Origin of the sequence: Dyadobacter sp. CY345, from assembly GCF_021502725.1 — a bacterium.
Lineage (GTDB): Bacteria > Bacteroidota > Bacteroidia > Cytophagales > Spirosomataceae > Dyadobacter.
In genome coordinates, this window is record NZ_JAKFFS010000001.1 from 1,557,132 (window position 1) to 1,614,802 (window position 57,671).

Sequence of the window (57,671 nt, forward strand, 5' to 3'; positions counted from 1 at the left end):
GGAACCGCGAAAATGTGTCATTTTCAAGAATTCCAAAATCGAACAGATAAGTGTAATATCCTTTCGTAGAAGTCGAACTTTTGGAAACCAGCGTCTGCGACTGCCAGGTGTCTGAAAGGCTATAATCCATTTCGACCCGGTAATTCTGCGTTGGGTTTTGTAACGTCAGGTCGTTGCTTGTAAATGACAGATTGTAGTTATATCCTAGCTCATCAATATTTTTAGAATGTTGAGGAGCGCTTCGGTTCAGGAAAAGAAACATAGGATTTGTTTGTTCAGCCTGCGTAATTTCCCCGTAAAAAGAAAACGACAATTTATTATTCACCTTGTAAGAAAGTGAAGGCGCTACAAAAAATGATTTCCGGAAACCTGCATCCTGGAAACTCCGCTCTGTGGCGTAAGAAGTATTCAGCCTGAAATAAATATTTTTCTCCTTGCTTAAAGCTGCATTAAAATCTCCGGTGATCTGATTTAACCCAAACGAACCTGTTGTAAACGAAAGTTCACCTCCTGTACCAACGTATGGTTTTTTTGTAACCACATTGATAAGCCCGCCATAAGAACTTACTGCATTTCCAAATAATGTTGCAGACGGTCCTTTCAAAACCTCGATCCGTTCAATATTTGCCGGATTGATTGTTCCATTGGTAAGTCCAGGCAAACCATTCACAAGTTTAGGTTGGACGGAAAATCCACGAAGCGAGAAATAACCGGCTCCGTCACCACCACGGCCCGTCGATGTCCATAGGTTTTCTACACCCGTTGCATTTTTTAATGCATCATCAAAGTTTGTAACGATTTGGGTTTTTAACAGATAATCCGTCACGGTACTGTAAACCTGTGTATTTTCAAAATCCTTCAATGGCAATTTGGAAACATAGGCCGTTTTGCTGCGCGAAAACTTATTATCTCTTTCTCCTTCAACAACTACTTCACGTAGAATTTCATCGCCTTCATACAGTGTTATTGTTTTCAGGTCAATTTCATTTTGCGAAATGGTAAATGGCAGTTCCTTGGTTTTAAATCCTAACGAAGAAATTGATAAAACATAATTACCATCATTGATATTGGATATTTCGAAGACGCCAGCTTCATTGGTCTGAGTGCCTTTTCTGGTATTCTTGATATGAATAGTTACGCCGGGTATAGTATTTTTCGAGTTGTCTATCACAATTCCTCTCAGACTGCCCGTCTGAGCAAAGGAAAAAGTTGAAAGAAGCACGAAGATTGAGATAGGTAGAAGATATTTCATTTACGTAATTTAGAATTAGAATAATTAACTTGGGTGTGCAAATGTATCGTACGTTATCTACTCCTCCAAACTATTTATATTATTTCATTAATTCTCCTCTGAAAGATTTATCAGCTTTTGGTATTGTTTAGAAAGAAAAAGAGCTGCATACCATAGGCGGCATGCAGCTCGTGAAAAAATAAATAAGGATTAAAATATGTTAGTAAAGGCTGACTCGGTGTAATAAACAAGCAATTAACCTTTAATCATTTTTGATTTATTCGTTCTTAGAAAATTCCGATATAGTGATTTCCAGCTTTGTTAACCAGTTTTGCTCCTTTTGTAACGGCACCGGTTTTGCTATTAATCACGTAGATATTTCCGTCTTTTCCTACCGGGGTTACGGCAACATAAACTTCTTCTCCACTAACCAAAATACCCTGATATTGACCAAAATCCAGATCAGCATCGTATGGAAGATCTACTTTTGAAGCAGTTTTACCATTCAAATCCAGGCGGGCAACGAATCCCTGGCTTGATCCATCATGCGTATAAAGTGCATAGGCGATACCGTCACCGGCATATCTCCAGCAATCTACATAAACGTCTTTTACGCCAAGCGCCGCATCCAGGCTGAATACGTATGCATTGTCGTATTCATTGTTTTGGTTAATTTTCAAAATATGTGAGCCCTTTGAATCTCTCTGCGTAGCCTGATAAATGTTTCCATCCGTTCCCAAGAACGAATTGAAGCTGCGGTATCCGCTGTTGTCTCCAAATCCAACGGTTGAAGTAATTACTTTCGGATTTTCCAAAGAAGGATAATCAACAACTACCGCTTTCGAGCCCAATCTTTCAAATGTGCTTTCTGTCAGACCTGTTGCCGGATTTCTTTTCTGCATCCACGTTCCGATGATCAATTTATTTTGTGCTTTGTTCAAAACAGGTGCATCAAGACGGAAAATATTATGTCCTGCAAGTTCTTCCGCAGCCGTTAACGGAATTTGATATTGTTTGAAACCCGAAATTAATACTTCCTTTAAGTTCAATGCTAATACCGTTGCAGTTCCACGATAATATTGGAAAGGCGCTGTCGGAGTTGGGCCTGTCGTCGCATTATTAGCCTGGATATTTGCTACGTTCACAGCAATACCTGTTTTGTCGCCATCGAACAACTTAACCCAGCGGGGAGAAGTACTTGCGTATTGTGAGATGTTAACCGTCACATCTTCCTGTGTAAATTTTCCAGCACCTTCTACTTTATATCTGGAAAATTCTCCGCCGTTATCACCCGTGTAGGCGATATTGAAAAGTGTGTTTCCGTCTTCCGATGATTGTAAACGAGCAGTCCGGTTTGATTTTACGGCATATCCATTGTCATATACGCTAATTGAGATATCAGGATTTTTCGCATCGGCTTTGCTTACAGAGTAAACCATTGTGCCACCGTTTCCATCTCCGGGAGTGGTTCCCATCAATGCTCCGGCAACCGTGATCCAGCGATCTTCCGTAGGTTCAGGTTCGGGGGTATTTATCTCAGAATCATCGTTGTTACAGCCCGAAAGTGTCGCAGCCATCAATAGTCCGCCGAAAAACAGAACATTTAGAAATTGTCTTTTCATTATTTATAAGCGTTAATTAAAAATTATTTATAGCGTAATTAAGTTTGAGATAAAATGCTCTTCCGGGTTTCTGGACAGCAAAATTGTCGTAGGCCTGTTGGTCAAAAATATTTTTCAGGTCGGCGCTGACGATGAATTTTTTGTTTGGGAAAACGTAGCTTACTCCAATGTCCTGAATATATTGTCGTGGAGTTCTGAAATCCTCAATGTCAAGCCAGGTTGTGTAAAACCGCTCAACAAATCTGAATCCGTAATAAATATTCAGAATCGAGCTTTTTGACAAGACGTCTTTTACTGCATATTGAATTGAAGCATTGGAAGTAAAAAATGGCTCGTTGGGCAATTGCTTGTTATAATAATCGTATTCTCTTCCGTTTGCGTCGTACTGCGTATTGAAAACAGAATTGAATTTTGAGAGATTAAAACTCACGTTGAGATTTTTATTAAATGTATAGTTTGCTTCCGCCTCAAAACCGATTGCTTTTGTTTTGCCAAGGTTTTCAAATGGGTCAGTCTGCACGGCATCGTTGAGTCTTGGATTGACGCGGCGAACGATTTTGTCTTTTGTATCCCGTAAAAAGCCAGATAATCCGAATGAAAATTTATGTCTTTCCAGACTATATGGACCTGCTCTGAACCCCAGATTTAAGTTATTGCTAATTTCCGGGCGTATCCCAAAATTCTCTACAATGTTCTCGCCAGGACTTCCAAATACTTCTTCCTCGGACGGAAGCCTTACTGCTTTTTCAGCGGAGGTGAGCAGGTATAAGTTTGTTTTGATTGCATAAGAAATTGCTGCTCCATATCCCGTTGTGGTTTTATTGCTCGTAACTCTATCTTCCTGGCGTGTATTTTCTCCGCCAACCACAACCAGCACGGGATCCATCCGGTCAATTTTCTGCTGGTAGTATTTCCCGAACAGGCTGGTTCTCAGCTTCGCATCAAAAGCTTTAAGTTCATAGGCAACTGAGGTAATATTTTTTGTCAGATCTCTCGTGCCGATGAATTCTCTCTCTCTTTCAGAGCGCACAAAGTCCTGCTCAGTTCTGTCAATTGTGTAAAAAATATGGTTGAGGACCAGTCTGTGATTTTCTGTGATATCGTAATTGAGTCCACCACGGGCAGTCGTCACGCGACGGTTGATGTGATTCATCGTAGGTGCACCTTGCTGTGCGCCGGCTGGCCGTAATATAGGATCGCCATTAAGTCCGAGACTGAGTTCGCCAAACCAGTTGTAGTTCCATCTGACAGTATCAATCACAACTTGTTTTCTGCTGCTTGACATTCCGCTCAACGTCGCTTCAAGCCCTTTGATCAGAAAATTTTTCTTGCGGTAATTGACACTGAAAACGTTTGCCTGAGATTCCGTAAACCTTCCTTTGTAGGGTATCGACATGTAGGTGCCATGCTGTATTTCGTTAAAATCACTTGATCCGTTATATCCTAGAAAGAACTGGTCTGCCCATTTTACGTCTGTAAACCCAATTTCAAACTGACCGCCAATGGACCGATAGGCATCATTGAAGCGCTTTGCTCTGACATAATCGTATCTGCCGTTAGGTAAAATATTTCTTACAAATTTCCCCCAAACTTCGTAGTCATTGTCTGAGTAATTATAAAATCCTGATCCTTTTACAGTCAATCCGTTTTTGTTATTTCTATACATACCCGTCAAGCTGGATTGAAGCGTATTAAATGAACCGTAAGAAACAGAAGCAGTCAGGTTATTATTCATCCCCTTTTTCAAGATTACATTGATTGCGCCTCCAAGTGCGTCATCAGCAAGGTGGGCGGGAATCACGCCCTTATAAACTTCGATTCGTTCGATATTAGAAGGTGGAATACTATTCAAGCTGAAAGAGGCTCCATAAGTGGAGATTGGAATGCCATCTATGAAAATGCGAACGGAGCCGCCCGACATCCCGTTTAAATTATAGGTCACAGCAGATCCTAAACCACCGTTTTGACGAACTCTGATACCAGCCGATCGGTCCAAAAGTTCATTCGTTTGAATATTTCGGGTTGCTACTTCTTTGGTATCAATCACGTTGACAGCGAAACCCTGCGTTTCGATCTCTTTCTTTTCCGTTTTCTGTAATATTTGTACCTCATTCAGATCAAATGCGGCTTTTTTGACCATAATATCCAGATCGTGCTGTGATTTGTTAACATGGATCTTCACACTTTTTGACTGAATCTCGACTGAGGTTGTCAGAATCTCCTGGTGTCCATAAGGGACATTTTTTAATTCAAAATCACCGCGAACATCGGACATTGTCACGAGACTTGTACCCGCCAATCTAACCGTCACGTGACTAACAAAATCGCCTCCGTTCTCTTTAACTTTTCCTTTAACGGTTGCCGTTTGGACAGGCTTGGTTTGAGCAAAAACTGAATATTGAAGGATGAGGAATAAGATCAGATAAAAATATTTCATAGGTATTGATAAGGAGTGCTTTTAACGCGTCGGGTAAAATTATTTGTCTGGATAGGCGGTAGAAAAATTATTTTAAACTAGACCTATTCTAAGTTAAAGTCTCTAATTTTTCCATGTTGCCTTTGTTCATTACCATGGTTTGTTTTGATTGATTATCCTATGGAAAGCATAGGTTTGGAAGTTTCGAAGCCGAAAAGTATTAAGGACTGGGGTAGGATACTAGCAAATTCCTTCTCGCGTCATAAAAACTCCCGATAACGTCAGTCGTCAAAAGTCATTTTTTTGAGCCTATCAGCAAGTTGCCAGATAGACGTTTGTGGCAGAAATTCAATGCTTCTTTCTAGTAAATGATTTCAATATGACGGGCGAGTGATTTCTTGGAAGTATCATCTTGTTCTTACAAAGGAAAGTCAAAATCTATTTTCTGTTGCAAATGTTGCGGCTTGTATTGTTCAACAAGTACCTCAAAATTGGAAGATGTTTCAGCAGTAATAACAGGACAATTTAGTATATCTTCAAAACCTTTCCTGAGAGCCAAAAACTTTACTAATCCTGGGAAAATTTGCAGAGACGGCAATTATTAATTCAATTCCAATTAAGTTCGTGAATTTCAGTAAGAATCATTCTTTCCGGAATTATTAGATTTGAACAGAATCATATCTTGAAATCCTTGAAATTTTTTCTTAGGCTGCTTCAAAATATATCATTGGCAAAGTTTTGGTATTGTATGGTGCTTTGAAATCCAGTCGTGATTTCATGTACTATATTAACAAAACTTCATTAACATGTCTGAATCAATAAATTTGTCACTTCAAAATCCGGTTGATAAATATCCCCAACCACCATTTAATAAACAGCCGCAACAAGTGCCAGGATTGGCTTCAAAGATGGATCCACAACCTGATCATGGTGAAACGTCATACAAAGGATCCGGACGTTTGGCAGGTAGAAAGGCTTTGATCACCGGTGGAGATTCAGGAATTGGTCGTGCTGCGGCCATTGCTTACGCACGGGAAGGAGCCGACGTGGTTATCAATTATTTGCCGTCGGAACAATCTGATGCAGACGAGGTAATTGAGCTGATCGAGGCTGAGGGACGTAAAGGGTATGGGATCCCGGGGGATATCACTGAGGAATCTTTTTGTAAAAAACTTGTAGAAGAGGCTGTCGGAAAACTGGGTGGTCTGGATATATTGGTAAATAATGCAGGTCATCAACAGGCGGTAGAATCCTTGCTCGACCTGACTTCGGAGGGATTTGACGAAACAATAAAAACTAATATTTATGCTCCTTTCTGGATTACCAAGGCAGCTTTGCCGCATCTGGCTCCTGGTTCCGTAATTATTGCCACGTCATCAGTTCAGGCATATGACCCATCTAACAATCTGTTTGATTACGCGCAGACGAAAGCGGCTAATGTTGCCTATGTAAAATCGCTGGCCAAACAATTAGGACCAAAAGGTATTCGTGTTAACGGAGTTGCGCCAGGACCGGTTTGGACGCCGTTGCAAGTGAGTGGAGGACAGCCACAAGATTCGATTGTGGAATTTGGTAAAGTTACACCATTGGGCAGACCTGGTCAGCCGGCGGAATTAGCTTCTATATTTGTTCAGCTCGCGGCCGAAGATGCAAGTTTTGCCACCGGGCAAATCTACGGTGCAGCTGGTGGAAATGGTCATCCATAATAATTTGATTGTCACCATAACGAAAAAAGCACGACCTCGGCCGTGCTTTCTTCGTATAATATTTATCTGACAACAACTCAGACTATTTAACTCTGCTGAATTTTCGATATTGATAAATCAAGCTTTATAAGCTAGTCGGAAATTATTACTTTTCCTGCTTTATCGGATCAGCCAGATCCAGGCGATAAATTTCCATGATGTTTTGCAAAAGTTTTTTGAAGTCAATATTCAAGTCGATCAAGCCTCCTGAATGCACATCAAAAACCCATCCATGAACAGTCAAATCACGGTCACGCTGCGCTTTTTGCACCTCGGCCGTTTTAATTACATTTATACACTGCTCCTGAACATTCAATTCTACCAGTCTTTTGTAGCGAGATTCCTCATCTTCAATCTTATTCAATTCATCCCGGTGCGTGCGATAAACATCACGGATATTTCTAAGCCACGGGTTTAATATTCCCAAGTCTCCAGATTTCATGGCCGCCTGAACACCGCCGCAATAGTAATGCCCGCATACGACGATATGGTTTACTTTAAGATGTTCAACTGCGTAGTTGATAACAGACATTACACTTAAATCTGTGTTTGGAACCATATTGGCGATGTTTCTTAACACGAAAGCTTCGCCAGGCGCGATTCCCATTAACTCTTCGGCTGAAACCCGGCTGTCAGAACAGCCGATGTAGAGAATATCCGGCGTTTGCCCTTTTGAAAGTTCTGTAAAATAGTCTGGTTCAACTTTAAGCTTCGTTTGAACCCAGTTCTGATTATTCTTAAAAATTTGTGCAATATCCATTTTAGTAACTTTTTAGTTAAGAGTTATTATTACCATTACTTAACGTCAACCAACAGTATTTGTCCATAATAGTTATTCAGTATTTGTGACAAAAAGTCTGCACCTGAATGAATGATTTCAAAAGTGTCAGACTGCGACCTGCCTTAATTCATGACGGCGCTAATTTCATAATATCTGGTGCTGATTCATAATTATCAAATAACTTTTTTACAGCATAATTTTTAACGTTGATCAGCAATCGCGCAGGAATTTGTTAAGATTTTGTAATTGTACTATTTAACTCATCATAATATTTATCAACCAACTCTGGTAAATTATTGACTCCCAGTTTTTTAAATAAAATAGACTTGTGTGTCGCCAAAGTTGAATTGGCAATTCCCAGGGAATACGCAATCGTAGAAGTTGATTGTCCCTGGATTATGCCCTGGGCAATTTGAAATTGACGTCTGCTTAGCGTATAAACCGGGCTGGCAGACCACTTTTTAGGATTACCTGTCAGGGTTTTACTTCTTCTGATATTTTCGGTTAAAGTTTCCTGCGCCATTTGTTCCATTAAGGCGCGACATAAATATTGATGTCCGCCCAGAACTGATACGATGGATTCTGCAATTTCTTCGCAGCCGGCGTTCTGTGTTAAAAAGCCGTTGGCACCGGCCAATAAGCAATCGAGGGCATCGGAATATTTCATATCCCGGGAAAAAATCAAGATTCGGGTTTTGCTACTTGGTTGCTTGACATATTCAATTACATCAGTTGTCACTGTTGAGACTGCGCCGATAATGACAAGATCAAATGAGTCGAATTTGATCTTGGAAAGATTTGAGGTTTTTGATGACAGGCTTTTAAAAGATGTCGCAAGCGAGACGTAATCTTTTGTTATTTTCTCTAGGCCAGCTCTTACTACAAAACTATTATCAATAAATAAAATCTTGAAATTTGTCATAATTAATAAAACTCGAACGGGTATTGTGGTAGGTATTGAAAGCAGAAACTTTGCACTGCACAGATCTGTCTTTGCATTTATGGTCAGTGATAGTAGGCAGGATGCCTTTGATTCTCTCCGAGGTTATGGCAGCGCACCTTTTAGAATAATAAGCGGCTTCTAATGTCTAAATAGACAGTTTGCGGTTTTATGTTAAATATTTTACAACAGCATATCATTTATGTACGAAGAATTTTGTAGCAAGTAATTCTGCCCTTACACTTGTTCAGTCTGAAATGATCATCTGTTAGTGAGCAAGTTATGATTAAATTAACATGGATTCCAATTCCTTTGGATTTAGTGGTTTGGATAAAAATCCAGATAACAAAGGATGCGTTTTCGCCCTTTTCAATTCATCATAGTCCAGGGACGATGAAAGCATGATAATGGTGAACCGGCGGCAAAATTCTTCTCCATGCCTGGCGAGCGCATCCAAAAAATCCCATCCGCTTAGTAAGGGCATATTGATGTCCAGAAGAATTATTGTCTTAGCGTCGGCAGGAATTTCTTGCTGTTGAATAGTAGCAAGAGCAATTTCAGGGTCTGAATAAACCTGAACTTCTGCCTCGGGGTTGTATTTTAATACATTAAATTTAGCGATCGTGTTACATATTTTGTCGTCGTCAACAAGCATAAAACGTGTTGGAGGTAAGTTGTCGTTTTTTTGAGATTGATTCATTATAACTTTGAGTAAAATTTTATGGGCGTATGTTGGTTGGTTTACGGGCAATCGGCGACGGTAAAACGGTATGATAATATCTGTTTATTTTAAGCTTTGACCTTATTAACAATCCCTAAAACATGAAGAGAATTGCTATGAACGTCATTCTAGTCACAGACAAAACGTTAAAGTGATTAACGTCCCCGCTATACGAAAGTGACTTGTTGCCATCTATAATTGCCACGCTGAATAGGATTTATCGGGTTGGTATCGGGATATATAATATCCAACAAACTTGTAGAGAAGAAAGGGTAAATATTGAACCGTATTCGGTTTGGAAGCTTCATATATTCTTTTAGATTTTTTCAGGTCTATTCAATGCCTTCCTAACAATTATAAAGCCTCCTTAAAACGATTTGACAATCAGATGTTTTAAGATACAGATAAATATATCGGCGTATAATTTATTAAAGTAATAGGTAGTCGGAAGCAAGCATCTTGTAGCAAATAAATAAGGAGCTCAATCGTATGACAAATTATATCTACAAAAATTATGCCAAAACTGGCTAAAATTGTAGAATTATATCTATTTCCTCGTTAAATGATATTTAGTGCGAATTCGTCAGATAATCGAGAGAGAGGATTATAAATGTAGACATATCCGCAGGTACATTAGACGCAGCTAACTCAGAATTATTTCCAATATTTCTTATTGGCGTGAAGCTAGTTAAATCTTGTGGCGGTCACTTTGGAGAAGTATAATACTTACCCTCCTTTAAGTTGAAATCCTAAAAAAATAAGGCTCAAACCTTAGTTCAGTAACTACCATAAGGTAGATTTATTGATCTAATTTTTGAGCCAAAAGAAACTGAGTCTGGCAGAATAACAAAAGTTGCAGGATTATTTGGTCTTCAAAATAACCTGACCATCCGGATAGTTGATGTCGGCTTTGTTTTCTGCGGTTATAAAAAAGCTCTGAGGTTCGAATGGCGTTGCGGTATTGAGCTCGCTTTTAAGTGCTTTTGAAAAAAGGCCGGTTTCATTTTTAACCTGACCCAAATTCTTAATTCCATTATTTCGTGTATTGGCCCACAGTACATAGGTATTCCGGGATTCAACCAAATCGTTTGCCGGTGCAAGATTTTTTACCGATAATTTTACTCCGTAATTATCGTTTTTGTCTTTTTTCATTTTGATGCTTCCTTCGGCTGCCGGAACGATAGCCGAGTTATTAAATACAAACTTTTTACTACAAGAAGTAATAATAAATACCATCAAAATCGGTAAAAGAAAATTCAGTAGGACGCTTGTGAAGGACTTTTTCATTTTCGCAAATTTATTTACTGCGGCACCTTACGATGATCGCTGATAAGTTAATCTAATTTTTACCCGGAGTTACTAATTTTGTGCCAAGACGGGAGAAGACGGGTGAAAGATACCTGGACATTCGGTAGTTATTGAACCAACATCTTAAATTAATCAATCCCAATTATTTCTGCCAGGTAATATAGCCCTTTCCCAGTATCCACAAATGTAGGATAACTGCTCTTTTAAAGCGTCGTACGTCGGCGGTTTCAGGTAAAAGCCTTGTACCAAAGATAGATATGCTTCGTCAACATCTCTCGGATTAACAGAATCTGATAGAAAGATAAATGGTATAGAGCGTTTTTTCAATTCGTCATCCGCGTTGATTTTTTCCTTTAATTCAAGTCCGGTGATCTGAGGAATGTTTAGGTCGCAAAGAATGAAAAATGGTCTCTCCTCTGTATTGCGGAGATATTCTAATAGCTGGTAGCCGTTGTCAAAATTGACAACCTTACTTTCACAACCTATATCTGATAAGGCAGTTGAAACCAAGAATTTATCATCTAAATCGCCTCCTACGTATAATATCGCGTCTTTTCCCATATGGAATTTCTGTTAAATATATTTTGGTTACCATAAAATAGTATGCCAATAATCAACCCATACCGACCAATTTGCCATATTAAATCGGGTTAATTTGGAAATGCAATCTTATGCTTAATTTGAAAAATAGTGGCAAGGCATCGAATAGGTTACTGCTATTTCTTGGAAATGAAGCAAGTTTGTCGCCTACCATAATCAGATTAATTTGCTGAAAAGGTTATGGATGGGAAACAGTTTTACCATCCATAACCCGTTAAGTTATTCGATAATTGTACTCCTTCTACAAAGTATTTAGAGGTCAAAGACAATTAGAAGATATTAACCTCAAAGTGGTGACCAACACATATCTGCCACACGCACCGTTAAAGTAAATGTGGCAGATTTTATGTTTCAGAATTATTCTTGAAACCGAAGATTTAATAGCTAAATGTGCCTTTCCGATTACCGAAGTTTATTGGTGTGAAACTCTGTATATTACCCCATTAGTATCGTCGGAGACCAACAATGAACCGTCAGTATGAACCGCAAGTCCCACAAGTCTGGCAAAATGAGCTTTATTGTCATTGACTACAAAACCGGTCAGGAAATCGTCAAACCGTACTGGTTTTCCGTTTTCAAAATGCATACGTACTATCTTATAACCCACCGGTGAACTACGGTTCCAGGATCCGCGCATAGCTACAAAAGCATCATTTTTAAATTCTGCGGGAAACTGGGAAGCGGTATAAAATGTCATGGCCATTGGGGCGGCATGAGCGTCGTAGGTCAGAGCTGGCAATGTAGACTTTTGGAGATATTGCTGGTAAGTTGAATCGCCTTCGGGCCTGGTGCCAGGGTTGTATTTTCCTTCGCCATATATGTAGGGCCAGCCGTAATCAGCTCCCTGTTTGATCAGGTTGACTTCCTCTCGCTGTTCATCGTCGCCTAGCCAGTCAATACCATGATCCATTCCCCACATTTCTTTCGTCTCAGGATGCCAGCCAAAACCAATGGTGTTTCTCAGTCCTTTCGCAAATATTTTTCTCTCACCGCCATCCGTATTAGCCTGCAAAATCGTTGCATTTTCCATGTTCGATTCTGGGCATGAATTACAGGTGCTGCCTACTGTTAAATACATCTTCCCGTCCGGACCAAAAGAAATTGTTCTGTTTGGATGCTGGCCTCCGTCGGGCAAATCACTAATAAGCATCGTCGGAGTTCCAAGCGTACCATCCGCATTAATATCTGCTGAGTATACTTCTTTCACAGCAACCATATACAGTTTGTTGTTATAAAGAGAAAGCCCATGAACTTGTTTGATATTAGCAACAGTTTTTTTGTCTTCGGCAATCCCATCGCCATCGGCATCAATAAGCAACATCACCACGCCCGCATCCCGGTCTGATGCGTAGACCATTCCCTTGCCTGCTGATAGCAATATTCTCGGTTTCCCGAGCCCATCTGCGAACTTGTTAACTTTAAAACCTGACGGAACTTTCAATTGATTTACATTCTCATCGCTAGCAGCTACAAGCGCTGGCCTAAACACGTAACCTTTTATTTCAGATTGCGTCGTTTCCTTATCCGTCTCAGGAATAATACTATCCCAAAAGCTATCTCCATCCTTGCAGCTGGCAATGAAAATTGAACCCAACGCAATTGCCAGGCTGAAACGGAATATCAACTGTAAATAATTATAGTTAGTTTTCATAGTTAAAAATATTAGATGATTGATTTGTTGAACACTTATTCTGCTTGACAACTTAACGATCGCCAATTGCCATCTAAATGAGGTAATCAGGAAATTTGTCAAGATTGGTTTTTAAATGGAATGGCATTAAGTGGTGGCAAACTATATTAAGTTCGTGCCTGTTTGAAACACTTACCTGACAATCTGTTATGAATTGAAATGGGAGATTTGTGTAGATTATATTGCACCGTATAGCAAAAGATGGGTTTTTGCACAGTGCAGGCGTGCCCACTTTCTTTCGGAACCGTGTTGAAAAAAGCATTTTTCGCCCACGGTTTTGATTGTTATTTCAAATTAGTTTTTAATTAGAGTGAGCATTAATAAATTGATTTTTCAAAGTCCATCGTCTTCTGATGAGTTAGTCCATATTTCGCGTGATGAACCTCAGATTTTTTTAGAAGTCTCAGAAGCTTACATCGGGTTATTCAGATGTGGTTGCGTTTGATCTGCTCTCTCATTATTTTATGTTCAAATTAAATTTTCGGTCAAGTACATAGCCTTAACAGATTATAGTAGCTTACAAGGTTTCGCTTGTATTGCCCAGGATTTCTGATGCGTTTTTGCTAATAAATAGATAACTATGTGCAACGGTTCCGGGACAAATGCCCTTATCAAGCCAATTCTCTTACTACATGAGGAATAATCTTTTAAACTGATAAGTCTAAACAATCCGAAAAACAAGGATTCGACTACGCACACTTTCATCGTTAGTGAACAATCAAATCATTATTAAACGGGAAAATACATGACTAAAAAGCGAATATTTTTTACTGGCGGATCAGGGAAAGCAGGAAAGCACGTGATACCTTACCTGCTCGACGAGGGACACAAGGTGATGAATGTAGATATGGTGGCTTTGGATCACCCAGGAGTGGATAATCTGATAGCTGATATTACTGACTCCGGACAAATGTTCAATGCCATGAGTTCGTACGCCGGGTTAAATGAGCTGGAACCAGGTATTGGGGTGCAACCATTTGATGCTGTTGTACATTTTGCTGCTGTGCCCAGGATCCTGATCAAACCTGACAATGAGACTTTTCGGGTCAATACGATAGGCACATACAATGTGATTGAAGCAGCTGTTAAGCTTGGAATTAAAAAGATAATTATTGCCTCTTCAGAGACTACCTACGGTATCTGTTTTTCGGACGGACAAACCGACCCTCATGTGCTGCCTTTGGAAGAAGATTATGATGTTGATCCCATGGATAGCTACGGATTATCAAAGGTAGTTAATGAGAAAACGGCACGCAGCTTCCAGCGACGGTCAGGCTTTGATATCTATGCCCTACGTATCGGGAATGTAATTGAGCCCCACGAATACGCTGAACTGTTTCCACATTATTTTAAACATCCTGAAGTGCGCCGCAGAAATGCGTTCTGTTATATTGATGCCCGTGATCTAGGACAGATTGTTGATTTATGTTTGAAAAAAGATGGCCTTGGTTATCAGGTTTTTAATGCCGGAAACGATCACAACGGTGCGATTGTTCCCAGCACTGAATTGGCTGATCGGTTTTTTCCTGGTGTGCCCATTACCCGAGAGTTGGAGGAACATGAAGCGTTGTTTTCAAATCGCAAAATCCGTGAAGTTTTGGGATTCAAAGAACAACATAACTGGCGGAAGTATGTGGAGATGAACTAAAGTAAACGTAAGAATTTCTTAGGTAAGAAGCGATTTATAAACCTGTGTTTTAGGTAAAGAGCGCCCATATTAACTTTGAATTGTCGTTATCCAGGGATTTGGCAGTAACGCTAGCAAAGATTGGGCTAGTCTCCTCAATAAATAGTTGAAATATTATGTTTGGGATAGCAAATCCTCACCGTTCCTTTGTTGAAATTTTTCGATTCCCTTGTGCTATTTGGGCTGATATCTATAATCTGTTGTCATAATTCTGACAACAAAAAAAGCCTGTAAATGGTTAATTTACAGGCTTTTTATTTTATTTTTGTAGAGAGGAAGAGATTCGAACTCTCGATACAGTTACCCGCATACACACTTTCCAGGCGTGCTCCTTCAACCACTCGGACACCTCTCTATTAGGTAATGTGGGTGCAAAGATAGTTTTTCTGGCCGTATTATCAAATGAATTGATGCTTTGTAACTTCTTATTTTACTATCGGAAGTACGTATGGTTGACATTCAATACATTAGGTAATTGAAGAATTTGGCTTTGTTGATATTTAAAAAATTCCTGATTTTTTAAAAGTTCACATCCTAAAATTTCAACATAGCTATTTGCAAATTAAAACGGTCAGAATTATTTGGCGCATATCTTTCTGTTTATTTTGAAGGTAATGCAAAAGATCCAGAACAGGTAGATTTTGCTAGTTATCGGAAACATTTAGTTTGGAGTGCTTGCCATTATCTTCTATTTCTATCTTATATTTTTTTAAATCAGCCCCAATTTTCGTCTCTTCTTTTTCCTGAGTCCGATTCTTGAAATCAATTGCTGCCACCATGCGGATCACTTTTTCAGCTTCTTCACTTGGCAACTTATCGGTATCCAGTTCCAGCTTCTTGTTTAATCCGGGAAAGAAACCAAATCCTCCCTCGACTTTAAATGCTATTTTCATAAGGTGTCGATTATTTAGTTGAATATCAGCAATTTATCAGACAATCCGGACATCTGTTTATGCCAGTAAATCGTTAGATTACAGAGGCTGTCTTTTTGTTGATGTCAGGGTAGGAGGGTTTTGATGACAGCCTAAATGTCAAGGGATGCTTCGAATTTTAAAGGAGGATTTTTGGGAAGCTGATAGAAAAATCTATGATGATGTGAAAATAAAAATGCCCGTAAATAATTTATTTACAGGCATTTGTTTCGTAGTAATAATGTATAAAGAAAGATTGTTCCTCGTCGGAAAGGTATATCTACTGAATTTTGATATTTATTTTGATTAATAAATCAAAGACTCATCTCGCCACAAACCGGATTTGCCAGCATATCAATACATTTGGCATGATCAACTTCTTTTCCAAAAACGTACATCATTTTCGTGATGGCTGCTTCGGCAGTTATATCTGAGCCGCTGACTACGCCGACCTGTTTCAAATATCTGCTGGTTTGATAATGTCCCTGGGAGACGCGGCCGCCGTCACATTGAGATACATTAAAAATGATGATATTCCGGTTAATTGCGTCTGTGATGGCATCAAGAAACCATTGATCGGTCATTGCATTTCCCGCTCCGTAGGTTTCCATAACGATACCTTTTAATCCGCTGATATTCAAAATCAAATGTACAACCTGCTGATTTATCCCAGGAAATAATTTGAGAAATGCTACGTTCGTATCAAGCTTCTCCCAGATATTGAGATTTTTGTGTTCGTCATAAGGTTTAATAAATGGGAAATTCCAGTCGATTCTGACGCCGGCATTGGCAAGGTGCGGATAGTTTTCAGAATGAAAAGCATTGAAGTCTGAGCTTTCCTGTTTTTTACTGCGATTTCCACGAAGTAATCGGGAATTAAAATAGATGCAAACTTCGGATAATACGGGATTTCCATCGTCAGTGACCGATGCCGCAAGTTCAAGTGCAGTAATAAAATTTTCACGCGCATCCGATCTTGCCACACCAATCGGTAGCTGCGCACCCGTCAGGATCACAGGTTTGTTCAGATCTTCTAATAAAAAACTTAATGCAGAAGCGGAATAGGCCATGGTATCTGTTCCATGCAAAATCACAAAGCTGTCGTACTGAGCATACTGATCGCCAATAATTTTTGCCAGTTCAATCCATATTTCAGGATTCATGTTGGACGAATCTATCGGTACATTCAGTGTCAAAAAAGTGATTTCGAAGTCCAATCTGCGAATTTCCGGTACCTTTTCAATCACCTGCTCAAAATTGAAGGGCACCAGCTGTTTTCCTTTTGCTTCAAAAACCATCCCTAACGTTCCCCCTGTATAAATTACCAAAACGGAAGCGCGTGGCGGCTCGGGAGAAATGGGGTTAATGCGTATTTTATTATAAGCCATTTACTTAAAAATCGTTTTTGGGAAGGTCAATTATTTAATTTCAGCATAGATTTGGCCGTCTTTGTCGTCACTTCGATAACTTCCTCTTTTCTAAGTTGTTTCAGATCAGCGACGCGCTGCGCCACGAGGTCAATATACGCAACTTCATTTCTTTTTCCACGATAGGGAGTTGGAGCGAGGTATGGACTATCGGTTTCCAGTACAAGATTTTCAAGGTCAATGAATGGAAGAACTTTATCCAACCCTCCGTTTTTAAATGTCGAAACGCCACCAATTCCCAGCTTGAATCCCAGTTCGATCGCTTTTTGCGCTTCTTCTAGCGATCCAATGAAACAGTGAAATATACCGGTCAAGGAAGAATCTCCAAATTTCTCGATCAGCGCAACGGTTTCCCAGAAAGCTTCACGACTATGAATATCAATCCATAAATTATGTTTTCGAGCTAATGCACATTGGAATAAAAACGCTTCTTCCTGCTGCGATTTAAAAGTTTTATCCCAAAATAAGTCCATGCCAATCTCGCCAATGGCTATGAATTTTTGCTTATCTAACCACTCTTCTACGATTTGTAATTCCTTTTCAAAACCGTCTTTTACGTAAGTTGGATGCAGACCAATCATTGGCAGACAGCGGTCAGGATATTTTTCAGCTAACTGCATCATTCCCGGAATCGTCGTGTGATCACAGTTGGGCATCCAGATTTGTTCTATGCCAAGGTCCCAGGCGCGCTGTAACATTTCCGTACGATCCTCATCGTACTTTTCATCATAAATATGGGCGTGCGTTTCAATCATAACATTATTATTTCCTTCAAAATTAATTCAATAAGTTCGATCTTTCCATACGGTCTTGCCGGGAATAAGATGAACGATCAACATCAAACAGCTGATACCGATGAGATAAAACCAGAAAAGTAAGACCGTTTTTAGTAAATCCCATTGTCTTAAAATCACAGTAGCGAGCAGCATAATTCCGGTGATAAAGAAATAGTTTGATACAACCATTCGTATGCTCCGCAACGGATCCCAGATGGCTATGATCATGATTCCTGGAATCAGCAGCGCTGAAAAAATAAGACAAATCCGGATGACGAGCGGCGACTGCATAATTCCCTGCATCCACCTTTTTCGCTGTGTAACAAGCTCTTTAAAAGATGACAATGGCTCAGAAATTCCAATTACATCTTTGGTATATGCCTGGACGAAACCGAATTTTTTATTCGTAATGGCCATGAAAAGTGCGTAATCCTCGACGATTGAAAATCCAATTCCTTCATAGCCTCCAACGGCATCGTAAGCTTTTCTTGTTACTGCCATATTGTTCCCGAGCCCGGAAACGGGAATACCCAGCAAAGAAAAATAGCGCATAAGGCTTAACGTAAATATCCATTCAAGGGAAAGGAAATCTGCAAGAAGGCTTCTTTTTTTCATTCTCGTCAGGCCAACGACTACGCCAGTATTCTCTTCAAAATGGGCAAGCATTTTTTCAATCCAGTCGGGTGAAACAGCTATATCAGCATCGCAAAAAAATAAGTATTTCCCTGTACTGAAATTTGCAAGTTGCGCCAGGACGTTTGCTTTTCCTTTCAAACCGGCGGTCTGAGCTGAAATTTTGTAGTATTTAAAATATGGTTTGTCTTTTATATATTTCTGAATAATACTGGCAGTTTCGTCTGAAGAATCGTCATCGCCGATGCAGATTTCTATTTTTTCTTTTGAGAATCCTAATGCTTCGAGCGAGCGTAGACAGCGTTCAATATTTGCTTCTTCATTCCTGGCGGCCAACAAAATACTTACTAAAACAGGGTTTGATTCGTTAGACATAAAGTCTTATTACTGAAACTTGAATATTATGAACGCAGTGTATTGAAATGCTGCTATAACATCGGCAAGGCTTCAAACTGGTATCCGATTTTTGTAAAATGACTCAGATATCCAGGCAAAGTGTATTGCATATTGGTAGCTGCTTTCAGGCTGTCGTGAAATAAAACAATCGAGCCAGGACCGGTATATTTAATGGATTTTTGCAAACAAATTTCCGGCTTTATATCCGCTGAAAAATCACCACTGAGTACATCCCACATGATAATTTCTGTACTTGCCGGAAGTTGTCGTGCCTGACTTTTCTTCATTCTCCCATACGGCGGACGGAATAGATTAGTCGGCATATTTAATTGTTTTTCACATAACTCAATATTGGCCAGATACTCTTCATCGTCAGATTTCCATCCGTTCATGTGATTAAAGGTATGGTTTCCAACAGAATGTCCGCACTCTAGAATCTGCCGGAAGATCTCAGGATGTTTCCGTACATTATCTCCGATGCAAAAAAAAGTTGCCTTTGCATTATATTGTTTTAATGTTTCAAGGACAAACTCAGTGATATCAGGAATTGGGCCGTCGTCAAAAGTTAAAAAAATTATTTTGTCTTTCGTATTGACAGACCACTTATAACGCGGGAACAATGCTTTAAGCCAAAAAGGAGAGTAGTGTAAAAACATTAGTATGTGTGTTTACAGAGAACCAGAGTCGAAAATTTTATTATTCAAATATAAGGACGATCACTGGTAACCCGTTAAAAATTGTTTTATCAGAAATTACAACAAAATAAGCCACTCATTACGAGTGGCTTATTCTATCAATATATTTATTTTTCAGAAAATCAGGCGTGAGCAAAAACCGGGTTGAGCATGGAAACCGATTTTGCTTCCAGAAATGATTCGCCCATGAGGAATTCGTCCACGGCACGTGCTGCTTCACGACCTTCGCTGATTGCCCACACTACCAAAGATTGTCCTCTGCGGCAGTCACCCGCTGCAAAAACTTTCTCATTTGTAATAGACTGATATCCGTTTGCCTTGATGTTACCGCGTTCGTCAAACTCCAATTCCAGGTCTTTCAAAAGTCCGGTTTGTTGCGGATGTAGGAAACCAGCTGCCAAAAGAGCAAGCTCGCAAGGAAGCGTTTGCTCGCTGCCAGCCACTTCTTTCATCTGCATACGACCCGTTTCAGCATCTTTTTGCCAGTCAAGTGCTACTATTTTCAATCCTGTCAAATTGCCATTTTCATCATTCACAAAAGACTTTGTATTGATAGACCAGTGTCTTTCGCAACCTTCCTCATGCGACGTTGAAGTGCGCAACATCATCGGCCAGTTTGGCCAGGGCGTACTTGTATCACGATCTTTCGGAGGAACCGGCATAAGCTCAATCTGCGTTACCGATTTCGCTCCCTGACGGTTCGAGGTACCAACACAGTCAGATCCTGTATCTCCACCACCGATCACGACGACATTTTTACCTGTGGCAAGAAGTTGTCCGTTTTTGTAAGTCGCGCCTTGATGGTCAACTTCCGGGAAAATGTCAGCCACACGTTTGTTCTGCTGGCTTAAAAATTCCATTGCAAAATGCACACCTTTCAGATTACGGCCTTCAATGTTCAGATCTCTCGGAACGGTTGATCCCATGGTTAAAACCACCGCATCATAATCATTCAAAAGTTCATCCGCTTTGATGTCCACGCCAACGTTTACATTGGTGATAAACTGGATTCCTTCTTCCTGCATCACAGCGAGGCGACGGTCGATTACTTTCTTTTCCAGTTTGAAATCAGGGATACCGTAACGTAGCAGTCCACCGATCTTATCAGCGCGTTCCATCAACGAAACGGTGTGACCAGCCTGGTTCAATTGATTAGCCGCAGCCATACCTGCCGGGCCTGAACCTACGACAGCTACTTTTTTACCTGTACGTTTTTTAGGTAATCTTGGCTTTACAAGATTTAGCTCAAACGCCTTTTCTACAATTGATTTTTCTATAAATTCAATCGCAACAGGTGGTTTATTGATACCCAGAACACAGGATGCTTCGCAAGGTGCAGGGCAAATTCTTCCCGTAAATTCCGGGAAGTTATTGGTCGATATTAATATTTCATAAGCTAGTCCCCAGTTGCCATCATAAACGGCGTCGTTAAATTCCGGAATAATGTTTCCGAGCGGACATCCGTTATGGCAAAAAGGAATTCCACAATCCATACAACGTGCGGCTTGTTGCTTAGAGTGCGACTCTACCGGCATCGTCTCTATTTCCTTGTAGTCATGAAGACGCTCCTCAATAGCACGTTTTTTTGGTAATTCCCTTTCAAACTCTATAAATCCGGTTGGCTTTCCCATTCTTATAATTTCCTTATTAATCGTGATTCAATTGGGCTGTATATTTTCTGTGGTGGCCGAAGCTAACAGCGAATAGCAAACGACTAATTTTACAAATGTTCTACGTCGACAACAATGTCCTGATATACAACGTTTTTGTCCGCAATTTGCTGGGCAAGTGTTATGCCTCGTCCATCCAGAGCTTTCTTGAAATCGCTTGGCAGAACTTTCACAAATTGTTTGATCGCATCTTCCCAGTTTTGCAGCAACTGGAATGCGACGTTACTTGTCGTATACTGGAAATGTTTATCAAGAGCATCACGAAGGATCAGCTGATCTTCTTCATTAATGGTTTCAAGTGTCACCATCTCGAAATTTACCTTTTCCTTGAAATCTCCTTTTTTGTCAAGAACATAGGCTACACCACCTGACATACCAGCCGCGAAATTTCTACCCGTTGAACCAAGTATCACTGCCAAACCACCTGTCATATATTCCAATCCGTGGTCGCCGAGTCCTTCAACAACAACTTTTGCACCTGAATTTCTTACGCAGAAACGCTCACCCGCAGTTCCGCGGATATATGCTTCACCGGACGTTGCACCATAAAATGCTACGTTACCAATGATGATATTTTCTTCTGGCTTAAACTTCGAATCGCGGTCCGGATATACAATCAGTTCTGCACCGCAAAGTCCTTTTCCGAAATAATCATTCGCATCACCTTCCAGTTCAAGACGGATACCAGCTGTGTTGAATGCTCCAAAACTTTGCCCTGCCGTTCCACGGAACCGGAAATGGATACTTCCTTTTGGAAGACCAACGCCGCCGTGAAGTTTCGAAATTTCGTTCGATAACATCGTACCCACAGCGCGGTTCAGGTTATTGATAGCGAATTCGCCATATACTTCTTCTGAATTTTGCAAAGCAGGTTTTGCTGCTTCAATTAATTTCTGGTCAATGATATGGTCGATACCGTGATCCTGGTCTTCCTGCTTGTATTGTGCAACTGAAAGATCAGCGTCCTTGAACAGGATTGCGTCGAAATTCAGATTTTTATATTTCCAGTGTTTCAAATCCTGGCGAGGTTCAAGGTATTGAACCTGTCCAACCATTTCATTCACTGTACGGAATCCAAGCTGCGCCATAATCTCGCGAAGCTCTTCGGCCATGAAAGTGAACATATTAACCACATGTTCCGGTTTTCCGGAAAATAATGCACGAAGTTCTTTATTCTGTGTGGCAACCCCAACCGGGCAAGTATTCAAATGACATTTACGCATCATGATACAACCTGCCGCAACAAGTGCTGCCGTTGCAACACCCCATTCTTCTGCGCCCAACATTGCTGCAATCGCAAGGTCGCGACCGGTACGAAGCTGTCCATCCGCCTGAACGGTAACACGGCCACGCAATTTATTTTTTACAAGTGTCTGATGCGTTTCAGCCAAGCCAAGCTCCCAAGGAAGTCCGGCATGACGAATAGAGCTTAGTGGCGAAGCACCCGTTCCTCCATCATAACCTGAAATCAGGATATGGTCTGCGTGTGCTTTTGCAACACCGGCAGCAATCGTTCCAACGCCTGCTTCTGATACCAATTTCACACTGATACGAGCTGCACGGTTAGCATTTTTCAAATCAAAGATCAGCTGTGCCAAATCTTCAATCGAATAAATATCGTGGTGGGGTGGGGGAGAAATAAGTCCTACGCCCGGAGTCGAGTGACGCGTACGTCCGATCCAGTCATCCACTTTGTGTCCCGGAAGTTGTCCTCCTTCACCAGGTTTTGCGCCTTGTGCTGTTTTAATTTGTAATTCACCGGCATTACTCAAATAATGGCTTGTTACCCCGAAACGACCGGATGCAACCTGCTTGATCTGAGAGTTCATGCTGTCGCCATTCGCTAGTTTTTTATAACGAAGTTCATCTTCGCCTCCTTCACCTGAGTTGGATTTTCCGCCAATCCGGTTCATTGCGATTGCCAGCGTAGTATGCGCTTCCCAAGAAATAGATCCAAAGGACATCGCACCCGTAGCAAAACGTTTGAAGATATTTTCAACCGGCTCAACTTCTTCGATCGGAATTGGCGTTCCTTTTTTGAAACGTAATAATCCACGAAGTGTAAGCGCCTTATGCGTCTGATCATCAATCAGTTTAGAATACTTTTTGAACTCAGCGTAGCTATTGTTTTTCGTCGAATGTTGTAACAAATGGACAGTCGCCGGGTTGAAGATGTGCGCCTCGCCGCGTTGTTTCCACTGATAAAAACCACCTACTTCCAAACGGGGAGCAAGGGTTGAATCTTCGTGAAAAGCAACTTTATGACGAACCAAAACTTCCCGTGCGATCTCAGAAATACCCATCCCGCTGATACGGGAAATAGTACCTGTAAAATAACGGTCAATCACATCCTTGTTCATACCGACACACTCAAAAATTTGAGCGCCCTGGTATGATTGAAGCGTCGAAATTCCCATTTTAGAGAAAATCTTCAAAAGCTCCTTGTTAACCGCCTTGATGTAATTGTAATATAATTTTTCATCAGTGAACTCGCCATCAATCATGTTCTTACGATTCATGAAGGAAAGCGTTTCAAATGCCATATAAGGGCAGACACCCGCAGCACCATAACCTATTAACGTTGCAAAATGATGCGTTTCCCAAACATCTCCTGCTTCAACCAGAAGCCCCACTCTTCCTCTCAAACCTTCACGGATCAAGTGGTGATGAATAGCAGCTGTGGCAAGTAAAGTTGGTATTGGCGCATGATCGGAATCAATCGCGCGGTCTGACAGGATGATAATTTCAAAACCATCTTCAATCGCTTCTTCGGCATAACGGCATATTCTCGCCAAAGCTCTTTCCAAAGCTTTTCCGCCCTGGTCGGCACGGAAATAAATGTTGATCGTTTTTGCCTGAAAGTGATTTTTATCAATAAACCTTAGTTTATCAAACTCAGATACTGTTAATACCGGATGTGGTAATTCGATCTGACGGCAATGCTGAGGCGTTTCGGTCAGAATATTTTCTGTACTTCCCACGAATGAGATCAACGACATAATTGCCCTTTCACGGATCGAGTCAATCGGCGGGTTTGTTACCTGCGCAAAAAGCTGCTTGAAGTAACTAGACATGTGCTGGCTCTGCTCAGAAAGCACTGCCAACGGAACGTCTGTACCCATGGAACCAATCGCCTCCATACCAGTTTGCGCCATCGGAGCAAGAATCATACGCAAATCCTCAGAGGTAAAACCGAAAGCCATCTGGCGTTTCAGTAACGAAGAATCTTCATATTGTCTGTAAGTACGGATTGGCTGATCAAGATCTTCAACGCGCAGTTTATTTTCATTCAACCACTGCTGATAAGGCTGCGCTGAACAGATTTGTGCTTTTATTTCTTCATCAGGAATGATACGGCCTTGTTCCATATCGACCACGAACATACGGCCTGGCTGCAAGCGCCCTTTCGTCACGACTTTTGCCTGGTCAACTTCAAGAACACCAGCCTCAGATGCCATAATGATGGTATCGTCGTCCAGAACCCAGTAACGTGACGGACGCAAACCATTACGGTCAAGCGTTGCACCTACCATTTTTCCGTCTGTAAACGAAATGGATGCAGGACCATCCCAGGGTTCCATAATCGCCGCGTGGTATTCGTAAAATGCCTTGCGTTCCGCATCCATCTGCTCATTGCCATCCCAAGCTTCAGGCACAAGCATCATCATCACATGAGGAAGTGAGCGGCCCGAAAGGTGAAGCAATTCAATAGCATTATCAAGATTCGCGGAATCCGACTGGCCTCTGTCGCAAATAGGAAGAACCATGTCCATTTCCTCTTTGGTGAAAAACTCCGACTCGAAAGCCTTCTCGCCGGCGCGGATCCAGTTCACATTTCCCTTAACAGTATTAATTTCACCATTGTGGGCAATGTAACGGAAAGGCTGTGCAAGTTCCCATTTCGGGAATGTATTGGTTGCAAAACGGGAGTGAACAACAGCAAGTGCTGAAACCACTGATTCGTTTTCAAGATCAGGGAAATAATATTTTAACTGCGCAGTAGTCAGTTGTCCTTTGTAGGAAATTGTGCGGCATGACAAAGATGAATAGTAAAAGACGCCTTTGGCACCTTTCACCGTATCACTGATTAACCTTGCAGAAACCTGACGTAGTATATATAGTTTACGTTCGAAAGCGGTGTCTTCTGTGACATCGTCCGGACGTTTAATGAAAACCTGTTCAACATAAGGCTCAACGGATAATGATCCCTCACCGAGCGTATTGTTTAGCGTAGGCACCTTTCTGTAACCCAAAAGAGTCAATCCAAGCCTTTTCAATTTACGGTTGACAATATCGCGGCATTCTTCCCTTACGGTTTCATCGTTTGGGAAGAAAATCATTCCGACGCCGTATTCTCCGGCCGGAGGCAATTGAAAACCAATTTTCGAGCACTCCTCAACAAAGTACTCATGTGGGATCTGGATCAGGATACCGGCACCATCACCGGTGTTTGGATCGAAACCGGTAGCACCACGATGCTCCATCCTTTCCAGCATGTGTATAGCGTCCGCCACGATCTGATGCGACTTACGACCTTTGATGTTGGCACGGAAACCTATCCCACATGCATCATGTTCAAATTCCGGGCGGTAAAGCCCCTGTTGTTCTACCATTGTTTCAGACATTTGCGACATATATCGAAGAGTGTAGATTTATTTACAAATTCGTATGTAGAATTTATATAAATAAGCAAATTAAATGAGTTGCCCGCGGCTATTGTGTTATGAATAGTGTTAAGCCTCGCAAGATAATGATAAAAAATATTTGGTGTAATATGAGAAACACGAAATTTTCTTCACCTTTATTAATTCGGTTATTTAGTTACAATAAATCTGGAAATATTGATAATATGTCAATGATCAGATAAGTTTATTGGAAATTTCCCAAACGGGAATTGTACATTTAGTTGTTTTAGCGAAGCAAATGCAGCATTAGTTCTTTCTAACGTTAAGCTAAGAATATTTCGTTAAAAATAAAAAAATCACCCCCGGAAAGAGGGTGATTTAATGTGATTCTAAATTGAATAGCGATTAAGGCTCTTTTGATTCGCTGACGTTATCGTAATCATCGGCATCATAATCATCTTCACCAGCGCCGAATTCATTTTCAAGATTATTCATAAATACCGCATCGATCGCTTCCTCCTGTGTCGGGAGAATGTTTAGATCAGGAATTTTCAGTGATTCAAGCAGGTCGATAAAGTCATCATCTTTTGTAACGATAACCAACATACCGAGATCGTTGATACAAAGTCTGTTGATTTTTTTCAATATCGCAGTCCCATTGGCATCAATATCTTTCGTAACCTGCATGTTCACGATCAGGTTATTAAATCCCTCACGGAAAAGCTCACGGGAAGTTTCCTCGAAAGAGGCCGGAACATCATTGGCAAACGCCGCTTCTTCAAGGTCGATGTAGGCGTACTGCTCTTTTTTTTGTAGGCTGTAATTCATACGAGTTTTTATTAAAACCAGATGATTTGATAGGTTGAGTGATTGTCCAGACTTTTACGCAATTGCACGCAGAATGGCTTTTTCTATTCTTTGTAACGGATTATCTAAATTGTTTTTCTGGAATTTTTTACCCGAAACTTTTTCAAAAAGTTCAATATAACGTTCTGAAATCATCTGGATACGGTCGTCGTCCATTACCGGAACTGTTTGTCCATCTTTTCCCTGAAAACCATTTTGAATTAACCATTCCCGCACAAATTCTTTTGACAATTGTTTTTGCGGCAGGTTTAACCGTTGGTTTTCTTCATACACATCTTTGTAAAAATAACGTGACGAATCTGGCGTATGGATTTCATCTATTAAATAAATCGTGCCATCAAGTTCACCAAATTCATATTTTGTATCCACAAGAATAAGCCCTTGGTCGGCAGCCATCTCCGTACCTCTGTTGAACAAGGCCAAAGTGTATCTTTCAAGATGTTCGTATTCATCCTGAGATACAAGACCCTGGTTCAGAATTTCTTCACGGGAAATATCTTCATCGTGTCCTTCATGTGCCTTCGTTGTTGGTGTAATAATTGGCTGAGGCAATCGGTCATTTTCTTTCAGTCCGTCCGGTAAAGTAACGCCGCATACAGATCTTTTACCGGCAGCATATTCACGCCAGGCATGGCCCGCCAGATAACCTCTTACCACCATTTCCACTGGATATGCATTACACTTTATTCCCATGCTGACGTTTGGGTCCGGAACTTCCTGCAGCCAGTTGGGAACGATGTCGGAAGTAGCTGACAAAAAATGTGCGGCAATCTGGTTTAGAACCTGTCCTTTATAAGGTATAGCCCTGGGTAAAATAACATCGAATGCTGAAATTCTGTCAGTCGCGACCATGACTAGGCGATTTTCAAAGGAGTATACATCGCGTACCTTTCCTTTATAAAAAGCTGTCTGGCCGGGAAATTGAAAGTTCGTTTCTGGAATACTGTTCATGGAGTTTATATAGTAAAAATTACCATTCTATTGTCTCATTTTTTTCAGACTTCTTCGCATATTGTTTTCGTCTGAGCTGGTAAATATATTGGGATTCGTTTGATTTCATCGCATCCAAAATCAGACGAGCCTGTTCTTCCGACATATTCATCGCTCTCAGGCTTTTAAGAAGCTGTTCTCTTTTTGCAGCTTCCTCCTGTTCATAACCTTCCGGTTTTTGTTCTGGTTGTGAGGGCGCTGGCTGATTTTTACTGGCTTCATTTCTGGCCTGTCGCTTATCTTCGCTTTTGTTGGAAGGTTGTTCTGTCCCTGAAAACCGTTTCTTTAAAATTATATAATTTGACCGGGCCAGCGTATTTCTCGGTTCAAGACGGAGCGCGGTTTTAAGATCTTCAAGTGCTGTGGCGGTATCTTTTTGAGAAACAAGGATCAATGCAACCTGGCAATTCGCAATAGAAGAAATTGTCTTATTGCTCACATTTTGCAAAAGCTTATAATGGTATAGTGCCTCTTTTAGCTGACCAGCCTGATAATATGAATGCGCCATATTCAGCCGCGCTGCCGGATCTGAAAAGAGTGAGCTGTAAGTGATCTGGTGGTAAAGTTTAGAAGCATTGATGAACTGCTTTTTTTCATAAGCCATCTCAGCCCCGATCTTCCTTTCATTCGTTTTTGTAATAGAATCGAACGTACGGTTGTCCCACAGCAGCAGCAGCAAATAAAGTAGCAGGGCATTCATAGCATTTCGGATTAAGCTGCAAAAATAAGAATAGATCGTCAGAGTCGGAACGTTCCGATGGTAATTAAAACGTCCATCAGCAGTAAAAACAGTGCAGCGCCAAGAAAATAATAATATTTGTTACTTACAACCGTCACCGTTCTGGTATCGACAAGTGTTCCGTTCGCGTTGTTAATATCGGTAATCATCCGGTTAATTTCGTTCTTTTCATTATTAAGCTGGTAATAAAATCCTTTCGAATTTGTCGCCAGATTTTGAAGGAAATCCTCATCCAGTTTGCTTATCACCAGGTTGTCTTTGTTATCCTTTAATGGTTTTCCCTCCGAAGGAATGCTGCTGCCATTTTTAGTGCCGATGCCGGCAACATAAACTCCTATCCCAAACCGCCGTAGATTATTGTGTAAATAACCAACGCAATCGCCTCTGTTTTCACCATCACTAAAAATGACCATCATTTTAGATCTTCCGGAGGGATCATCGCCATTCACAAGTTTTTTATAAGCAAGGTCTGCCGCGCCACAAATATTTGTCCCGCTCGATGGCAAAAGATCTGATTGCAAACTCTGGATAAAAAGTTCAAGCGCAGCGGCGTCGTAGGTGAGTGGCACTTGCACAAAAGCGTCATTGGAAAATACGATGATGCCGATTCTGTTGGCTCGTTGATTCTGAACAAAACGATTTATTTCAAATTTAACTTTTTCAAGTCTGGAAGGCGTCACGTCCGTGGCATCCATCGATTTCGACAAATCAACCAGCAGATAAATATCCTTCCCCTTAGATTGTAAAGCCTGATCCGCTTCCCCGAAAGAGGGGCCAAGCAAGCTGATGACGAGCAATGCAAAGTATATGGTCCGCAAAAAAAGTTTTAATATCAAAGTTCTGGCAGTGGTATTAAGCTGTCGGGCCACACGGATTGTGCGGATAATGAAGGTTACGTACGCAAGAATAAAAAATAATATGAAAAAATATTCAGTTGTTTCAAAGGGGTAATTCCAGTTCATAATGAACGTTTTGACTAATTAAAAGTTTTTCAAAAATAGACAATAGAAGCTTGTGACAAAGATTTTTTTTCTTAAACATTTGTTTTTTTGAATTACAACCCGCTATATTTGCAACCCAGAACGGAAAGACGGAGGGATGGGTGAGTGGCTGAAACCAGTAGTTTGCTAAACTGCCGTACTCGCAAGGGTACCGCGGGTTCGAATCCCGCTTCCTCTACACTGTTTCTATTTACACGGTAAACCGTACGTTCTGGAATTGTCAATTTAACTGTAATATTAAATTGGCAATTTGGGCAAACTCGGGGAGTGGCGCAGCCCGGTAGCGCATCTGGTTTGGGACCAGAGGGTCGCAGGTTCGAATCCTGTCTCCCCGACAATAAATTAAGGACTCAGTTGGCAGTACCACTAAGCAATTTTAATTGCTTGCTGCATACCACCAACTGTTTTAGTATTACCAGGTCCCGTAGCTCAGCTGGATAGAGCAACTGCCTTCTAAGTAGTAGGTCTTGTGTTCGAATCACAACGGGATCACCAGAAAATCAAGCACTTAGCGAGCTTCGCTAAGTGCTTTTTTCTTTTCTAACAATGAAACTAACAATGATTCTCGACCATATGAGAGAGGTGCACTTTTTCTTTAATATGCCTCCTCTGATATAAATCAATCCTTGTAACGACATCTTGTCCTTGGTTATTTCGAGGATGCTTGTTGATAACTATTGTTATAATAATTATTGAGTGGTTTGTTGCGCAAGTTCTTATTCTACAATATTAAGGAACCTTAACAAGTTGTTCCTATGAATAGCGAACCTTCCAATACTTACAAAAGTCCTTTAAGTGAAAGGTCTAATCCGATTAAAATGATTTTAAGCGCAGGGAAATCTATCTTCTGGGTGTTGCTTTTTCTGTTTTTAATATTCAAAGGACTGGAATTATTCATTAAGGCTGATAATAATATAAATCTAGATAAAGAATACGGAGAAATGTTTAGCGAGCTTGGTCAAAGCATAACGAATCTAGGGGAAGAGATTTACAGTTTTTTAAAACCGTTTCTTCAACTCGCGTTAATCCTTGTGCTTGTTGACTGGATTTTGAGTAAACTCGGAATCAGGTTTGACACTTCATCCTCTTTTAAGCTTGAATGGAATGTACAGAGTCTGATTGCAATTATAATAATCTCAGGATTTACCATTGCGGCTTTGGCAGGGGTCAATTACGCAGATTCTTTAAAAGATCTAGCACTTGTGGTTGTAGGTTTTTACTTCGGAGCCCAAAAACGCTATTCTGAATATGTCAGCGGCACAGACAAGATCACACTAATTGATGAACATAACCCTACAGAAGCAAAGAAGGAATAATATTGCCGAGATTTACAATCTAATGCATTATATCTCAATGCAATAGTTGTCTTGTTATAACTAATTTATTTTCAGCAAGCCCCCATTTCAGGGTAATTATTATAATGTGTCATTTCATAAACGCGAGAAAGCTTGTTTTCATAGAACTTTGATCTGACTTTTCGAAACTTTCTATAAAAACCTAAAAACCGGGTTTATAAATTGTTGAATATCAGCGCTGCAAGATTTTCTGGTAACGGCCTCAATAATAGTTTGATAGTAATTTCTTCAAGCATTGTAATTACCTCTACGATTCTGATTTAGTATCCTAAGTCGCTCTGTCTTTTACGCAGTATCTCCTTCCACCTGGCACCTTTTACTCCTTTTACATTCTGATTCCTGATCCAAAGGACATCCGACAACAGGAAGCAATTTGTCGGAGTCAATTCGTTTTGATGTTTTCTAAGCATACCATATTTCACAAACCCTTGTAATGTAGGGTGTGAAATCATCAATATTCTTTTTACCTCAGAGGAGTTCAAGTAAATCTCAAAAGTTAAATCAAGATGAGATTTCTCTCGATTTGCTATTCCTGGTTTTGCATAGGCGGTTGATCCCTCGGTAATGTCCAGAACTTTTTGAATATCTGATTTAATCTGAAAATTTTCCTCTCGCAATTTTAATAATTGAAATGCAATATCTTCCAAAGGTCCATTACCTTTCATCTTTTAGATTATTAAAATTTCTGAATCTAATTTAAACCTTAAATTCTTTTGTATTCAAAATTCTTTCTTTTTACCAGGGCGCGCATCTCCTCAGCATTTAGTTTTCGGTAATGCTGCTTTTTTAGCCATTCAATTTCAGAAAGGAAATACTTGTTGTTTAAAGCGCTTCTTGCATTCCTGATTGTTAAGAGTCCATCGGTAACCCATCGCCTTACAACCGGTTCGGAAACATTTAGGATTCTTTGAACCTCGGTGGAGTTTATGTAAACCTCAAAGCGGTCTACGGTAGATTCATTTATACCTGCGACTCCTTCGAGGCTTTTTATCAGCTCGGCAGAAAGTTCGTTGCTTTTGATAAGGTTTTTATTTATCTCAACTAGTAGTGGCATATGCTTAATTTTGAATGTTTTGTTCAGTATTACCAGATTTTCTAGTTACATAAAACTTAGCTTCATTGTTTTAAATACGCCGATATTCAAGCGACTTTTTCTTTATAAGAGCTCGGATATCATTTGTATTTAGTCTACGGAAATTTTGTTTTTTGAGCCACTCGATTTCAGAAAGCAGAAACCTATTTGTAATCTTAGTATCAGAGTCTCTCGTTGATAAGAGACCATCGCGGATCCAGTCATAAATTACAGGAGCAGTTACGTTGAGTATTCTTTGAACCTCTGTTGAGTTTAAATAGACTTCAAACCGTTCAATATCTAGAGGCAATGGTGCTGGAAGATGACGAGGTTCATTGGTGGTGGAAATCTCCAATAGCTTTTGTATTCCTGCCTTTATAATGAAATTCTCCTCTCGTAGTTTTAAAAGTTGAAACGCCATGTCTTCTAGTGTAGCATTGGAGTTGTTACATTCCATTGGAGAAGATTAAAATTGCGGAGGTTGTTTTATTTTTATTTCGGATATTATTAATGAGTCGTTGATTATTGAAAAAATTGCATCATACCAAAAACTGTTATGAATTTTAGATTTTGATCCATACTCAATTCTCATGTCGCTGAATGTAATCGATTTTCCTTTTTTAAGCGTTTCAATTATCTTAACGGCTTTATTGCTATCAATTCTTATCAGCGATAGTTTATCGTAATGTTCGAGGAAATAATCAAAATCGCTGCTGGCAGATGGATTTTTTGTATTTAGATTATATGAAAGATCAATAACATAAGTAATGTCGATCGGGGATTCAGAACGTATCTCCGCATATACCTGCGTCGCATGTAGACTACTATGTGATACATCATTTACGACAATTTCTGGTATTCTTGTTTTGGAAATAATTTCTTTTGGTCTCATGTTTATCTGGTAAACTTCGAGGTGTCTTTAATATAAATAACTTATTAATTTTCATTTTGGGTATTGAGTGATCGCTATAACATGCCAAACTTCAAAATTTTGCTTCATCTCAAATGTCCCGGACTGCTCTGATCCGTTGTTATTTATTGTAGGTCTGACTTAAGCTTTCTTTTGGTGCATCTGTCACTGATAGATACGGAGTCCACGTTTGAATAATCAGCCGTATAATAAAGTTTGGCTTACGGATGGTAACATACAATAATTAGAAGTGTCTTAAAAGGACAATTTATTAAGCGGTAAATACAATTTTCGACCAAAAGATGCTATTGTATTATGATCAAATGAAATCGGCCTCCATATATTTGTCGAGGCCGATAATAAGCTTGCTCTATAAATTTCCGCTTTTAAATAACTACCTACATGATCTTTGATATAGCAACAACTGCATATAATTCAATAAGGTCTCCCATATTAAATTGCCCATATTGTTTAAGAAGTCCATATTGCTCGAATTCACTGTAAGTCATAGGCGGCACTAACGTTAGGCTTTCTTTGAATGCCGCGGTAATATTGGCGTTTATAAAAATTCCACTTTTCATCACCAAAACCAGGTGCTTGTAAGTAAGTGAGGCTAGATTAAATTCGACAATATTATTCTCGATCTTAACAGCAGTCACTATGCTACCATTGGATATACTATCGGTTACGTTTCCAGTGATCTCACCATCCGTCACCTCGAATGACCTGTAAGGTCCGAAATTATCGGATTCTACATCTTCAATTTCAATAGATACTGCGTGCCTTGGTAGATTTGTTAAAAATTTATTGTCATTATAGTTTTGTATATATTTCTTAAAGTATTTCTTCTCCAATAAAGGAGATACTACGACATAAAAATTACTTTGTAGACCGATTACCTCACCAAGTTCAACTATTGAAGTGCTGGGGTCACTTTTTAAAATTTCGATCTTGGGCCCATCTTCAAACCCTTTAAGCATGTCTCCCTCGCCGGTCAGAAGCCATTCAGAGCTTATTCTAGGATACCGTTTTAAGATATTTTCTAATTTATCTGATCCAATAGTTTTGTTATTTCGTACCTGGCTTGCAAATGCCCCATTCGAAAAACCAACCTCTTTTTCGAATGCGCTAATTCTGATGCCTTCGTAATCAATATACTGTTTAATTCTTTTAACTATTCCACCATCGTTAGAGATTGACTGCTCATCGGCATGAACCTTTATTGTGTCACTTTTATTCTCCTTTTCGTTCTTCCGGAAGGCAAACTCATTAGAAATAAGATCCTCAGCCTTGACGCCTAATACATCAGCAACTTTCTTTATTTTTTGAAAACTTGGATTTTCTTGGTTGAGAGTTGCTGTGATGTTTTGTGGTGAAGTATTAAGCAGTCTAGCAAGTTGCGCCTGAGTAATACCCTTTGATTTGAGTGTCTTGCGAACGTTTTGACCAAAGGTTTGATTCATGATACAATTATAATTTTATAAAAAAGTGGAAATATCTTAGGAAATTAAATTATTGGTTTTATATTTGCTTAATAAATTTAGAATGTTGGCAAACATACAGTTGTATTTTTATAGTTGCAAGGGATTTTAATCAAACGGTAAATTTAAATATAATAGAAATGGAAAAAGAAGTTGTTAAAACAAAGGAGTTGATTGACAAAGTGAGCGTCAAATTAAAGTCTTTCCCTGACGGTATTACGACATTCTACGATCGCCTGAATACTTCACGATCACTTGTTTCGAAGTGGAGAAATGGAAATGCCAATCCGACACCGGATGATTTGCTGCATTTTATAGAGACGGCAACTTCTGTTATTAAAGAATTGGAACAAAAGAGGGCTAAGGAAAATAAAAAGGTGACAGCCGCCTTATTCGAATTCACCTCGCTTATTACTTTGTAAGTCGGAATTGTCAAGTTTAAAATTTACTTCATCATGAAACATGAAACAGGTAGCATACCAAGAACAGGTAGTTGTTCCGGGAGCCATTCTTTCAGAAAAATTAGGATGCTCGAACGATACCCTATCGGACAATTTCAAAAATAATGAGAGTCGCTACATTGAAGGGGTTCATTATTTCGTATTGCAAGGAGAGGAGCTAAAAGCCTTTCGTTTGAGACCGGAAAATTTCTGGTTGCAAATTTCGCCGAAAACACGACGCTTAATTTTATGGACCGAAAAGGGTGCATTTAATCACGTAAAAAGTTTAGGAACTGATCAGGCCTGGGATGCGTTTCAGCAGTTAGTTGACACTTACTTTCGGCTGAGGATGGTTGTGGAAGTGTTATCGGATATAAAATCGCAAGAACAGAAGATATTTTCAGATGAAGAGGTGAAACACGCTTCGGAGTTGCTTTTGCAAACCAAAGAGGTAATTGAGATAATCGTTTTTGCTAAATTGATCGGATGGGGCCCCAATAAGTTTTTCAAGAAGCTCAGAGAGGACGGTTATCTAATCAAAAGCGGTCAGCGGAAAAACGATCCTATAAGTGCTTACAACGGAAAGTTCTTTAAGCTTAACAAAAAGGAATACAAAAATAAAGTCACGTCGGAAGTTAGGCCATATTATCAAACATATGTAACGCCGGAAGGTCAGATCCACCTTGCCAATAAATATGGAGTTTCGTTTGAGACGAAATTGATCAAGTAAGAATTATCAAAATCTAATCATACATAAATCTGGCTTTACACCAAAAGCCTCAACAGAAAAACTATGTTCAAACAAATTCAAATTCCAGTCATTTTAAGTGACAAAACAAAGCGTCTCCTTGCAGACTACAATCATATCATTCATTCTGATGATGATGGAAAGAAGAAAGTGATTATGCCTGAGATTGAGGAGCTATTAAAGGAGGTGGGAACCGGCGCCGTGATGGCTGGAAAGAAATTGCTATACGATCAGGCGATAACATTCAAGGAGTCAAAGATTGATTACAATGCGGTTGATGAGGACCAATACTTTAATGAAGTAGATGAATACAATGAAAATGCGAGCAAGGCCATACTGTTAGCCGGAGAAATAGCGGAGTTGGCGGGATTTGTGCCTAAGGTGGATGAAAACGATTCGCTTATCGAGGAGTTGCAATTTGCATTGTCGAAAGAATCCATAAAAGCGACCGGTACGATTGAAAGATCCGTATGCGGGATCAGAGATGGCTTCGGTTCAACATATGAAGTGTGTAATTACCTAAGAATAAAGACCGAGAAAGGGGATGAGGTTGTGCTTTTTAGGGAAGATCTTGTTGAACTGTTAAATATAATCCAGACGGTCAACCGTCAAACAGCCGGCAAGTTTACTATCTGACCTGCTATCGGTAATACCGACAGCAGCTTCATTCAACCACAAACTAAAAACCAATGTCATACGAAATCCCTAACGTCGGCGCTATCACTCTGGACAAGTTGGATAGTATAGAGAAGATGCTATCACAATTCATCCAGTCCAAGACCGACAGAAACGGAATGGACGAAGAATCGTTTTTCACCGTGAAAAAGACTGCTGAATTCCTTGATGTATCCGAACCATACGTCTACACGCTTAAAAAGAAACTTCCGCACATAATCCGCGGAGGAAGGTTGTACTTCAAAAAGTCAGATCTTGTTGAATACCTGGAAAAAGGGAGAGTTATTCCTGATCCGAGTAAAAGAAGATCACGCCATTAATCTCGGCACTTGTTGCGAATGTAAAAAGACTAACTACCTTAAAACTTAATCCCATGATCAATTTAACATCTATTTCCGCAGCCGTAGAAGCAGTAAAAGCTAATTTTCAGGAGGTTTGCTCTCGGTCGACGTCATTTTTCTTTGACAATGCTACTGAGTCCCATAAAAGGACGAATCGTGAATACCTATCACAATCGGAAGTGCTGATGGATATGTTGAAAGCAAACAAGCAGGGCGAAAACCTGCTTACTAAGTTATCCGAATTTCGACACGCCGTTGAGCGCCTAAAATCCGGTGATTTAGTCAATGCGACGGTTGGGTATGATGTCAATATCAATGATGTCAACTTTGACCCTTACTTATTTCTCGGCGCCCTTCTTCACCAGTCACTATCCGACGAGGGATTACCTCAGGAGTATGAGGAATACTGGGAGTTTGCCACTGCTATCCGCAATTTAAAAGTTAATGAATGTCTATCCAAGTATACAGACTTTATAGAGCATGCAAGAGCGATGGTTTTATTGAAAAGACCTTTCGACGAAATACTTGCAATGATTACGCTATAAATTCAGAAACGTATAAACACCATAGTTTTAATTTTTCATCAATAAACAATTTAAAAATGCAAGCTCAAACAATCAAATTAAACATTTCAAACCAGGCACTTTACAAGACACATTTCGCCGGAAGACCTGATGAGGAAAGACTTTCAGCCGCAATTGAAATGACCGAACTGGTAAACGCAGCATTTGCTCATTACTACGCGACAAAAATATTCGCAAATCTTCCTGACAATAAAAAGCTGGCTGTATCTTTCATCAATGAGTCGATTCTAGCTCTCAATCTTGGACTTGTAAGTAACTCTAATGGAGCTGATGAGGATTGTGCTGATTTGGAAATTCCCTATCGTCTACACAGCTCTTTGGATAGCACCTACGAATATTTGCAGGCGAATAAAATCATTACCCGTGTAATTTCATCCTACCTCAGCAGCTCGCATGCGATGGGCTCTAATTATGATCAGGAAGATGATAATCTTTACATGACGTTGGAATTTTACCAGGACATCTTTATGCAATGTTGGCTTCAAAATCCTATTGTTCAGCATAATCTACTTCAAACGCTAAAACCGTCACAGTTTAATTCTGATCGTGGACATTCGGTTGAGGGCGATAATACGGCCGAGAATGGCGATGATGTGTCACCTTTGTCTTGAATTACTTTGACGGAATAACCGTTTAACCTGAACAACATGGCAAAAGGAAAATACTATTTCCAGCATGATTATGACGCGCTAAATGACCCCAAAATCATCGCTATGAGAGATCGGTATGGGATGGAAGGGTATGGCCTTTATTGGGCGATAGTTGAAATGCTCCACGCCACTGAAGGCAATAAGTTACCAATGAAAGATTATCAATTCATAGCAATTGCTAAGCAAACCGAAGCATTTGCTAAGCAAAAAGAAGCAAATTTAGAGTTGATCAAAAACTACTTGACAACATGCATCGATTCGTACGAATTGTTCAGTTCTGATGGTGTCTTTTTTTGGTGCGACAGGGTGCTGAGGAATATGAAAAAGATGGCCGATATTTCTGAAAAGCGCAGAGAATCAGGGAGATTGGGCGGGTTAAGTAAAAATGGCGAAGCAAATGCTAAGCAAAATGAAGCAAACAGAAGCAAAATAAAAGATACTAAAGTATCTAAAAGAAATATAAATATAGTTTTTGATGTGTTTTGGGATTTGTATGGAAAGAAGGTTGGTAAGCCCAAAGCCGCTTCCTTGTGGGATAAATTAACAGATCAGGAAAGAAGCTTGGTAATCGAAAGAATACCAAGTTACCTTAAAACTCTCAACCCTGAGGACAATGGTAAATTTCAGGCACATCCGGCAACCTACCTCAACGGACGGAGATGGGAAGATGAATTGCAATCAAACGTTGCGGTTGCCTACGATGAGCCAGAAAGGCCCCGCAGATATCTTAACGATCCTGATCTAATGAAGTAATTGATTTCATGAGTGGAAATACGAAGTGCAGTTCAAAATGTGTACCGATTGGCGATAAACCCGCAAACCTGAAAGATGGCGTGCTCTATGCAGTTGAATGTAAGGTTTGCGGATATCATATTCTTTTCTGGAAGCCTCAAAGAAAACTCAGGCCTAAATTCTACGAATCGGTTATGATTGGAGAGCAAAAGCCCTTAAAACTGAATTTCACAATACACCCAAGTTTTCTCCAATCAGCAAGAGATTATGGTCATTTACTGAAAGTGCCCAACCCAGTACCAACAGTAAGCCGTGATGAATCCTTCGAAAGTCTTTATGAGATGCTGGGAGATGGAGAAATAACCTTAGACGAATTTAATAAAATGAGCATGATCATTACTAGAATACATCAATAAACTATGGAAATAATAAACCCACCTCACGACAAGGACCTTGAAAGGGATGTTGTCTGTTCTAGTTAATAGTCCGATAAAAATCGAGACAGTTGATGAAATCCTTTATTCTGACTGTTTCTACGACGACGATTACCGATTCCTCTTCGACACTGTTATGGAGATTTATAATACTGGTCAGCAGATTACTCAAAGCGCTATAATCAACAAGGTGGTTGCGTCGGTGCGCAAGGATATTCTAGCTACCTATCAAATGATGAAGAAATATTACACATCCGACACCCTTTTATGGCAGAATTCAATGCTTCTGTCTGACCTGGCGATTAAAAGAGCTTTATTGAATAGTTCTCTTCAAATGCAGGCCCTGGTAAAAGCTAACGACCCGATAGAGAAGTTCGAAACGCTGGCAAATGCTATTGCTGATATTACTAATACCCGAAACCGTCCGATAGTTGGCAATACAATTTCTGACTCCATCAATGAAATGGAATTTTTAATGGATAGAAAGCTCGTGAAAGGATTGTCAGGTATTGATACCGGTGTAGCAGATATTAACAGCGTTACAAGTGGATGGCAAATTGATGACACCGTCGTGATTGCTGGACGTCCAGGAATGGGGAAAACTCTGGTTGCTGTTTGCCATGCTTACGGAGCAGCAGCCGCAGGAGTTCCGGTAGCTATCATTTCACTCGAAATGGCAAAAGCAAAATTGACCAGTAGAATTTATTCAAATCTGTTCAGTATCCCTTCCAGTGATATCACAAAAGGAAAGCTATCGGAAAATGAAAAACGAATTGTCCGGGAGAAACGAAAAGTGGTTGAGAAGCTTCCTATTTACTACTACGATTACGGAGAGTCATCCGATATCAACGATATTAGTTTGACTATGCGAGCCTGGAAAAGGAAGTACGGCATTGGCCTGATAATAATCGATTACATTCAATTAATGACCGATAGAGAGGTTAAATTCTCAGTAGATGACACAAAGGTTGTAACAAGTGTTCAAAAGAAGCTGACGAGGCTAAAAGGCACCTTGAAAGTGCCAATCATTGAACTTGCTCAATTATCTAGGAATTTAGATGATAGAAAAGATAAGCGGCCAATACTTTCAGATCTTAAAAACTCGTCCCAAATTGAGCAAGATGCTACCATTGTAGTTTTCCTTTACAGGCAGGATTATTACGATGAGCTTACTTGCGAAGCGGCTGGAACTAGCTTTGTCCCGACAAACAAACTTGAATATATATTAGCGAAGAATAGAGAAGGTGGGTTAGGTCCCATCTCACTAAAAGCAGATATGGCTCTGAATAGATTATATTCTGGATATGGTAAACCCGGATTTTAATCTTGCTGGTCCAATGAACATGCCGATATTCGTAAACGTATTAATCTCTACGTTTACGAATATCGGCTCCGTTTTATTTATTCTTTCAAGTACTAGATTTTCTGTTTTGGTTTATTTACTTTTGATATTATAAATACTTCATCAATGATTCTGGTAGTAACAACTACTTATCTACCGATAGCGTCAGCTCTCGATAGATTGTATTTATTGCCAGTTATGGTGGATCCAGTGAATAAACAGATTCACGCGTCATAAACTATAAATCGAATGATAAGAGGAAAATTACCCACAGAAAGAAATCTTGTGCCGAGACTACCGTCTATCCAGAATTCAGGAATTCTATCCAGGTTAAAGCCTGGGGAAAAAGTCCTATTGGAATTGGAGGTTGTTACGTCTGAATCAGTGGCAAACTCATACGTTGACTTTGTATCACTGAGTACCGATGTTAATTTCTCTGGTATGTTTAAAGCCAAGACAGTTGCAATTGGTTCAGGTGTGGAAGGATCATCAATAAAATCCAAGGTTTTTAAGAGACCGCCTAAATTGCCATCAAATGTGATAAAAGAGTTTGATTTGTGGGCCGACGAGGGCAATGTACCAATGAACGTAAGTTTTGACCGTCGCGCTTTAATGAATTGTTTTAAAGAGAGGGTTCCTGAATTCGCAGATGAAATACAGCTATCCCATGTCTGCTCACTCTTAACCAGCTTTGCGAATCGTATTGGCTATCATCATAATTCTAAGATACATGGTAAGAATGCCTATTCTTTGTTGACGAGTCAATAAGTTTGCCCAATTGGATCAATAACAGTAAAATAAAAAAAAAAGAACCCCGAAACCGAGATTCTTTAATGACTTACCCTCCTCTACATAATTAATGCAGTGAGGTAAAGATAGGATAAATTAGTGATTAACACCCATTAGTATAGATTGTTTCATTTGATCAATTATCACTGGTTGAAGACATTCGAAACAATCAACTTCCATAGTTTTTCCAGTGATTGTGTTTATGGTGTATTTATCATCATCCGACTTTTCGATCAATACAGAAGGAAAAATATCAGGAGAACCGGACATATAATTATCGAAAGCGCCAGTACCTTGAATGTGATATGAAGCACGAAGCCCAATATCCGACAGTTCGAGTTTTATTGCACGCTTCGGAGATCTTTGAAGTAGGAACTTATGAAACAATCGGTCATTGTGATCAACGCCGGAACCATTTTCTTTATCAGGCCACTCAGCTTTGAATGCATCTGACAATTGATAATACAAATCTTTCATATTGTTAATATTATTAGTTTCGCAATAAACAAATGACAAGTGTTAAGTGGTTCATAAATAGAGTATTACAAGTAGGTGTCTTCTGGGTTAAATCGATCTAACCTATTCAAATGGAACGGGATAGCATGTTAATAAATTAATTATTTTATCAAAATAAATATATGAGTGACGATAGAATGTACCACAGTATCACTCAGATCCTTGGGGGAAGATCATTGAAATACCATTACAGAGAATCACCTAATCACTTCATCTAAAAATAGAATACAAATGGGAAACAGCGAGAATTTAGAGAACGGAACAACTGAGAATGTATGTATGTACAACAGCAAAGGTTTAGATTTACTAAGCCTACGGATGTGCAGCGTATATAGGTGTCAGTTATCAGGTAACGTAATGCTGATAACATCGATTGAAAGATCAGTTACAACCAATGAAGTGAAGATAATTGGTTTATATTATCACAAAGGAAGTTATGCTGTTGTTGATATCTATGACGGGCAGTTGATGGAGGTCGGACCTGAATCGACTTCGGTTAATCAAAAAAAGGCCACTGGTTTGAGTGCAGCCTATGATACTAACGCAGTAATAGTCTATTAACTAACTTCCTTGAAGTAGTAGTAATTCTACATCTGGAAGTCGAAAGGGAGGGGTAGGTCAAAAGTCTAAATCATGACTTTTTGGCAACCGCCTGTCCAAACAGGCTCGTAACAAGTCAAAATTAGAAACAAATTCCCCGAACGAAAATGGGACAAGGTAGAAATCCAAAAGCAACGGAGCTTTTAAAGAAACAGGGTACATTCCGAGAGGATCGCCACGGAGATCGAGTGCATATAGAAAATGCCCTTACGATATCTCCAAGCAACTTTTTGACAGCCAAAGAAAAGAAAATCTGGGAAAAGTGGTATCAGGTTTTACAAGAAAACAATATCCTTAAAGAGACTGACGAGGTAGCCTTCGGCCTACTTTGTAAGACATTTAATCGCGTGGAAATTCTATCAAAAGAATTCAAAAAAACGGACGATTATATTTACTCTTATACATCTGATGTTGGGGCAAAAGTTGTAAAGACACATCCAAAATATGCCGTCTTGGTTGAGTCTGAAAAAAATCTATTAAAATTATTAACAGAGTTCGGTATGACGCCGGCCAGCCGCAATAAGGTCAAAATGGCTTTGGATAAGGGGGTAGATCCATTCGCCGAACTCGAAAATATGGATAGTTAATGTTAAACCCTTTGCAGAAAGCTTATGACTATGCCGCTGATGTTCGGTCAGGGAAAAAAGTTGTTGGTGGGTATGTTAAATTATCAGTTGAAAGATTTTATAAAGACTTAGAGAATGCCACGGAAAAAGGATTTGTGTTTAATGAGAAGGCTGCTCAGAAGGCCTTGTCTTTCTTCGAAATGCTTTGCTTTACGAAGGGTAAATGGATGGGAAAGCCATTCGAATTGCAGCCTTGGCAATGCTTTATTGTAGCCAATGTTTTTGGCTGGAAAGTTGAGAGCACCGGATTACGGCGATTTACAGAAGCTTATGTAGAAATTCCGAAGAAATGTGGAAAAACGGAGCTAGCCGCTGGGATAGGTTTGTATATGTTGATGATGGACGGAGAGAAAGGTGCTGATGTTTATGCAGCAGCTTACACACGAGACCAGGCAAATATATGCTTTAAGGGAGCCAAGACGATGGCCAGTAAATCTCCATCTATAAAAAGTAGGTTAAAGGTCTTAGCCCATAATCTTTATTATCCTAAACTTGAAGGAGGAATGTCGGCTGTTTCTCACGATGCTGACAATACAGAGGGAAAGCATGCTCACTGTGTAGTTTTTGATGAATATCACGTCCATAAAACGGATGATGTTAAGACTTCCCTCCGTTCGGGGATGGCCGCAAGAGACCAGCCATTATTTTTTATTATTACCACAGCCGGTTCCAATAAACAAGGGCCGTGTTATAAATATCGAAAAGGCTGTATCGATACTCTAAAAGGATATCAAAAACAAGATCGGGTATTCTCAATAATTTACAGTCTTGATGAGGGGGATGATTGGGAAAATCCTACCATGTGGGAAAAAGCTAATCCGAACTACGGAGTTTCTGTTCGTCCGGATTTCTTACAGGGGGAATATGAAGGCGCGAAATCTAATGGACGTGCGGAGGTAGAATTTAAGACAAAGCACTTGAATCTGTGGGTTGATTCAGATGTGACTTGGATTCCTTCGAAAACTTGGGACTTGTTGGCGAAACCTGACTTTAAACCTCCCCGCGAATCTGTGTGTTACGGTGGTATTGATTTGGGTCAAAAAAGTGATATTTCGGCATTTGCTCTTTACTTTCCAGAGTATAAATTCCTGCGGGTCAAGTACTACGTAGCCGAAGAAGCTGCGGAATACGCAGCTAGGAGCGGTATTGACTATAAAGACTGGATTGAGAATGGATTTTTATGTGCGACACCGGGCAAAACGACAGATTATGAGTACATGATTGATGAAGTTGCTGAGGCATGTGATGAATGGAGTGTCAACTTTATTGGAATGGATTCTTGGGGCTCTCAGCTTTTTTGGGATAAACTAACAGACATACTTGGCACCCACTATACTTTGACTAAAAAGGAAGATGGAACGATCAAATGGGAATATCAACCCAGGCTGCAAAGTTTTAGGCAAGGATTCAAATCTTTAAGTCCGCCTACAAACCTCTTTGAAGAGCTCGTTATAAATGGGAATATCGTTCATGACGGTAATCCAGTTACCGGATGGATGTTGGGAAATGTTGCACTGGACAAGGATTCAAACGATAATATAAAGCCGAACAAAGCTAAGAGTAAAGATAAAATCGATGGCATTATTGCCGCGATTATGGCATTAGCTCAGTCTTCTGAATGGAATGATCTCCGCAAGCACACCAGTGAAGTCCACGTTTACTAAATTAATCATCGACTATGAAAATCGCTAACAACCAACTTCAGCTAAAAAAAACCACCTTCATTGACCTGTTTTTAAAGATGGATCCGGAAGGAAAAAACTTGCGACGGACGTTCGACAGAATTGAGAGTATTTGTATCGAACACGACATTGAAAACTATTACAACACTTTTGAGTCTTTCAAAACAGCTTTTCACAGCGGCAGAATTGCGAGAGTGGGAAATTAAGGGTACTGATAGTACCGAACTTGTGATTTCAAATTTGGAAATTGCATCAAACATTGAGCAACTTGGCAAACTGGTTAAAGAACGTTCTCACACGTTCCAAATCACCTTTACAGACTAATATTGAAGAAAGATCCATCACCACCACGCCGGCGATGGATGCAGCTACTTTTTTGCTCAAACAATATGGACTGGAAAGCTTGTCTGCTAATGTTACGGCCAGAAATGCAATGGGCATATCTACATTTTTTGGATGTGTAAAACACATATCAAATGTGATGGCGTCAATACCGTATACAGTATACCGTGACAGTGGTGCTGAGGGTAGTGAAAAATATTATGACCATCCAGCCTACTACACATTAAGCACACGATTCAATGAAAATATGTCATCTTTCATTGCTAGAAGAGCGCTGATAACAAACTGGCTTGTTTATGGATGGGCAGTCGCAGAAATAAGACGCGACCTATTTCGGAATGTCGTATCGATCATTCCATATGCATCCCAAGACGTGACAATATTGCATGATGATGAGACTGATAGGTATTTCTTTCAAATTCCAAGCAAAAGAAAAAACCTATCTCAGGATGATGTTATTTTTCTGCGAGATCTAAGTTTTGATGGGAATGTTGGGCATTCAATCATTAACTGGCAGTGTCAAACAATTAAAATAGATCTTCTCGCTAAGGAATTTGCTCAAAAATATTACGAAAAGGGAACCTTCATGGGGGGGATGCTCGAAACTCCGGATGCAGGTAATGATGCAGAGAAGGCAAAGATTTATAAGCAAAGAATTATAGAATCATTACAGGGTGCAGATGGGGGAGGCTTTGGATTTACTGTGTTGGGGCCGGGCGTAAAGTGGCATAATGTGGGCAGGCCACCAGTGGAATCTCAATTGATGGAGCTTTTTAGCAAATCATCCAGTGATGTAGCTCAAATGTTCAATTTACCGCTTTCGATGATAGGCGACACTTCGGGAGATACAAGCTGGGGCACTGGTGTAGAGCAAATGTTTATTCGCGTAACAAATACCGTATATGCTCCAATCGCTACCCAGATCGAACAAGAATTTAATTATAAATGCTTCCGGAAGGACGAAATATTAGCAGGAATATTTACCCGCCATTTATTTAAGTCATTTCTTAGAGGTGATCTAAAATCCCAGGGCGAGTATTATGCGAAAATGGTAACCAATGGGATATATACCATTGATGAGGTACGCGGTTTCGATGACATGAAACCGCTTCCAGGGGGAGTCGGCGCACGCTCGTACATACAAGGCGCGATGATGCCGCTGGATATAATTGATGTAGTAAGATTATCCGAAAATAATAAAAATGGTACAGGAAAAGAGAGTACTTCCACAGAATCATAGCGAGGTAAGGGCAGTTCAAAGCACAGATGGAATTTGGCATATTCCAGGGAAAGGAATTGTATTTAACCAACGCTCACGTAAACTCGGATTCTTTTATGAAATTATCGATCCGAAAGCGCTGGACGGCGCAAATATGAGTGATGCGATATCGTGCTTTAATCACGATATGAATCATATTCTGGGAAATGTAAGAAACAAGACCACAAGCTTCACCGTAACTGCTGAGGCTATGGAGTACGATACTTTGCCACCTGATAATCAGACTACCAAGGATATTGTTATTGCACCTATTTTAAGAGGCGATGTGACTGGCAGCTCCTTTATGTTCAGTGTTGCTGAGCGAGGCGGAGATGAGTGGGTTGAAGAGCCTAACGGTGATATTATCCGCTATGTACGCAAGATTGATGTAGTCTATGAATGGGGGCCAGTTTCAATGCCGGCATATCTAACAACTTCTACTGATGTTGCCAAGCGATCTTTCGATTATTTCATAAATGAGAATAAAAAACAAGAATTACAGCTAAGGTCCACCTTCGCAAAAATGCAGTTGGAACTATACCGATAAACAAATTACACTTCATCAACAATCAAAATGGCAAAAAAGACACTTAAAGACTTGCTGGACGAGCGCGCGCTAAAGTTCGCAGCCGCTGAGGAAGCTCAGAAAGTTGGGGAAACCGAAAATCGGAACCTAACCACTGATGAATACAATAAATTCTCCGGACTGATGGAAGAGGTTCGTGCATTGGATAAACAGATTGCTCAGGAAAGAAGTTTAGAAGATTTCGCCCGAGCGCGTGCTGCAAGTGTCGGATCAGGATCGGAAGGTAATCGTGATTCTTCGGCTGCTGACGAGCGTGATTTTTCAAAATACAGTTTGAATAGAGCTCTGCTTGCCAGACTTGACAACCGATCATTAGACGGGGTAGAAGCGGAAGTTCAAAAAATTGCTGAGGCTCGCGCAAAGGAAGACGGTATCGTGCTAAGTGGCAACGGTATTGTAGTTTTAGATTCGGTTTTGCAAAAACGAGGACAAACAGTCACACTGCAAACTGCAAATCCCGGTGATCAGGGTGGCGTAACTGTTCCGAAAGATGTACGAGGAGTTTTAGAGGTTCTTCAGGCCAATACATTCTTGGATAAAGTAGGTGCAAGGTTTATGACCGGATTGAGCGGCGATCTTGAATTTCCTGTGCAAGATACTGTCCCTCTGATTCAAGAATTGACAGAGATTGAAAAAATGAATAAGTCTGAAATTCTTTTCAGTACTATTAGTCTTAAACCAAGCCGCAGAGGAACAACAGTTCCTATTTCTCGTCAGTTATTGATCCAGTCGTCAATTGATATGCAGAATTTTGTAATCAATGCAATTGGTGAGGCTTTATCTCAGAAAATGAATGCAGAAGCAGTTGCGATCTTGTTGACATACATCACGTCGGCCAACGGCAATTTGTTGGCACTGGGTACAAATGGCGCGCTACCCGACTATGAGGATATCGTTGCTCTTGAAGCACTTGTTGAAGGGTATAACCACGATCGCGGGAATCCTGCATACTTAACTAATTCGAAGGTTAAAGCAATCCTGAAAACTACTCAGATTTTCACAGGAACTAGCGGCGCACCGGTTTGGGACACGACGGGTCAGCTGAATGGCCATAAAGCCGTAATATCGAACGTAGTGCCATCAACACTTACCAAAGGAACAGGAACCAATTTGTCCCCAATTTTCTTCGGAAATTTCTCAGACTTCCTGGTTGGGATGTGGGGTGGAACTGAGTACGTTGTTGACCCGTACACTCGTAAGGAAGAGGCACTAATTGAAGTTACTGCCAATGCATTCTGGGGTATGCGACCTGCCAGAGTAAAATCGTTCGCAGGTATTAAGGACGCAATTACAACTCGCCCTTAATTTTTAATTGATTTTTTAATCGGAGCGATTCGTCGCTCCACATCATACTAAAAAATGGAAAAGCCAGAAATCAAAGCAGAGACAGCAGCCTTCAAAACGCAGCAAATCGAAATCATTAAATTTCATCCTCTTGTAGCTCACGAGGTCGGTGAGCAGCCGATTGTTCGCGAAGAAACCGCGAAGGACCTGATTGAAAGAAAATTTGCCAAAGCAATCAAATAAAAAATTGAAATCACTCCCCTTCATAACTGAAAAGTATACGCACGATATCGTTACTCTCCGACAAGCTCGAGAATGGCTTCGTATGGATATTCCGGGCTATGATGGGGAGGATTCAGTTATCTTGATGGCCATAGAATCAGCGGTTAGCTGGGTTGAAACTTATTGTAATCTATCCTTAGGGATTTCAGACTATGAGTGGAACACTGATTGCCTCCCTAATTCATTTAACGACGTCTTTTATATACAAAGCATTACTTCAATTGATTACCGAGGAGAGAGTGGATATTTAGGTGTTAATTCCAATAACTATGAGTTGATCCAGGTTAGCAAACGCCGATCTGAAATTGAATGGTTCAATACTCAAATCTCCTCTAATCGATACAAAATTAAATTCAAGGCTGGATTTCCAGATGGTCAGGTGCCAGCCGTTTTGCTTGATGCAATTAGGGCGAGAATAGCTGAAAGATTTGAAAATCGAGGTGATGGTGTATCTGAAAAGAAAACCCTATCCGAAAAATTAGCAGACCAATTCAAAATACCATATGCCGGATAATAGATTGCTTTCAAGTAAGATGGATCGTAGGGTTGAATTTTCAAAGCCTTCTGCCTCAGCGGATGCTTATAATGAAAATACTGATTTTGAAGTCGTTTATTCTAATTTCCCAGCACACAGAAAAGATAGTTCATCAAGTCAAGATGAAAGCGAAGACATTAATTTAATCCGCGGAGAAGCGAGAGTTGAATGGGTAATAAGATTTCTACCCAACCTTAATATCGCTACGAATTGGAAGCTTAAAGATTTGCATGATGGACAGACTTATGAGGTAACGGCTCCGCCAACTGAAATAGGGCGTCGTCAAGAAATCCGGATCGTCACAAAACTGATTCAGTAATGAAAGTTACCATTAACACCGATGATTTGAAAAAGCTGGAAACGGCTATGGGTAAGTATGCGATGATCATGCCTACTCAAAAAGCAAATTCAGCTCTTCGGAAGGCTTCTCAGCCTATGTTTCGCGCAGCTCAAGCGGAAGTTCCGGTTGGGAAAATGGGGCGTGAAAGAATCAGTTTAAAAAAGCGTGGAGTTAACGCCAATGCATATAGGCAAGGCGGTGCAACAAAGAGAGATCTCCGGATAAAAGTTGTAAAGGCCGAACCGGGAGAGGTGTCACGTGTATTGGTAGGCGTTAGTAAAAGAAGTAGCAAAGTTGGATGGAGAACTCCATTCATTACCAAGGGTACAAAGGTTCGTAAAACGAAAAAGGGATACAACCGGGGATCGGTCAAAGCCAATAACTTTTTAGGCCGCGCCTTTGACAGTACAATCGACTTTGTAAGAGCAGATTTTCAGAAAGCATACAGAGAATCATTCGTTGCATGGGCCAGATCAACCTGGCCACAAATAGGAGTTTAATGATTACCAGATCTGTCATACAGCTTTTGCTAGCCAATTCAGCATTAACCGCAATTGTGGGCGACCGGGTAAGGCCGAATGTAATTAAGCCAAAAGAAATTTTCCCTGCGATTTGGGTAAGCTCATAAGAGATGCAAAGTATGCCGTGTGATAACAATAACGGTGTATACAGCGGAACGATAGAAATTGGTGTTTACGCTGTGGAATACGGCAAATGCGTACAAATAATGGATCTGGTAAGGTCAATATTAAATAATTTCTCTGGGATGGTTGGCAACGTAGGAATATCATTCCAACGAGGACAGGAAACAGCCGACGATTACGATGAGACGGGGACAATGAGTATTAAAGTCATTGAATTCGAAGCATACGCGCAAATAAAATAACACTTCATCAATAAATAAATATGGCTACTGCAAGAGTTCAAGAAGCCGTCTTGTCCAACGAGGTAAACCTTTTTGTGAACAAAGGCACAACAGCGTCACCCAACTTTGTTATGGTTGGATGTGCTACATCAAAAGATTACGGGCTTGCGATCAATACGATCACACTTAACTGTGATAACGGAAAGATTAAGATTGCTCCGGAAGAGCCTGATTTTGACTTACAGCTGACGGGATTTGTATTTCAGTATGCAACTGCCAACGTTGCTGCAAATGTTTCAGCTCGCGAATTCGAAGAGTGGGCAAGTGAATTTCCTCAGGCTCCTCGGGAATATAAGCTGGCAGGAAGACACACAGGTGATTTAGTTCGCGAATTTGAAGCGGTTATTGCTTCTTTCCGTGAAACTGGATCTAATGGCGAGGCTCGTACGTACTCAGTAAGCTTCCAGATTTCAGGTACTCCTGAATTGAGCGATCAAGCGTAATTAAAACCTTCATAACCATCCCTGGTAAATCGGGGATGGCATAAATCGAATACTTATGAATGATAAAGGATTTTCGGAAACTTCGGTTTCTCTAAAACTTGGTGAGGTTGATTACCAGGTCAACTTTGGAATATTAGCCCGCCGCCGCATTGAGGAATCTCATCCAGGCTTTAATATAATTGGAACAACCATGCCTGATTTTGAGGTGATCCCATTTCTGATACAAAACGGGATTGATCCAAAATTGCGACAGTGGAAAGATGAAGAAGAATTTCTCAATCTGTACGAAAACTGCAAAGATGAGAATGGATTGCAATTAATTCCATTGGCCTACCAAAATGCTTTGGGGTTTACCAATCAGCGTTTCGATCTATGGGTGCAGAGAGCGACCGAAATGCTGAATCAAGCGGAAACACAGAAAAATTAGAAAAGCCGATTGATTGGAGGCAATGGTGGAAAGATGCCGGCGCTATGGGAATCCAACCTTCCGAGCTTAACGACCTTACTCCCTATGAGTTCAATCTAATGCGCGAAGGATACCATAAAAATATGGAGAGCCTTTGGGATATCGCAAAATTCCAAGCATGGGTAGTATATGCCAGCGGATGCTCAGCGGCTGGGCAGACTCCTAAACCTATTGATCAGTGGCTCGAAAAGTCGCCCGATGTGCCAAGCAACACGCCTCGCGAACAAGAAATTGATGCAGACTACAAAGCCGAAATGGAGGCTAAAATGAATATCAGAAAATGACTAATGTAGCCGGTGCGAATATAAGACTTGGCGGGGATGAAACGGGGCTTATTAAAAGTCTTGATAACGCACGTCAAAGATTTTCACTTTTTACCAAGGAAATAAACTCAAATTTTATCCAAGCCTATAAAAAGGCTGATGCTGAACAAAAAGTGTTCAGAGGCGGACTAACCCGTTTAGGAGATGAGTTTGTTAATCTCGGCAAGAAAATGGCACTGGTGGGCACATTGCCCGCACTATTTGCGGCGGGTAAAGCTTACAAAGATTACGCGGATATACAGCGAATGGAAAAAGGGTTGGCTCTGTATGGGTCAACCCTTGATGATGTTCGAAGACTGGCTAAGGAACCAAATATTGGGGTTTTTGATGGTGCTAAAACACTCATAGGGTTAAGAGCGACTAAAATAGAGGCTGGTTTAGCTGAGCGAGCGATTAAATCATTTGCAAATGCCATTGCCGCATCTGGCGGTAACGCTGCTGATCTTGAACCGGCCCTACTTAACCTTAAACAATTCAAATCAACTCAAAATATAAATCAGGTTGATTTAAGGCAGCTTTCGTCAAGAATTCCACAGGCTATGGATATCATCCAAAAGCAATTTGGTGCGATTGACCCTGAGAAGCTTAATAAGATCGGAATTGACAAGTTCATTGAAGGCTTTGTTTCCGGACTTGAAAAAATACCGAAAGTTGCAGGCGGAGCCGGTGTCGCTATGGAGCAAGTGGCAGACAGTTTTACTTTTTTCTCAGGTACTATTGGGGAAGGTATTGAAAAAGCTTTTAATACATCCAGCAAAATAACTGCAATTGGTCAGCTCTTAGATAATCTTTCTACAAATTTCAGGACATTAAATCCAGAGGCTCAAAAAGCGATTCTGCTTTTTGGTGGGATGGCTGTGGTTATTCCGCCATTAACCGTTGCGGTTGGTACATTGATTAAACTGTGGCCTTTGTTGTCAGTCGGATTTGCTGGCATATCATGGCCGGTTGTTGCAATTGTGGCAACGGCTACTGCAATATCAGGGTTAATTGCGCTTTTGCCTCTTCTTAATAATCAGACTGCCGAAACCGCGGATCAACTTGATAAGGTTGCTAGTTTTAAAGATAAGCTAGGCCCGCTGATGGCTCGCTACGAAGAGCTAACCGCAAAGGCAAAACTTAGCGGGAATGAACAGCGCGAACTCAAAAAAGTTACAGAGGATATCGCTAAGGCTGTTCCTGGCGCCGCATCATCCTTTGATAAGTATGGGAATGCGGTTGATATAAATATTAACAAAGTCCGCACGTTCATAGGCGAACAACGGAAGTTATTGGAGATAATGCAGCGAACTCAGAAGGAAGCGGCATTATCATCTATTGGATCTAGTAGAAGCAGAATTGCGGGCATATCCAGGCAGCTCGGCGAAGGCATTACTTATGAAACCTCATCAAACGGGGTTGCTGTGAGGCGCCCACTCTCAGAGAATGAAAAAGAGGTTATGCGGAAGCAAATCACTGATTTACAGGCAGAGATACAGAGAAGCCGAAAAGAATTGCAAAATGCGGAAGGTATTGACAGTATTGCCGATCGAAGAAAGCAAAGAAGTTCTATTGTTGAAGAATTAAATGCAATTCCCCCTGCGGCAGATGCGGCTGGCAAATCTTTAAAAAGCGCATTTGATCCAGCTAGTAAAAAGGAATATCAAAAAATTCTTTCCGAGGAAAAGAAGGATCTCGAAGACATAAGGGACATCGCCGCTAGTATCAAAGCAATCAGCGGATCCGGAAACAGTGCCGGCATGTTGTCTAATTTGTTGGGCGATGGGTCTGGCAAGTTTCAATCTTCTTTGGCTGGTAAAAAATCAGCTGACGCATTAAAGGGTCGTGCAGGAGAAATATCGGGCATTGCTAATATAGGAGGCGCCCCAGCTCCCGGGACTAAGGAGGCGATTGGAGATCAAATGAGTTCATCGCTCGATAATTTAAGAAACAAATACGAAGATTCTATATCAGCCACTGCGAAACTTAACAGTGAACTTCAAGGAGCTTTCAAAGAAACGGGGGTAAATGTGGCAACTGGCTTCGGTGAAATGTTGGGAGACTTAGCTAGTGGGGTTGGTGGGGTTGAGACATTCAGTCAAAGACTTCTGGGCGCTCTTGGAAATATGCTCAAAGAAATGGGTAAGGCTTTGATTGTTGCTGGTATCGGCGGGTCTGCACTTAAAAAGCTAATGTCGGTACCCGCTCTTGCAATTCCTGCCGGTATTGCCATGGTTGCAATTGGTCAAACGCTAACCAACAGCATGAGTAAGAGTATGGCTACCGCCTCTCGGACAAAATTAGCCAACGGTGGTGCCATTTATGGACCAACAAATGCAATAGTCGGAGAATATCCAGGCGCGGCAAATAACCCTGAGCTCGTGGCGCCATACTCCAAGGTTCACGACTCATTCAAGAAAATAGCAAAAGAAACCATGGGTGTTGGTGGTGGGAATGTATTCATTCCTGAAATGAAACTTCGAGGGGAAGATATGTACATCCAATTTAAAAGAGTAGAGCAACGTAATAAAGCCCTCGGCATAATATAATGGTATACGGATTAAAATATTTTGCGAGATACAAGTCAGATGATGGCAAAGTAAAAGAACTTCGGTTTTCGAAGGCTGATTATTCAGGTCCAATAACTGAATGGTTTGTCACACATGCCAATGTTGAAAAAAGCCAGGGCTCGTCAGATTCTTTATTTAAAGAAACCATTGTTACTTCACAAAAACGCCTGGGATTATTTTTTAAGGAACGTTATGACTTAACCGAATTTGTTTACGACCGCAAAACGTTCTTTCTGGAAGTTGTAATTATTGATACAAATAAAATTGAGTGGAGTGGATGGGTTGAACCATGGGATGCAGCTCATGCGTATTCCAAGCCGCCACACCTTGTAAGCTTGACGGCAAGTTGCGGACTTGCGCACCTTTCAAAAAAAAAATATGTAAACTCAGATTCTTCTTTTAAGAAAACAGGACTGGTTATTATTCAGGAGTGTTTGGCAATAATGGGCAGTGATCTTCCATTACGTGTTTCTACACATATGATGGAAAATAGCTTTACAGGACCGGCGTTTAACGGGTTGTCATCCTTTGAAGTTAATGTTGCCCGGTATTATAATGACAATGGAGAGGCGCTTTTTTGCGATGTTATCATTAACGATATCCTAAACCATTATAATGCAGAGTTAACCCAGTGGGATAACCGCTGGGTAATCAGGGGTATTGTTGATCATGCAACAGGGGATGAGGTTAGTTATATCGAGTATGCAAAGGATGGTAGTTCTCTACCGACGACAACGCCGTGGCCTCAAACTTTCATTGTCAATGATACCGATGCTTTCACAGTTGATGGAGCCCAAGAACGAGTATTAGCGCCAATCACAAAATACCGGACCGAAGTTGACCTTGGAACGCAAAATCCATTTTTTGAAAATGGGAATATGTTTCTTTGGAGCTCTTCGGGATTAGTAGGGTGGGACTTCACGCACATGCCAAACGGAAACCCGGGCTGGGAAAGATATTATCTCGGCGGTGAAGGAGTAACAGCTTCAATTTTAAAGATCAATGGCAAATCTCCTGAACCGTACCGTAAGAAAAAGAAGAAGCCATGGTTTAAAATTATCGTTCTAATAGCAACGGGGGCCAATCCACTTGGTGCCCAAATACTTGCTGCAAGAAATAAATATACCGAACTCGAACCAGCTCAATGGGTAGAAAGTTCGGCGGGGAAAATTGTTAAAGGTGATAAGAACTTAACAGTCTCCTTTGATTATGAAACGGCTCCAAATTCGAGCGATGTTCTTATTTCCATCAGGCTGCATAGTTCATGGAAATCCGACGCACCTGACCGCTGGTTAAACTTCGGTGTAGGAGATACTGAAACCCAAGAGGAATTCCATTTAATCCGCGTGCCTCCGGTTGATCGAGAAGGCCTTATTTATGTGGGGAATCTGGATGTTTCAGGCAATCCGAATTACCCCAATGGCACTACGCCTAACTGGACCTATATCGTTACCGGAGTGCCTGCAGGCCAGGTGAGAAAAGTCGGAGGGGCGAACGGTGTTATTGTTGAAAATGGAGACCTCGTAATATCTCGTATTGCCAACACTGGCGGCTCACAGGCAGCAACGGGTAAAAACTGGAATGTTATCAATGTTAGAAACAATACTAAGAAAGGAACGTATGAAGTTACCATCCCGGTAGATAGGAACAATCTTGTAAGTTCCAGATTTATCAATGATCCAGCAATTTATGACACTGTACTTGTACGGTTTTATAAAATTGCGATCGGTGATAATAAAAGCGGAGACTGGTACAAAGTTTACAATCTTCGTGGAACTGTTGAAGGGTTTGTCCCTACTGCGGAATCTTCGAGATACGCCACTACGCTTGAACGTGGCGCGCCAACAGAGGAAGAGGCGGAAACTATTAATCTCATTACCGGAGATTACAATCCCTGGTTTACCGGATCTCTAACAAAACCTGGTTCGAATGAGAATACAAAATCCTGGAAACGAAGAACGGCGCTAAGTGAAAGTCTTAGTATTTACCGCGCTATGATGCTAGATAGGCTCTGCCTAACAAGTAGACCGCTAAGAGTGATTGAAGGTGAGATATTGATCACGGGCAATACTCCCGAAATATCTTATCTACATACACTGGTATTGGCTGACAAAGGGAATATGCGTCTGAAAATCACCCGTTTTTCTTACAATGATATAACGCGTGTTGCTAAAATAACAGCTGTTGAAGTTAGATATGAAGAGATACCGTCTGAGGAGCTCCGACAAGATTCATACATTCCAGGGCAAGGCACATTAAATTTAATACCAGGACAAGGAGACGGATACTACCCAAGCAAATCTGACAGTACGAATGGCCGGATAAGTGCCGAAGATGTAGCACTTACAAATGAAGAGCTGGAAGAGATTGCTTTGAACAATGGCCGGCAAGGTGCCATGTTCGTTGATATTGATCCATTAACGTATGTCGTTGCAGAAGAAAGTACAGAGGTTATTAATTTACTGGATTTTATCAACCAACTTTTCACTGAGCAAAATGAGGATCAGGAAGAAGAGGATATGTTTGATCCGGAAACTCTGATACTGTCTGTTGTCGACAAGCCGACCTGGGTTAGTGAAGTTCTTTTCGATAAACTGGAAGTGACGGCCACGGCCTTGGCCCCAAAGGTCGGAGACTATTATCTTACGCTCACAGCGTATGATGAGGAGTCTGAAACTAAGATTGAATTCAGAGTGCCCATTCTGGTTGAGGAAAACGAAGAATTCATCGAAGCATGGCCGCCAGTCTTCGACCCGCCATTACCTACTCTATTCTTCGAAGTAGGAAAACAGACGACAGATGGTTTTGTAATCATGGATTACATGCCGGAAGACTTGGTGTATGAGCACCTTACTTACCGGATCATGGGGAAACCTGAGTGGGTTTCTGATCAGTCTGTTGTTTTTGGTGAAGTTTCGGTAACAGGAAAACCGGTTAAAATCGAAACGCGGTATCTGACGCTTGAAATGACAGACGCCATAGGCAGAATACATGTTGAGGAGATAACGCTTGCCTGCATCAAGAAAACCGTACTTAAACATAATCTTCTTGATCGTGGTGTGGATGGCCCGGGTGTACTTGGTGTTATTCCGGGATCATTTGAGAATCCGGGCAAAATAGATATTGAATCTGTTGTTACCGGTTTTCATGATAAGGTCGAAAGATCACTTGTTGGCGGCGGGCCTTCCGGGGATGCGGTAAATGAAACTAAGGTTATTTCTGTAACAGAAACAAATCTTGGTACATACCTGATGTTTCCGGATACGGACGGGATTGACACAGAGGTCGGGCAGTACAAATATATTCTCAGGTCGTTACGCGGAACACGCCTTGTTACAGAGGATGTAATACCATTTACGCTTTATGATGACGAATATCTTTCAAAGCTTTCTGCTGAGCTGTGGGATTCGACAAAAGATGAGGTTATAGGCGTTATTGATCCAAGCGGTAAGAGTGCATTTAAAAAGCCTGTCAGCTTTGATCCGAAAATTATTGTTTCAGAGCTGCCTCACACTAAAATAACGCTTACGTATTCAAAAGACGGCGTTCAGGTTCTTGTTAAAGAGATTCCTGTCACGCCGGCCGCCGAGGAAGGCGAATATAATCTGTTTGATGAGATCGTTCCTGCCGAATCTGGCAAGTATGACCTTCTGATCGATATTGAAAACGCTGGTGTTCCCGTCTATCAGCGTCTTGCTACCTGGACAATCATACCAGCAGAGGTTTTACCTGGTCCCGGAATTCAACTCGTAACAGCGCGCGATAATTCAATCAACTTTGATGTTTTAGAGGATCTTCCTCTGAATAACACAGAGGTTGATATTCCGGATAACTACAATTTCAATATACTACTACCGGTTGATGAAGGCGGCGCGCTTATTGACTTTGAC

At 40.6% G+C, this 57,671-nt stretch carries 56 protein-coding genes and 4 tRNA genes (2 of these 60 cut by a window edge); 33 read left to right on the forward strand and 27 right to left on the reverse strand.

Annotated elements, in window-relative coordinates:
• From L0657_RS06485 to L0657_RS06495, 3 genes are all read right to left on the reverse strand, one after another.
• Nucleotides 1-1,252, reverse strand: partial view of a TonB-dependent receptor gene (locus tag L0657_RS06485; protein ID WP_235149605.1) — the 5' portion only. 1,172 nt of this gene lie to the left of the window's left edge; the window shows 1,252 of its 2,424 coding nt (coding positions 1-1,252); the start codon lies at nt 1,250-1,252; its stop codon lies off the left edge, out of view.
• Nucleotides 1,253-1,518: 266 nt separating this feature from the next.
• Nucleotides 1,519-2,853 carry a hypothetical protein gene (locus tag L0657_RS06490; protein ID WP_235149606.1) on the reverse strand — a complete coding sequence of 445 codons (1,335 nt, stop codon included), beginning with the start codon at nt 2,851-2,853 and terminating at the stop codon, nt 1,519-1,521.
• A gap of 16 nt (nt 2,854-2,869) precedes the next feature.
• Complete coding sequence (locus L0657_RS06495; protein ID WP_235149607.1) at nt 2,870-5,290, reverse strand: TonB-dependent receptor plug domain-containing protein; 2,421 nt, start codon at nt 5,288-5,290, stop codon at nt 2,870-2,872.
• 785 nt (nt 5,291-6,075) lie between these two features.
• Here L0657_RS06495 and L0657_RS06500 point away from each other — a divergent pair.
• The gene (locus tag L0657_RS06500) at nt 6,076-6,975 is read left to right on the forward strand and encodes an SDR family oxidoreductase (protein WP_235149608.1); all 900 of its coding nucleotides are present in this window, start codon (nt 6,076-6,078) and stop codon (nt 6,973-6,975) included.
• Between the two features lie 145 nt (nt 6,976-7,120).
• On the opposite strand, the gene L0657_RS06505 is transcribed toward L0657_RS06500, so the two are convergent.
• The 6 genes from L0657_RS06505 to L0657_RS06530 all read right to left on the reverse strand — a co-directional run bounded on the left by L0657_RS06505 (nt 7,121) and on the right by L0657_RS06530 (nt 13,015).
• Complete coding sequence (locus tag L0657_RS06505; protein WP_235149609.1) at nt 7,121-7,774, reverse strand: carbonic anhydrase; 654 nt, start codon at nt 7,772-7,774, stop codon at nt 7,121-7,123.
• Between the two features lie 253 nt (nt 7,775-8,027).
• Nucleotides 8,028-8,717, reverse strand: coding sequence for a LuxR C-terminal-related transcriptional regulator (locus L0657_RS06510; protein WP_235149610.1), 690 nt, complete (start codon nt 8,715-8,717; stop codon nt 8,028-8,030).
• Between the two features lie 304 nt (nt 8,718-9,021).
• Complete coding sequence (locus L0657_RS06515) at nt 9,022-9,435, reverse strand: response regulator (RefSeq protein ID WP_235149611.1); 414 nt, start codon at nt 9,433-9,435, stop codon at nt 9,022-9,024.
• An 882-nt stretch (nt 9,436-10,317) separates the two neighbouring features.
• The gene (locus L0657_RS06520) at nt 10,318-10,743 is read right to left on the reverse strand and encodes a hypothetical protein (RefSeq protein ID WP_235149612.1); all 426 of its coding nucleotides are present in this window, start codon (nt 10,741-10,743) and stop codon (nt 10,318-10,320) included.
• A gap of 153 nt (nt 10,744-10,896) precedes the next feature.
• Nucleotides 10,897-11,325, reverse strand: a complete 429-nt coding sequence (locus L0657_RS06525; protein WP_235149613.1) for a response regulator — start codon at nt 11,323-11,325, stop codon at nt 10,897-10,899.
• 451 nt (nt 11,326-11,776) lie between these two features.
• The gene (locus tag L0657_RS06530) at nt 11,777-13,015 is read right to left on the reverse strand and encodes a sorbosone dehydrogenase family protein (RefSeq protein ID WP_235149614.1); all 1,239 of its coding nucleotides are present in this window, start codon (nt 13,013-13,015) and stop codon (nt 11,777-11,779) included.
• Between the two features lie 784 nt (nt 13,016-13,799).
• Between L0657_RS06530 and L0657_RS06535 the strand changes: the two genes are divergently transcribed.
• On the forward strand, nt 13,800-14,702 hold the full coding sequence (locus L0657_RS06535; RefSeq protein ID WP_235149615.1) for an NAD(P)-dependent oxidoreductase: 903 nt from the start codon (nt 13,800-13,802) through the stop codon (nt 14,700-14,702).
• Nucleotides 14,703-15,009: 307 nt separating this feature from the next.
• Here L0657_RS06535 and L0657_RS06540 read toward each other — a convergent pair.
• The 12 genes from L0657_RS06540 to L0657_RS06595 form a co-directional block, all read right to left on the reverse strand.
• Nucleotides 15,010-15,096 (reverse strand) — tRNA-Ser (locus L0657_RS06540).
• A 289-nt stretch (nt 15,097-15,385) separates the two neighbouring features.
• Entirely contained in the window at nt 15,386-15,634 is a 249-nt protein-coding gene (locus tag L0657_RS06545; protein ID WP_235149616.1) for a protealysin inhibitor emfourin, read from the reverse strand.
• Nucleotides 15,635-15,966: 332 nt separating this feature from the next.
• Nucleotides 15,967-17,040, reverse strand: coding sequence for an asparaginase (locus L0657_RS06550; RefSeq protein ID WP_235149617.1), 1,074 nt, complete (start codon nt 17,038-17,040; stop codon nt 15,967-15,969).
• Between the two features lie 26 nt (nt 17,041-17,066).
• Nucleotides 17,067-17,834 (reverse strand): TatD family hydrolase, encoded by a 768-nt coding sequence (locus tag L0657_RS06555; protein WP_235149618.1) that lies wholly within the window; start codon nt 17,832-17,834, stop codon nt 17,067-17,069.
• Between the two features lie 27 nt (nt 17,835-17,861).
• Nucleotides 17,862-18,863: a glycosyltransferase gene (locus L0657_RS06560; RefSeq protein WP_235149619.1), complete on the reverse strand. Its 1,002-nt coding sequence runs from the start codon at nt 18,861-18,863 to the stop codon at nt 17,862-17,864.
• A gap of 53 nt (nt 18,864-18,916) precedes the next feature.
• The gene (locus L0657_RS06565; protein WP_235149620.1) at nt 18,917-19,540 is read right to left on the reverse strand and encodes a polysaccharide deacetylase family protein; all 624 of its coding nucleotides are present in this window, start codon (nt 19,538-19,540) and stop codon (nt 18,917-18,919) included.
• 161 nt (nt 19,541-19,701) lie between these two features.
• Nucleotides 19,702-21,210, reverse strand: a complete 1,509-nt coding sequence (locus tag L0657_RS06570) for a glutamate synthase subunit beta (RefSeq protein WP_235149621.1) — start codon at nt 21,208-21,210, stop codon at nt 19,702-19,704.
• Between the two features lie 89 nt (nt 21,211-21,299).
• Nucleotides 21,300-25,883 (reverse strand): glutamate synthase large subunit, encoded by a 4,584-nt coding sequence (gene gltB / locus L0657_RS06575; protein ID WP_235149622.1) that lies wholly within the window; start codon nt 25,881-25,883, stop codon nt 21,300-21,302.
• Nucleotides 25,884-26,279: 396 nt separating this feature from the next.
• A complete protein-coding gene (locus L0657_RS06580; RefSeq protein WP_235149623.1) occupies nt 26,280-26,702 on the reverse strand; it encodes an anti-anti-sigma factor in 423 nt (140 codons plus the stop codon).
• Between the two features lie 54 nt (nt 26,703-26,756).
• The gene (locus L0657_RS06585; RefSeq protein ID WP_235149624.1) at nt 26,757-27,692 is read right to left on the reverse strand and encodes a phosphoribosylaminoimidazolesuccinocarboxamide synthase; all 936 of its coding nucleotides are present in this window, start codon (nt 27,690-27,692) and stop codon (nt 26,757-26,759) included.
• 19 nt (nt 27,693-27,711) lie between these two features.
• Nucleotides 27,712-28,431, reverse strand: coding sequence for a hypothetical protein (locus tag L0657_RS06590; RefSeq protein ID WP_235149625.1), 720 nt, complete (start codon nt 28,429-28,431; stop codon nt 27,712-27,714).
• A 38-nt stretch (nt 28,432-28,469) separates the two neighbouring features.
• Nucleotides 28,470-29,432 carry a VWA domain-containing protein gene (locus tag L0657_RS06595; RefSeq protein WP_235149626.1) on the reverse strand — a complete coding sequence of 321 codons (963 nt, stop codon included), beginning with the start codon at nt 29,430-29,432 and terminating at the stop codon, nt 28,470-28,472.
• 130 nt (nt 29,433-29,562) lie between these two features.
• Between L0657_RS06595 and L0657_RS06600 the strand changes: the two genes are divergently transcribed.
• The 4 genes from L0657_RS06600 (at nt 29,563) to L0657_RS06615 (ending at nt 30,787) form a co-directional block, all read left to right on the forward strand.
• A tRNA-Ser gene (locus tag L0657_RS06600) sits at nt 29,563-29,649 on the forward strand.
• 83 nt (nt 29,650-29,732) lie between these two features.
• Nucleotides 29,733-29,806: transfer RNA gene (locus L0657_RS06605), tRNA-Pro, on the forward strand.
• Nucleotides 29,807-29,889: 83 nt separating this feature from the next.
• A tRNA-Arg gene (locus tag L0657_RS06610) sits at nt 29,890-29,966 on the forward strand.
• Between the two features lie 323 nt (nt 29,967-30,289).
• Nucleotides 30,290-30,787, forward strand: coding sequence for a hypothetical protein (locus L0657_RS06615; RefSeq protein ID WP_235149627.1), 498 nt, complete (start codon nt 30,290-30,292; stop codon nt 30,785-30,787).
• Between the two features lie 299 nt (nt 30,788-31,086).
• Here L0657_RS06615 and L0657_RS06620 read toward each other — a convergent pair whose 3' ends face one another.
• The 5 genes from L0657_RS06620 to L0657_RS06640 all read right to left on the reverse strand — a co-directional run bounded on the left by L0657_RS06620 (nt 31,087) and on the right by L0657_RS06640 (nt 34,271).
• Complete coding sequence (locus tag L0657_RS06620) at nt 31,087-31,491, reverse strand: hypothetical protein (RefSeq protein WP_235149628.1); 405 nt, start codon at nt 31,489-31,491, stop codon at nt 31,087-31,089.
• A 38-nt stretch (nt 31,492-31,529) separates the two neighbouring features.
• Nucleotides 31,530-31,880 (reverse strand): hypothetical protein, encoded by a 351-nt coding sequence (locus tag L0657_RS06625; protein WP_235149629.1) that lies wholly within the window; start codon nt 31,878-31,880, stop codon nt 31,530-31,532.
• A 70-nt stretch (nt 31,881-31,950) separates the two neighbouring features.
• Nucleotides 31,951-32,355 carry a helix-turn-helix domain-containing protein gene (locus L0657_RS06630; RefSeq protein WP_235149630.1) on the reverse strand — a complete coding sequence of 135 codons (405 nt, stop codon included), beginning with the start codon at nt 32,353-32,355 and terminating at the stop codon, nt 31,951-31,953.
• A 9-nt stretch (nt 32,356-32,364) separates the two neighbouring features.
• A complete protein-coding gene (locus L0657_RS06635; RefSeq protein ID WP_235149631.1) occupies nt 32,365-32,790 on the reverse strand; it encodes a hypothetical protein in 426 nt (141 codons plus the stop codon).
• Between the two features lie 416 nt (nt 32,791-33,206).
• The gene (locus L0657_RS06640; protein WP_235149632.1) at nt 33,207-34,271 is read right to left on the reverse strand and encodes a helix-turn-helix transcriptional regulator; all 1,065 of its coding nucleotides are present in this window, start codon (nt 34,269-34,271) and stop codon (nt 33,207-33,209) included.
• A 158-nt stretch (nt 34,272-34,429) separates the two neighbouring features.
• On the opposite strand from L0657_RS06640, the gene L0657_RS06645 reads away from it, so the two are divergent.
• From L0657_RS06645 to L0657_RS06690, 10 genes are all read left to right on the forward strand, one after another.
• Nucleotides 34,430-34,711, forward strand: a complete 282-nt coding sequence (locus L0657_RS06645; protein WP_235149633.1) for a hypothetical protein — start codon at nt 34,430-34,432, stop codon at nt 34,709-34,711.
• A 40-nt stretch (nt 34,712-34,751) separates the two neighbouring features.
• Nucleotides 34,752-35,459: a phage antirepressor KilAC domain-containing protein gene (locus L0657_RS06650; RefSeq protein ID WP_235149634.1), complete on the forward strand. Its 708-nt coding sequence runs from the start codon at nt 34,752-34,754 to the stop codon at nt 35,457-35,459.
• Between the two features lie 63 nt (nt 35,460-35,522).
• Entirely contained in the window at nt 35,523-36,113 is a 591-nt protein-coding gene (locus L0657_RS06655; protein WP_235149635.1) for a hypothetical protein, read from the forward strand.
• 53 nt (nt 36,114-36,166) lie between these two features.
• Nucleotides 36,167-36,472 carry a helix-turn-helix domain-containing protein gene (locus L0657_RS06660; RefSeq protein WP_235149636.1) on the forward strand — a complete coding sequence of 102 codons (306 nt, stop codon included), beginning with the start codon at nt 36,167-36,169 and terminating at the stop codon, nt 36,470-36,472.
• A gap of 53 nt (nt 36,473-36,525) precedes the next feature.
• Nucleotides 36,526-37,038: a hypothetical protein gene (locus L0657_RS06665; RefSeq protein ID WP_235149637.1), complete on the forward strand. Its 513-nt coding sequence runs from the start codon at nt 36,526-36,528 to the stop codon at nt 37,036-37,038.
• A 56-nt stretch (nt 37,039-37,094) separates the two neighbouring features.
• A complete protein-coding gene (locus L0657_RS06670) occupies nt 37,095-37,688 on the forward strand; it encodes a hypothetical protein (RefSeq protein ID WP_235149638.1) in 594 nt (197 codons plus the stop codon).
• A gap of 36 nt (nt 37,689-37,724) precedes the next feature.
• Complete coding sequence (locus L0657_RS06675; protein WP_235149639.1) at nt 37,725-38,480, forward strand: DUF4373 domain-containing protein; 756 nt, start codon at nt 37,725-37,727, stop codon at nt 38,478-38,480.
• An 8-nt stretch (nt 38,481-38,488) separates the two neighbouring features.
• Nucleotides 38,489-38,875 carry a hypothetical protein gene (locus L0657_RS06680; protein ID WP_235149640.1) on the forward strand — a complete coding sequence of 129 codons (387 nt, stop codon included), beginning with the start codon at nt 38,489-38,491 and terminating at the stop codon, nt 38,873-38,875.
• 46 nt (nt 38,876-38,921) lie between these two features.
• Complete coding sequence (locus tag L0657_RS06685; protein ID WP_235149641.1) at nt 38,922-40,217, forward strand: DnaB-like helicase C-terminal domain-containing protein; 1,296 nt, start codon at nt 38,922-38,924, stop codon at nt 40,215-40,217.
• Between the two features lie 267 nt (nt 40,218-40,484).
• Entirely contained in the window at nt 40,485-41,003 is a 519-nt protein-coding gene (locus tag L0657_RS06690) for a hypothetical protein (protein WP_235149642.1), read from the forward strand.
• Nucleotides 41,004-41,120: 117 nt separating this feature from the next.
• On the opposite strand, the gene L0657_RS06695 is transcribed toward L0657_RS06690, so the two are convergent.
• Complete coding sequence (locus L0657_RS06695; RefSeq protein WP_235149643.1) at nt 41,121-41,501, reverse strand: hypothetical protein; 381 nt, start codon at nt 41,499-41,501, stop codon at nt 41,121-41,123.
• Between the two features lie 270 nt (nt 41,502-41,771).
• On the opposite strand from L0657_RS06695, the gene L0657_RS06700 reads away from it, so the two are divergent.
• The 17 genes from L0657_RS06700 to L0657_RS06780 all read left to right on the forward strand — a co-directional run.
• Nucleotides 41,772-42,101 (forward strand): hypothetical protein, encoded by a 330-nt coding sequence (locus tag L0657_RS06700; RefSeq protein ID WP_235149644.1) that lies wholly within the window; start codon nt 41,772-41,774, stop codon nt 42,099-42,101.
• 146 nt (nt 42,102-42,247) lie between these two features.
• Nucleotides 42,248-42,727: a phage terminase small subunit P27 family gene (locus L0657_RS06705; protein WP_235149645.1), complete on the forward strand. Its 480-nt coding sequence runs from the start codon at nt 42,248-42,250 to the stop codon at nt 42,725-42,727.
• Nucleotides 42,727-44,430, forward strand: coding sequence for a terminase large subunit (locus L0657_RS06710; protein WP_235149646.1), 1,704 nt, complete (start codon nt 42,727-42,729; stop codon nt 44,428-44,430). The genes L0657_RS06705 and L0657_RS06710 overlap by 1 nt, the downstream gene beginning before the upstream one ends.
• Nucleotides 44,431-44,444: 14 nt before the next feature.
• Nucleotides 44,445-44,654 (forward strand): hypothetical protein, encoded by a 210-nt coding sequence (locus tag L0657_RS06715; RefSeq protein ID WP_235149647.1) that lies wholly within the window; start codon nt 44,445-44,447, stop codon nt 44,652-44,654.
• 62 nt (nt 44,655-44,716) lie between these two features.
• Entirely contained in the window at nt 44,717-46,030 is a 1,314-nt protein-coding gene (locus tag L0657_RS06720) for a phage portal protein (protein WP_235149648.1), read from the forward strand.
• A complete protein-coding gene (locus tag L0657_RS06725; protein WP_235149649.1) occupies nt 45,993-46,595 on the forward strand; it encodes an HK97 family phage prohead protease in 603 nt (200 codons plus the stop codon). The genes L0657_RS06720 and L0657_RS06725 overlap by 38 nt, the downstream gene beginning before the upstream one ends.
• Before the next feature lie 27 nt (nt 46,596-46,622).
• The gene (locus tag L0657_RS06730) at nt 46,623-47,939 is read left to right on the forward strand and encodes a phage major capsid protein (RefSeq protein ID WP_235149650.1); all 1,317 of its coding nucleotides are present in this window, start codon (nt 46,623-46,625) and stop codon (nt 47,937-47,939) included.
• Nucleotides 47,940-47,993: 54 nt separating this feature from the next.
• The gene (locus tag L0657_RS06735; RefSeq protein WP_235149651.1) at nt 47,994-48,161 is read left to right on the forward strand and encodes a hypothetical protein; all 168 of its coding nucleotides are present in this window, start codon (nt 47,994-47,996) and stop codon (nt 48,159-48,161) included.
• The gene (locus L0657_RS06740) at nt 48,130-48,714 is read left to right on the forward strand and encodes a phage head-tail connector protein (protein ID WP_235149652.1); all 585 of its coding nucleotides are present in this window, start codon (nt 48,130-48,132) and stop codon (nt 48,712-48,714) included. Before L0657_RS06735 ends, L0657_RS06740 begins: the two co-directional genes overlap by 32 nt.
• Nucleotides 48,704-49,054, forward strand: a complete 351-nt coding sequence (locus tag L0657_RS06745; protein ID WP_235149653.1) for a head-tail adaptor protein — start codon at nt 48,704-48,706, stop codon at nt 49,052-49,054. Before L0657_RS06740 ends, L0657_RS06745 begins: the two co-directional genes overlap by 11 nt.
• Entirely contained in the window at nt 49,054-49,575 is a 522-nt protein-coding gene (locus L0657_RS06750) for a hypothetical protein (RefSeq protein WP_235149654.1), read from the forward strand. The genes L0657_RS06745 and L0657_RS06750 overlap by 1 nt, the downstream gene beginning before the upstream one ends.
• 140 nt (nt 49,576-49,715) lie before the next feature.
• Nucleotides 49,716-49,961 (forward strand): hypothetical protein, encoded by a 246-nt coding sequence (locus tag L0657_RS06755; RefSeq protein WP_235149655.1) that lies wholly within the window; start codon nt 49,716-49,718, stop codon nt 49,959-49,961.
• 20 nt (nt 49,962-49,981) lie between these two features.
• Nucleotides 49,982-50,443, forward strand: coding sequence for a hypothetical protein (locus L0657_RS06760; protein ID WP_235149656.1), 462 nt, complete (start codon nt 49,982-49,984; stop codon nt 50,441-50,443).
• A gap of 55 nt (nt 50,444-50,498) precedes the next feature.
• On the forward strand, nt 50,499-50,870 hold the full coding sequence (locus L0657_RS06765; protein ID WP_235149657.1) for a hypothetical protein: 372 nt from the start codon (nt 50,499-50,501) through the stop codon (nt 50,868-50,870).
• Nucleotides 50,816-51,193 carry a hypothetical protein gene (locus L0657_RS06770; protein ID WP_235149658.1) on the forward strand — a complete coding sequence of 126 codons (378 nt, stop codon included), beginning with the start codon at nt 50,816-50,818 and terminating at the stop codon, nt 51,191-51,193. The genes L0657_RS06765 and L0657_RS06770 overlap by 55 nt, the downstream gene beginning before the upstream one ends.
• Complete coding sequence (locus L0657_RS06775; protein WP_235149659.1) at nt 51,190-53,760, forward strand: tape measure protein; 2,571 nt, start codon at nt 51,190-51,192, stop codon at nt 53,758-53,760. Before L0657_RS06770 ends, L0657_RS06775 begins: the two co-directional genes overlap by 4 nt.
• On the forward strand, nt 53,760-57,671 hold the 5' portion of the coding sequence (locus L0657_RS06780) for a hypothetical protein (protein ID WP_235149660.1). Its footprint extends 3,756 nt past the window's final position; only the first 3,912 of its 7,668 coding nucleotides appear in the window; it begins with the start codon at nt 53,760-53,762; the stop codon falls past the right edge of the window. Before L0657_RS06775 ends, L0657_RS06780 begins: the two co-directional genes overlap by 1 nt.

What these genes read in the sequence shown, in the direction of transcription:
- L0657_RS06490 (WP_235149606.1), bottom strand. Translation starts at nt 2,853, where the DNA reads ATGAAAAGACAATTTCTAAATGTTCTGTTTTTCGGCGGACTATTGATG.
- L0657_RS06495 (WP_235149607.1), bottom strand. Translation starts at nt 5,290, where the DNA reads ATGAAATATTTTTATCTGATCTTATTCCTCATCCTTCAATATTCAGTT.
- L0657_RS06500 (WP_235149608.1), top strand. Translation starts at nt 6,076, where the DNA reads ATGTCTGAATCAATAAATTTGTCACTTCAAAATCCGGTTGATAAATAT.
- L0657_RS06505 (WP_235149609.1), bottom strand. Translation starts at nt 7,774, where the DNA reads ATGGATATTGCACAAATTTTTAAGAATAATCAGAACTGGGTTCAAACG.
- L0657_RS06510 (WP_235149610.1), bottom strand. Translation starts at nt 8,717, where the DNA reads ATGACAAATTTCAAGATTTTATTTATTGATAATAGTTTTGTAGTAAGA.
- L0657_RS06515 (WP_235149611.1), bottom strand. Translation starts at nt 9,435, where the DNA reads ATGAATCAATCTCAAAAAAACGACAACTTACCTCCAACACGTTTTATG.
- L0657_RS06520 (WP_235149612.1), bottom strand. Translation starts at nt 10,743, where the DNA reads ATGAAAAAGTCCTTCACAAGCGTCCTACTGAATTTTCTTTTACCGATT.
- L0657_RS06525 (WP_235149613.1), bottom strand. Translation starts at nt 11,325, where the DNA reads ATGGGAAAAGACGCGATATTATACGTAGGAGGCGATTTAGATGATAAA.
- L0657_RS06530 (WP_235149614.1), bottom strand. Translation starts at nt 13,015, where the DNA reads ATGAAAACTAACTATAATTATTTACAGTTGATATTCCGTTTCAGCCTG.
- L0657_RS06535 (WP_235149615.1), top strand. Translation starts at nt 13,800, where the DNA reads ATGACTAAAAAGCGAATATTTTTTACTGGCGGATCAGGGAAAGCAGGA.
- L0657_RS06545 (WP_235149616.1), bottom strand. Translation starts at nt 15,634, where the DNA reads ATGAAAATAGCATTTAAAGTCGAGGGAGGATTTGGTTTCTTTCCCGGA.
- L0657_RS06550 (WP_235149617.1), bottom strand. Translation starts at nt 17,040, where the DNA reads ATGGCTTATAATAAAATACGCATTAACCCCATTTCTCCCGAGCCGCCA.
- L0657_RS06555 (WP_235149618.1), bottom strand. Translation starts at nt 17,834, where the DNA reads ATGATTGAAACGCACGCCCATATTTATGATGAAAAGTACGATGAGGAT.
- L0657_RS06560 (WP_235149619.1), bottom strand. Translation starts at nt 18,863, where the DNA reads ATGTCTAACGAATCAAACCCTGTTTTAGTAAGTATTTTGTTGGCCGCC.
- L0657_RS06565 (WP_235149620.1), bottom strand. Translation starts at nt 19,540, where the DNA reads ATGTTTTTACACTACTCTCCTTTTTGGCTTAAAGCATTGTTCCCGCGT.
- L0657_RS06570 (WP_235149621.1), bottom strand. Translation starts at nt 21,210, where the DNA reads ATGGGAAAGCCAACCGGATTTATAGAGTTTGAAAGGGAATTACCAAAA.
- gltB (WP_235149622.1), bottom strand. Translation starts at nt 25,883, where the DNA reads ATGTCGCAAATGTCTGAAACAATGGTAGAACAACAGGGGCTTTACCGC.
- L0657_RS06580 (WP_235149623.1), bottom strand. Translation starts at nt 26,702, where the DNA reads ATGAATTACAGCCTACAAAAAAAAGAGCAGTACGCCTACATCGACCTT.
- L0657_RS06585 (WP_235149624.1), bottom strand. Translation starts at nt 27,692, where the DNA reads ATGAACAGTATTCCAGAAACGAACTTTCAATTTCCCGGCCAGACAGCT.
- L0657_RS06590 (WP_235149625.1), bottom strand. Translation starts at nt 28,431, where the DNA reads ATGAATGCCCTGCTACTTTATTTGCTGCTGCTGCTGTGGGACAACCGT.
- L0657_RS06595 (WP_235149626.1), bottom strand. Translation starts at nt 29,432, where the DNA reads ATGAACTGGAATTACCCCTTTGAAACAACTGAATATTTTTTCATATTA.
- L0657_RS06615 (WP_235149627.1), top strand. Translation starts at nt 30,290, where the DNA reads ATGATTTTAAGCGCAGGGAAATCTATCTTCTGGGTGTTGCTTTTTCTG.
- L0657_RS06620 (WP_235149628.1), bottom strand. Translation starts at nt 31,491, where the DNA reads ATGAAAGGTAATGGACCTTTGGAAGATATTGCATTTCAATTATTAAAA.
- L0657_RS06625 (WP_235149629.1), bottom strand. Translation starts at nt 31,880, where the DNA reads ATGCCACTACTAGTTGAGATAAATAAAAACCTTATCAAAAGCAACGAA.
- L0657_RS06630 (WP_235149630.1), bottom strand. Translation starts at nt 32,355, where the DNA reads ATGGAATGTAACAACTCCAATGCTACACTAGAAGACATGGCGTTTCAA.
- L0657_RS06635 (WP_235149631.1), bottom strand. Translation starts at nt 32,790, where the DNA reads ATGAGACCAAAAGAAATTATTTCCAAAACAAGAATACCAGAAATTGTC.
- L0657_RS06640 (WP_235149632.1), bottom strand. Translation starts at nt 34,271, where the DNA reads ATGAATCAAACCTTTGGTCAAAACGTTCGCAAGACACTCAAATCAAAG.
- L0657_RS06645 (WP_235149633.1), top strand. Translation starts at nt 34,430, where the DNA reads ATGGAAAAAGAAGTTGTTAAAACAAAGGAGTTGATTGACAAAGTGAGC.
- L0657_RS06650 (WP_235149634.1), top strand. Translation starts at nt 34,752, where the DNA reads ATGAAACAGGTAGCATACCAAGAACAGGTAGTTGTTCCGGGAGCCATT.
- L0657_RS06655 (WP_235149635.1), top strand. Translation starts at nt 35,523, where the DNA reads ATGTTCAAACAAATTCAAATTCCAGTCATTTTAAGTGACAAAACAAAG.
- L0657_RS06660 (WP_235149636.1), top strand. Translation starts at nt 36,167, where the DNA reads ATGTCATACGAAATCCCTAACGTCGGCGCTATCACTCTGGACAAGTTG.
- L0657_RS06665 (WP_235149637.1), top strand. Translation starts at nt 36,526, where the DNA reads ATGATCAATTTAACATCTATTTCCGCAGCCGTAGAAGCAGTAAAAGCT.
- L0657_RS06670 (WP_235149638.1), top strand. Translation starts at nt 37,095, where the DNA reads ATGCAAGCTCAAACAATCAAATTAAACATTTCAAACCAGGCACTTTAC.
- L0657_RS06675 (WP_235149639.1), top strand. Translation starts at nt 37,725, where the DNA reads ATGGCAAAAGGAAAATACTATTTCCAGCATGATTATGACGCGCTAAAT.
- L0657_RS06680 (WP_235149640.1), top strand. Translation starts at nt 38,489, where the DNA reads ATGAGTGGAAATACGAAGTGCAGTTCAAAATGTGTACCGATTGGCGAT.
- L0657_RS06685 (WP_235149641.1), top strand. Translation starts at nt 38,922, where the DNA reads ATGTTGTCTGTTCTAGTTAATAGTCCGATAAAAATCGAGACAGTTGAT.
- L0657_RS06690 (WP_235149642.1), top strand. Translation starts at nt 40,485, where the DNA reads ATGATAAGAGGAAAATTACCCACAGAAAGAAATCTTGTGCCGAGACTA.
- L0657_RS06695 (WP_235149643.1), bottom strand. Translation starts at nt 41,501, where the DNA reads ATGAAAGATTTGTATTATCAATTGTCAGATGCATTCAAAGCTGAGTGG.
- L0657_RS06700 (WP_235149644.1), top strand. Translation starts at nt 41,772, where the DNA reads ATGGGAAACAGCGAGAATTTAGAGAACGGAACAACTGAGAATGTATGT.
- L0657_RS06705 (WP_235149645.1), top strand. Translation starts at nt 42,248, where the DNA reads ATGGGACAAGGTAGAAATCCAAAAGCAACGGAGCTTTTAAAGAAACAG.
- L0657_RS06710 (WP_235149646.1), top strand. Translation starts at nt 42,727, where the DNA reads ATGTTAAACCCTTTGCAGAAAGCTTATGACTATGCCGCTGATGTTCGG.
- L0657_RS06715 (WP_235149647.1), top strand. Translation starts at nt 44,445, where the DNA reads ATGAAAATCGCTAACAACCAACTTCAGCTAAAAAAAACCACCTTCATT.
- L0657_RS06725 (WP_235149649.1), top strand. Translation starts at nt 45,993, where the DNA reads ATGGTACAGGAAAAGAGAGTACTTCCACAGAATCATAGCGAGGTAAGG.
- L0657_RS06730 (WP_235149650.1), top strand. Translation starts at nt 46,623, where the DNA reads ATGGCAAAAAAGACACTTAAAGACTTGCTGGACGAGCGCGCGCTAAAG.
- L0657_RS06735 (WP_235149651.1), top strand. Translation starts at nt 47,994, where the DNA reads ATGGAAAAGCCAGAAATCAAAGCAGAGACAGCAGCCTTCAAAACGCAG.
- L0657_RS06745 (WP_235149653.1), top strand. Translation starts at nt 48,704, where the DNA reads ATGCCGGATAATAGATTGCTTTCAAGTAAGATGGATCGTAGGGTTGAA.
- L0657_RS06750 (WP_235149654.1), top strand. Translation starts at nt 49,054, where the DNA reads ATGAAAGTTACCATTAACACCGATGATTTGAAAAAGCTGGAAACGGCT.
- L0657_RS06755 (WP_235149655.1), top strand. Translation starts at nt 49,716, where the DNA reads ATGCCGTGTGATAACAATAACGGTGTATACAGCGGAACGATAGAAATT.
- L0657_RS06760 (WP_235149656.1), top strand. Translation starts at nt 49,982, where the DNA reads ATGGCTACTGCAAGAGTTCAAGAAGCCGTCTTGTCCAACGAGGTAAAC.
- L0657_RS06765 (WP_235149657.1), top strand. Translation starts at nt 50,499, where the DNA reads ATGAATGATAAAGGATTTTCGGAAACTTCGGTTTCTCTAAAACTTGGT.
- L0657_RS06770 (WP_235149658.1), top strand. Translation starts at nt 50,816, where the DNA reads ATGGGTGCAGAGAGCGACCGAAATGCTGAATCAAGCGGAAACACAGAA.
- L0657_RS06775 (WP_235149659.1), top strand. Translation starts at nt 51,190, where the DNA reads ATGACTAATGTAGCCGGTGCGAATATAAGACTTGGCGGGGATGAAACG.